The following is a 56689-nucleotide window of genomic DNA, read 5'->3' as shown; positions in this document are numbered from 1 at the left end:
TGTCTCCGGCGCGGCGGAGGCCGATATCCAGCGGTTCTTCGCCACGGGCATGCTGTGCCACCTGGTGGTCGCCATTGACGCCCACCAGGTCGATGCGCCCTGGGCCCGGGCGTTGACCGACGGTCTGCGCCATTACTGACGTCCGTGCCGGGGCAGCCGAACGAGGTGACGACATGACCGCGCTCGCGCCGCCGGCCGTTCCGGACGTGGGTGCTGTTCATGCTGTGGCGCTGAGCGCCCCCGCGTCACCGGTCCCCCGTGGCCATTTTTTCGGGCCAAAGAGTGAGTGATTGACCACACACATCTAGAGTGAGGAGACCACCATGACCACCCCGACGACCCCGCGCGTCGAGCGCTGGGCGGCCACGCTGACCGTCCTGACCCTCACGCCGGCCTTCATGGTCACGCACTGGAACTGACGCACCGGCCGGGTGCTCTCGGCCGAACCCGCGAGAGGAGCCCTCCCATGGCATCCGTTCCGACTCAGCCGGCCCCGTCCCAGCGGGCGCCCTCACGCCCCGCGCGCGCCGCGATCCTGGCGGCGGCCATGCTGACGATCATGGCGCCGGCGATCATCTCGCCCAGCCTGCCCGCGATGCGGGAGGCCTTCGCCCACGCCCCCGGCGCGGACCTCCTCGTCCGTTTCGCGCTGACCGTCACCTCCCTCGCGATCGCCGTCAGCGCACCCGTCTCCGGGCTGGTCGCCGACCGCCTGGGCCGCCGCCCGCTGCTGGTCTCCAGCCTCGTGCTATACGCCATCAGCGGCACCGCCGGATTCTTCGTCACCGACCTGTACCTGTTGCTGGTCACCAGGGCGCTGCTCGGCATCGCGGTGGGCGGAATCATGACAGCGGTCAGCACGACGATCACCGACTGGTTCGACGGGCCGCGGCGTGCGTCCTTCCTCGGGCTCCAGCAGGCCTTCGCCGGCCTGGGCGGTGTCGTCTTCCTGCCGCTGGCCGGACTGCTGGCCGCGGTCAACTGGCGGGCACCGTTCTGGATCTACCTCGCCTCCGCCGGCGTCGCCGCGCTCGCCATCGGCGCCCTGCGCCGGGAACCACCGAGCCGGCGCACCGCGGCACCCGGCCTCTCACGCCCCCGGCAGTCCACGATGACCGGCAACATCCTCGGCGTGTACGCGCTCGCCCTGGTCGCGACGCTGGTGTTCTACATGGCACCCACTCAGCTGCCCTTCCTGCTCAGCGGCCACGGCAGCGGACCCACCCTCACCGGCGCGGTGATCGCCGGGAGCACCCTGTCCAGCGCGATCGGCGCTCTGGTCTTCCCGGCACTGCGCCGGCGGCTGAGTCCCACCACGATCACCGCGGTCAGCCTCGCCCTGCTCGGCGCGGGCTGGCTGCTGGTCGGCACGGCCGACGCCGTTGCCCAGATCGCGGCCGGGCTGCTCGTCGGCGGTCTCGGGGTCGGATTCGCCGTTCCCAACCTCAACCTGCGGCTCAGCGAGCTCGCCCACCCCGACCAGCGCGGCCGGGTCCTCAGCGGCCTGGTCACGGGCATCTTCCTCGGACAGTTCCTGTCCCCCCTCGTCATCCAACCCCTGGTCCAGAGCACCGGCATCACCGCCGCCTTCACCTGGACCGGGATCGCGATGGCAGCAGCCGCCGCCCTGGCCGCCCTCGCGGCGTGGGCGACACGCAAGGCCCGCGCCGCCGCCGGCTGACAACCCACGCCACCCGACCACGACAACCCATCACCACTGAAAGGAAAGTCCGATGATCATCCACGGCATCCGCTTCACCCTCAAGCCCGGCGTCACACCGCAACAGCTCGAGGAAGCCCTCCAGAGCCTGCGCAACCACGGCAGGATCCCGCCCGTGACGTCCTTCGTCGTCGGCCGCGACTACGGCGGTGACTACGAGTGGGGAGCCACCTGGGCGATCGAGGACCTCGACCGCTACTGGGAGTACCTCATCCACCCCGCACACCTGCACACCGACCGCATCGGACTACCGCTGATCGACAAGATGACCTCGTTCGACATCACCGACGACCCCGACCCGGACATCGGCGCAAAGATCGCCGCCCTGCACCAGCGCCGCTACGACAGCATCCCCGACATCGCCGAACTGGTCTCCGACCTGGGAGAGTACAAAGGAAGCGCCGCACCGGGCCCGCACGGCACCTGACCACCGCGTCACACCCTGAACGAGAGGGCGCCCGTCCCGGCCGGGACGGGCGCCCTCCAGCAGTCTGCACAGCGCGAACAGAGGAAGGGCGGTACGCGCCCACACCGGGGCCGGCTTTACCCACGTCGCGCCGGCTCAGATCGGCGCCGAGCACCGAGGCCGTCTTCCGGGATGGGCCGGCCAAAGACCTGCTGCCCGCGCTTCGGGAGTCTGTGAGCTCCCTCGGAAGGCGGAGCCGTACCCTAATCCTGCGGTTCGTCCAGTTCGGCTGGTGGCAGCGGTTTCACCGCGGGTCCCTGTAGGACGGCGCCGTCGATGTCGAATCGTGAGCCGTGGCAGGGGCACTCCCAGGTGTGTTCGGCCTCGTTGAAGGCCACGACGCAGCGCAGATGGGTGCAGATGGCCGACACCGCGTGCAGGGCGCCGTCGGTGTCGCGGTAGACGGCGCGTCGTTGGCCGCCGGTCTTGATCACGATGCCCTGGCCGCGCGGCAGTCCGGTCAGGTCGTCGCTGTCGGGTACGGCCAGCCGGTCGGCGACGAAGTGCCGGACGACGTCGGTCTGGGCCTTGACCGCCGGACCGGCCTCGCGCAGCGGGTGCAGCCGCCGGGGGTCGTAGATCTTTGACCACGGCGACTGTCCTGCGGTGATGAGGGCGCCGAGCAGCAGGCCGGCCAGGACGCCGTTGCTCATGCCCCAGCCGCCGAAGCCGGTGGCGACGTAGGCGTGCCTGGCCCCGAGGTGGAGCGGGCCGATGAAGGGCAGGCCGTCGGTGGTGCTGTTGTCCTGGGCCGCCCACCAGTGCGTCACCGTTCCGGTCTCAAACCGCTCGGTGGTCCAGGCGCGCAGCCGGTCCAGGCGTTCGTTCACCCGGCCCGCACCTGGGGTGAAGGACTCGCCGGTGACGATGAGCAGCCGCTGCCCGTCCTCGTACGGGGCGGTACGTACGGAACGGGTGTTCTGCTCGGTGGTGATGAACATGGCGCCCGGGTCGCGTCCGGCCGGGATGGGCGCGGCGACGACGAGTTCGCGATGGGGACGCAGCCGGGCCAGCAGCAGGGACCGGTCGAAGATCGGATAGTGCGTGGCGATGACCACGTCGGCCGCCGTCACCCTCTGCCCGCGCTCGGTGGTGAGGCGGCAGGGCTCGCCCTCCTTCAGGTCGACCACGCGCGTGTCTTCGAAGACGAGCGCGCCTTGCACGGTCATGGCCTCGGCGAGACCGAGGAGGTAGGCGCGGGGGTGGAACTGCGCCTGGTTCTCCACGCGGACGGCCCCGGCGATCGGGAAGGGCAGAGAGCTGTCGGTCACGAACGAGGCCGGCAGCCCGGCCTTGGCGGCGGCGCCGGCTTCGGCCCGCAACCGGTCGAGGTCATCGGCCGACTCGGCGTAGGTCAGCGCGGGCACCCGCTCCAGGTCACAGTCGATACCGAGGGTGGAGACGGTGGCGACGACGTGGTCGATCGCCTGTCGCTGCGACTCCGCGTACAGTGCCGCCGTCGTGGGGGCGAGCCTGTCGTAGATCAGGGTGTGCTGGGCCGACAGCTTGGCCGTGGTGTGGCCGCTCACCCCGGCCGCGACCCGCCCGGCCTCCAGCACGGCGACGCTGCGCCCGGCCTTCACGAGTTCCCAGGCCGCGCTCAGCCCCGCGATGCCCGCCCCCACCACCGCGACGTCGACACGGAGGTCACCGTCCAGGGCGGGGTAGGCGCGCCCCGGCGCGGTCCGCATCCAGTACGACTGTGCGCTCATGCCCCGGCCCCTGCCCTGGCAGGCGGCGGATAGACCTCGTGACCATCGGCCGAGGTCACACGTGTCTCGGCGGTGCGGCTTACCCGGCTCATACCCGGGTAGCACCACCCAAGTCCCGATCAGGAGGACTGATGTCACAGACCGTCATCGATCTCATCAAAGCAGATCACCGCGACACGGAGATGATCTTCGAAATGCTCAGGCCGAGGAAATGAGCGTCACCGGCTACAGCTCGATGACCAAGGAACAGCTGATCGACGCGCTCAGCGACTAGAAGCACGCCACACAGGGGGAAACGTTTCCATGCCGAAAAAGAAGACCAAGGCGGCACAGGAGATCCCGGGACGGCCCGGCGCCGAGCAGCCGAGTCTCGCCGAGCCCGTGGAGCCTCGCGACCCGCTTCCGCCCAAACCGGACCAGCGTGGGCCAGACCCGTTCACGGCCACGGGACAACCGTCCGGTGAGACGGGGCAGACGCGCGCGCAGGGCGGGGAGTTCCTGACGACGGCCACCGGCACGCGGCTGCCCGACACCGACCACTCGCTCAAGGCGGGGCCGCGCGGGCCGACGCTCCTGCGCGACCACCACCTGCGTGAGAAGATCACGCACTTCGACCACGAGCGCATCCCCGAGCGCGTCGTGCACGCGCGCGGCGCCGCCGCGCACGGGGTCTTCCGCGGGTACGGCACCGCCGCCTCCCTCACCAGGGCCGCCTTCCTGGCCAAGGACGTCGAGACCCCGGTCTTCGTGCGTTTCTCCACGGTCCTGGGCTCACGCGGCTCGGCCGACACCGTGCGCGACACGCGCGGGTTCGCGACCAAGTTCTACACCTCGGAGGGAATCTTCGACCTGGTCGGCAACAACATCCCCGTGTTCTTCATCCAGGACGGGATCAAGTTTCCCGACGTCATCCACGCGGGCAAGCCGCACCCGGACCGGGAGATCCCGCAGGCCCAGAGCGCGCACGACACGTTCTGGGACTTCGTCTCCCTGCACACCGAGGCCACGCACCACACCATCTGGAACATGTCCGACCGCGGCATCCCGCGCTCGTACCGGATGATGGAGGGTTTCGGCGTCCACACCTTCCGGCTGGTCGCCGAGGACGGCGGCACGGTCCTGGTGAAGTTCCACTGGAAGCCGAAGGCGGGCGTGCACTCGCTGGTGTGGGAGGAGGCGCAGCTTCTGGGCGGCGTCGACCCCGACTTCCACCGGCGCGACCTGGCCGACGCCATCGAGGCGGGCGCCTTCCCCGAGTGGGAGCTGGGGGTGCAGGTCTTCCCGGACTCGGGGGACCAGACGTACGAGGGCGTCGACCTGCTCGACCCGACGAAGATCGTGCCGGAGGAGCTGGCGCCGGTGCAGCCGATCGGGCTGATGACGCTCAACGCCAACCCGGTCAACTACTTCGCCGAGACCGAGCAGGTCGCCTTCCACGTCGGTCACCTGGTGCCGGGCATCGACGTGACGGACGATCCGCTGATGGCGGGGCGCCTGTTCTCCTACCTGGACACCCAGATCACCCGGCTCGGCGGGCCGAACTTCGACCAGTTGCCGATCAACCGGCCGCACGCCCCGGTCAACGACATGCTGCGCGACGGCATGCACCAGACCGCGGTGCACGCCGGGGCGGCGCCGTACCGGCCGAACTCGCTCGACGGCGGCTGCCCGTTCCACGCACCGGACGGCTACGTCGAGGTGCCCTTCCCGGTGGAGGCCGGGGAGCGCGGGCGGCTCGCGCCCGCCTCCTTCGACGACCACTTCACCCAGCCGAGGCTGTTCTGGCTGAGCCTGTCACCGGCCGAGCGGGAGCACGTGATCGCGGCCTACACCTTCGAGCTGAGCAAGGTCTACGAGCAGGCGATCAAGGAGCGGCAGCTCTCGGTGCTGGCCAGGATCGACCCGGTGCTGTGCCGGGAGGTGGCCGCCGGGCTCGGGCTGCCGGTGCCCGACGGCGCGCCGGACGGCGACCCGCAGCCCAGCCCGGCGCTGTCGCAGGTGGGCAGGAGCTGGCCGACGGCGGGCCGGGTCGTCGGCATCGTGGCCGGTCCCGACCCCGGCACCGTCCGCACGGTACGGCAGGCCGTCCTCGACGCCGGCATGGTGCCCCTGGTCATCGCGCCGGCCGGCGGCGTCCTGCCGGGCGAGGGCGAACCGGTGGCCGTGCAGCGCACGTTCGCGGCGGCCAGATCGGTGGAGTTCGACGCGATCCTGGTGGCCGGGGCGCCGGCGCCCGCCGCCGACGCCCAGGGCGCCCGCGACGCCAAGGCGGGAGTCAGCGGCGGCCAGGTCGATCCGCGGGTCACGCTGCTGCTCGCCGAGGCCTACCGGCACGCCAAGCCGATCGGCGGCTGGGACGGCGCACAGGAGGTGTTCGCCGCCGCGGCGATCCCGGCCTCCGCGCCGGGCGTGGTGTCCGGCGACGGGGCGGACGCCGTCCTAGAGGCGGTCACCGGACTGCTCGCCAGGCACCGCGTCTGGGAACGCTTCCCGAGCTCGCTCGAGTAGTGGCCGCGCTTCCCTGTCACCGCAGGCCGAACCGGGTTTGGCCGTGCTCGCTCCGGTGAGCCGAAAGGAATGGCGGGCAACGGCAGCCCACCGCCGCCTGGCGCATCCGCAGCGTGGCATCACCGCCAGGTGCCCGGCTCCGGCGTCAGTTGTTCGTGGGCGGCGGTACGCCATTCGGTGAGCAGGACCGTGGCGTCGTCACCGAGCCGGCCGTGATGGTAGTCGAGGATGTTCATGATCAGGCGCCGGAGGGTCTCCGGCACGGGCAGGTTGCCGCTGTGGTGACGGATGATGAAGTCCACGAACTGTGCCAGCCCGAACTCACGGCCGTGCGGCGCGCCGGCTTCGGTGATGCCGTCGGTGTAGAGCAGCAGCCGGTCGCCGGGTTCGAGCTGCTCGTGGCACAAGGTGACGGGCACGCCCAGATTCATTCCCATGGGATGGGCGGGCGGGCAGGTCAAGGTGGTGCTCCACCGGCCGCCGCGGATGAGCACCGGCGGCGGATGGCCCCGGTTGATCCAGCTGAGCATGCCGGTCCGCAGGTCGAGGTCGGCCATGACGGCGGTGACATAGCGGGTGGTGCGCCCGAACTGTCCAATCAGCACCTTTTCGACCTCCGTGCTGTTGGCGGCCAGGTCGATGTCGTGGCGGCGATGGTTACGGCAGGAGGCCATGGCCAGGCCGGCGGTCAGGGCCGCCAACTGGTCGTGGCCTTCGGCGTCGAAGACGGCCAGATGCAGGGTGTCGCCGTGGAAGGCGTAGTCGAAGCAGTCTCCTCCGATCTCGTAGGCGGGTTCCATCACCGCGCCGACGGTCACCCGCGGGGTGGCGCAGGTCAGCGACGGAGCCAGCCGCCACTGCATCTCGGCGGCGACGTTCATCGGCCGCGAGCGCACCAGCCTCGAGTACGTGTCGCTGCTCGTACGCTGGCTGACCAGCAACAACGCCAGCAGCGAAGCCAGATGACGACCGGCCGGAGGTGGCGCGCTCCCGGCACCGGGCAGCCGCAGCACGCCGAGTCGTTCGGTGCCGTCCAGCAGGGGGAGCCACCACAGTTGCCCTCCGTCCTCGCCTCGCTGTGGCAAGGGGCGCACCTCCTGGAAGGCGCGTCCGGCCAGCGTGGTGTCCACACGCAACTCGCCGTCCCCGCCGTCGTCCGCCAGCGGACGCAGCACGGTCTGCTGCAGGTCGGCCACATAGATCACCACGTGGGCGAGGCCGGCCTGTGCCGCATGCCGGGTCACCAGCCCGGGAAGATCGTCCAGGGTCGCCAGGTGGCTGGCATCCAGCAGACCCTCCAGCATCCGCTCCACCCCGCTCGTCACCGCACTCACCCCTCTCCTCTCCCCCGGTTCGTCAGGGTGCGAGATGCCTGAGGACTCTGGCCAGCGTGAGTCCGTAGACGACGTGACCTGCCGCCATGACCGCGGGACGACCCGAACGGTCCTGGGAGATCGGCGGCAGAATGTCCAGGCCAGGCAGCCACCCTTGGTAGCCGGTCAGCCAGATGGCCAGCCCGTAGCCCACGCCCGCCGGGGCCGAGGTCCGGTGCCGGCCGGCGAACGCGCCGAACGTCGCCCCGGCCACCGCGCCGAACCCCAAGTGCGCCAGTGCGCCGAGCATGTTCTCGCCCGGCTTGGGGCGGTGCTTGGAGCCCGGCAGCATCGCGCGCACGACGTTCTTGGGCGGATGCTCGTTCATCAGCCCTGCCCGGCGCCCGGCGACCATGACCACACTCATCGTCAGTGTCGCCAGGACGCCTGCCGCGGCTCCCGCGGCCGTCTGTCGCAGCATGGTCTCCGCCTTAAGGGTTGAGGAGGATCTTGATGGCCCCGTCCTGCTTCTTCTGGAAGATCTCGTACGCCCGCGGCGCCTGTTCCAGCGGCAGGCGGCGCGTGACCAGGTCCATGACGCCGAGCGGATCGGCGTCCTCGCAGACCAAGGGCATCAGGTCGGGGACCCAGCGTTTGACGTGGGCCTGCCCCATGCGGAGCGTGAGGCCCTTGTCGAAGATGCGCGGCATCGGCATCGGGCCGGCCGTGCCGCCGTAGCCGCCGACGGCGGAGACGGTGCCGCCGCGCCGTACCGTGTCGATGGACCGCAGCGGGGCCGCGAGGCGGCCGACGCCGGCGTTGGTCATCAGCGGCGCGGCCGGCAGGTGGAGGCCGGAGCCCCAGATGCCGGTGGAGGTGACCTTGGCGACCGCGTCGGCCGGCTCCTTCACGGCCGGGCGGGGCGCCCGCGTGCCGCGGACGTCTCGCCTGCCGTGCCAGGTGACGGCTTTCACGGTGGTCTCCTTCGCAAAAGCACTGCTCAGGCATGGTGCGCTACCCGGATGAGGGCGGCTAAACGTGACCGACCCGACCCCGCCACCGACAGCCGAGACCGGCGACCCGCCAGGACGCATCGGCATCGGCAAGTGCCCCTGAGCATCCGTTTTGCCCGCCCCCTCGGGGGCAAACGGCAGAGATGACGACTTCACCCACGTCCTTCCGCGACCAGACGCTCAACCTGCTGGCCGGCGGATACGCCTGGCTGCCAGGGCTGTGGCGACGCGGGAACGGGAGGATGGTGCGCACGCGTGTCCTCGGACGCCGTACCGTGGCGTTGCGCGGACCCGAGGCGGTGCGGTTCTTCTACGACGAGCGCCACATGATGCGGCACGGGGCGCTCCCCGAACCGGTCCAGGCCACGCTCACCGGAAAAGGGACCGTGCACGGCCTCGACGGGCCGGCGCATCGGACGCGTAAGCACCTGTTCATGTCCGTACTCGCCGATCCCGGACGGGTCACCGCACTCGCCGAGGAGGTGGGCACGCGCTGGGACCGCCGGATGCGCGACCGGCCCGCGCATGCGCGTGTCGTGGTGTTCGACGAGGCGGCCGGGGCCATCACCGAGGGCGTGTGCGCGTGGGCGGGCATCCCGGTGGACTCCGCCGACGCCTTGGCCGCCGACATGGTGGCGCTCGTCGACGGGTTCGGCGGTCTCGGCCCGCGGCACTGGAAAGCTCGGCTGGCGCGGGCACGGCGCGAGAAGTGGCTGGCGGGCCTGCTCGCCGAGCCGGACGCGCTGCCCCCGGGATCGGTGGCCGGGCTCGTCGCGGCCCACCGCGACGAGGACGGCCAGGTCCTCGATCCGGGCATCGCCGCGACCGAGCTGCTCAACATCATCAGGCCCACGGTCGCAGTCGCCTGGTATGTCGCCTTCGCGGCCCATGCTCTGCACCGCCGGCCGGCCAACCGCGCGCACCTGCGCACCGACCCCGCCTACGCCGACGCGTTCGCCCAGGAGGTCCGGCGCTTCTATCCCATCGCCCCCTTCGTCGGCGCGTTCGCCGCCAAGGACCTGACCTGGCGGGGCGAGCGGATCCCCGAAGGGACGCTGGTGCTGCTCGACCTTCACGGCCAAAACCACGACGGCGAGCTGTGGGAGCGCCCCTACTCCTTCGATCCCGGCAGGTTCATCGGCGCCTCCGTCGGACGGGACGATCTCGTGCCTCAGGGGGGTGGCGATCCGCACACCGGTCACCGTTGCCCCGGCGAGGCGGTGACCATGGCGATCCTGCGTACGCTGGCCGTACAGCTGGCGTGGCTGGACTACACGGTGCCACGCCAGGATCTGACCATCTCCCTGCGCAGGGTACCGACCCGGCCCCGCAGCGGGTTCGTCATCACCGACGTACACAGCCGCGACGGAGTGGAGCAAAGGGGCAGGGCCGCGGCATCCGGCGATACGGTGCACCCGGGGCGAGGTCGGCGATGAGGGGTGGCCAGCAGCCCGAGTGCGCCTGAGCCAGAGAAACACCACAATGCCTGCTCTGACCGCTCACGCGGAACAGCTCCCTGGACTCGGCGTCGTGCTTGGCCGATCTCGGACGCCGGTCGCCGAATGGGCGAGCGTTGATCGGGTAGGTCGTGCGCTATGCCGGGTTTGCAGGGTTTTGGGGACGGGTTACTGGGCGGCCGCTACCGGCTGGAGGCCGAGGTCGGCCGGGGCGGCATGGGCCGGGTCTGGCGCGGACACGACGAACTGCTCGATCGCCCGGTCGCGGTCAAGGAGGTCACCCTGGACCGGCGGCCGGCGGGCGAACGCGCCGCGATGCTGAGCCGTACCATGAGCGAGGCTCGTCTGGCGGCCAGGTTGTCGCATCCGCACATCGCCGCCGTGTACGACGTGGTCGAGGCCGACGGGCGGCCATGGATCGTGCTGCAACTGGTTTCCGCTCCCACACTGGCCGACGTGCTGGCCCAACGAGGGCCGCTGCCGCCCGCCGACGTCGCCATGATCGGCCTTCAGGTGCTGGAGGCGTTACAGGCGGCACACGCCGCGGGCATCGTGCACCGCGACGTCAAACCAGCCAACATCCTCCTGGCCGGCGCCGGCCGGCACGCGGTACTGACCGACTTCGGCCTGGCCACCACCCTGATGCGGCCCGCCCAGAGCGGCCTCACCCAGGCCGACATCGTGGTCGGCACCCCTGCCTACATCTCTCCCGAGCGCGCCCGCGGCGCGCCTTCGACCGCCGAAGGCGATCTGTGGTCGCTGGGCGTCACCTTGTTCACCGCGGTCGAGGGCCGCTGCCCGTTCGCGCGGGGCAGCGCGCTGGCGACCATCAGCGCCGTCCTCACCGCGGATCCGGTCCCTTTCGTACGCGCCGGTCCGCTGGCGCCCCTCCTGACCGGTTTGCTGGCCAAGGACCCGGCACGCCGTACCCGCGCCGAAGACGCCCGCCGGCACCTGCGGCACATCATCGACAAGCCCGGCATCGCGCCGCCACCCGCGACCACGCCCGCCCCGTCGCGGGCCCAGCCGGCCGCGCGCGGGCCTTGGATCACGTACGGCCGGCCCGCGGCGGCGGTGACCGCCCTGATCGCCGGGACGCTGGCGGTCATCTCTTGGCCAGGCGCGCCGAAGGACGCTCCCGCCGCCGAACGCCCCTTCGCCGAGACGCCGGCCACGACGGTGTCCGCCTCGCCCGGCGCGGTCCTGGAGCTGAGACCCGCCTCCGCCAGACGGGACACTCCGGCCACCGGGCGCCAGGCCGAAGGGCCCGCCCCAACGGCAGCGAAGTCCCTGCCTCCGGGACAGGCGAAGAAGACCACCGGCAGTGGCACCGCCAAAAGCGGGCACAAGCTCCATTCACCCGGCAAAGGCGGCGGCAAAGGGCACAAGTGATCAGGCTGGGAGGGGCCGCCTCCTTGGAGCGTTCGGGGCATGCGGTGATATGGGGAGCGAATGAGTGAGCGTTGGGGGGTACGGCTGGCGGGTGCGGCGCGGCGGGAGTTGCGCTATGTGCGTCAGCAGGTGGCCGGGCTGGGCGAGCGGAATTCCTCTCAGCGTCTGGAACTGCGGCAGATCGCCAAGGCCACCGCGGCCGCGGTGCTGGCGTGGTTGATCGCTGAGCGGCTGCTGGCGCGGGAGACGGTGTGGTTCGCTCCGGCCACTGCGGTGATCATGGTTCACGCGACCGTGTATCGCACGGTGACCAACGGGCTGCGGCGGGTCGGCGCGGTGGCCGCCGGGGTCTTCCTGGCCGGCAGCATCGGCCATCTGCTCGGCTTGAACGCCCTCAGCCTGGTCCTGATCGTGCCACCGGCGTTGATCGCGGCGCGCTGGCACCGGATGGGACGGCACGGTTCGGACGTGGCCACCACGTCCGTGCTGATGCTGTCGTTCGGCGCCGCCTCCCAGGAGGGCTATCTGGCCGGCTACGTGGCGGCGACCGTGATCGGGGCCTTGTGTGGGGCGGGGGTGAACGCGCTGCTCTGGCCTCCGCTGTATCTGCGCCGCCCGTTCCGGGCGCTGCGCGGGCAGAGCCGGGAGGCCGCGGCGCTGCTGGAGAGCATGGCGGCGGGATTGAAAGAGCGCTGCGACCTGTCACGTCTTCCCGAGTGGGAGACGCGGGCCGCAGAACTGGATGCCCGCCTCGTCCAAACCCGGGAGGCGATCACCGACGAGGTCGAGAGCCGCCGCTACAACCTGCGCCGTTCACGTCACCCCTCCGAGGGGGACCATGCGGTGCTGCTGGGCGCGATGAGCCAGGCCGGCGTACACATGCATGCCATCGTGCGCGCGCTGGCCCACATCGAGCAGCAGCCGGGCGTGGACACCGCGACCGGCTGGATCAGCGTGCACTTCGCCCGTGACTACGCCGAACTGCTGGACACGCTGGCGGCCGCGCTCGTCCGGGTCATCCCGCCCGCGCCCGGCGACCGCGAAACCCCCCATCTGCTCGCGCGCGCTCGCGAGAAGATCGAGGCCATCCATCGGCAGATGACCACGGAGATCCGCGCCGGCGAGGTGGAGCGCCCGCAGGGCTGGGCCGCCAGCGGCAGCCTGCTCACCGACGCCGAGCGCATCCTCGCTCTGCTGACCCGTCTCACCACGCCTGCCACCACTGACGAATCCCCAGCGAGCCACGCGACACCATGACCAGCCCGCCCCGCATGTCGGTTCGCATCATGTGGATCGCCGCATGGGCGAGATCGCGATGGTGCGTGCGTCCTGGTGGAGTCCTCTCGGGTGGCTGAGTCTCGTCACCTCAGGAGGGCGCGCCAGCGCTCTGCCACTTCCATGATGTCCAGGCTGACATGTTCCAGGTACGCCGCCGTCTTGGCCAGCCGTTGCCCGACGGAGCTGTCGAGCCCGTACGTCTCGGCCACCGCCATCGTCGCGCGCGCGGTCTGGAGAGTCTGCCGCTCACTGGTCATGATCGCGTGGTACCAGGCATCGTCGTCGATCACGTAGATGTCGCGCCGGCGCCGCGGGTCACGCTCGCGCCGGACGAATCCCTGCCGGAGCAGGAAATTCACGGCCACGGAGACGGAGGCCGGGCTGACGTTCAGCCGCCGGGTCAGCTCGGCGGCGGTGCGTCTGCCGTCCTCCGACAGCAACAGGTCGCGATGCACCCGTGCGGTTATCCGCGGCATCCCCGCTCTGACCGCCCTTTCCAGGAGGTCCTCCTCCATGAGGCCCTCCGGCGGTGTGTCCGCGCGCGGTGCCGTCCGTGTGCCGCGCCGTGCCCGCTGGATCGTCGCCTGGTGCGCTTGCTGGGGCCGGTAGTCGGCAGGCCCGCCGTTGCGTGCGATCTCCCGGGTGATCGTCGAGGTCGGCCGGTTGAGCCGCCGGGCGATCTCCCCGTAGGAGAGCTTGGCGGCCAGTCCGGACGCGATGTGCTCGCGCTCCCGCTGGGTCAGTCGTCCTCCTGGCATGCCGCCAGTGTTGTCTTAGGTGCCAGCCATTGCAACAAAGCCTTGCATTCGAGCTCAGCGCCATTGCTCCAATTTGTGGCCTTTCATCTGGGAGGACCACTTTTTCACGATTGACAGTATTCCTAATGCAACCTAGCTTTCGATCCATAGCAAACACGTACTATCGCGACGCAGGGATCAGCCATGGAAGAAACCCTCCCCACCGCCGAGAACACCAGGGCCGCTGCCGGACAGGACCGCCCCGAACTGCAGCAGGCCATCCAGGCGATCGTCGACGCCGGATTCCTCGGCGTGCAGACGCGGGTCAACGATGAGCAGGGCGAGTGGGTCGGCAGCGCCGGGCGGCGCAAGCTCGGTACGAGCGCGAAGCCGGCGACCGACGGACTGTTCCGGATCGGCAGCAGCACCAAGACCTTCATCGCGACGGTGGTGCTGCAACTGGTGGCCGACGACGTCCTCCGCCTGGACGAACCGGTGGCCGACCACCTGCCCGAGTTCAAGCTGGACCGGAAGATCACCTTGCGGATGCTGCTGCAGCACACCAGCGGACTGCCCAACTACACCGGCGAGTTCCGCGCGGACGGATCGGTCGAGCCGGGCATCGCCGCAGGGGGCAAGGAATGGGCGGACGCCCGGTTCAGGACCTATCAGCCGGAGGAACTGGTGCGGTTCGGGTTGTCCAGGCCGGCGCGGTTCGAGCCGGGGACGAGCTGGAGCTACTCCAACACCGGCTACACGCTGGCTCAGCTACTGATCGAGAAAGTCACCGGCCAGTCGATCGCCGATGCGATGAAGCAGCGCATCCTGGACCCGCTCGAACTGCGAGGCACGCTGGCGCCGGGCACCACGGACCTCCCCAGGCCGTATGCCCATGGCTACTTCCGCTACCAGGACGCCGCCGAGGAGTGGAAGGTGATCGACGTCACTCGCCAGGACCCGTCCATGGCGGCCGGCGCCGGCGACATGATCTCCACTACCAAGGACCTCCACACCTTCTACTCCGCGCTGAACATAGGCCAGCTCCTGCCGGCCAAGCTGCTGGCCGAGATGCGCAGGCCACACCCGAAGAGCGCCGGCCCCTTCGGCGGCTACGGCCTCGGGACATACGTGCAGGACCTCGGCGAGGGCTTCGGCACCGTCCTGCATCACAACGGCAGCACCGCGGGAGGCTACGTGGCGGTGATGTACGGCACCCCCGACGGTAAGAAGACCTGGACCGCCTCCATCACCTACGGAGACACCGCCCCCGACCTGGCAGCCTTCGCGAAGGCCCGGGACAACCTCCTCAAGCAGGTCTTCCGCGACGGATCGGCCGACACGTCCCTGTAGACGAGGCCGAGCCCTCCAGGACCCGCACCCCTTGAGGCGATCGTGAATCTCCGGCTCAAGGCAACGAACCGCAGCGCCATTCGCCGCGGTCAGGATCCGGTTTCGGCGTGCCGGCGGCGGTGTCCCGCCGGGCATCTCCGCGCGGCCGCCGGCCGGGCTGTCCACGGATCGCCCTGCCGGCCGGCAACGCCGCCGACGTGCCCGCGGACACCAAGGCTGCGCGCCCGGGGATGAGTGCGTGGCGGCCCTGGCAACCCATGTGGGGGGCGTCAGGTGGTGATCAGAGCCGCGATGCCGTCGAGGATCAGCTCCAGGCCGAACATGAACTCGTCCGCGGGGTCCTGGCCGGCCGAGGCGTGCAACGCCGTGGAGGCGAAGAGCCGGGCCGCCTCGGGAAAACGGTCGGGTGCCGCCAACCGGCCGAGCGCGATCGCGTACTCACGCTCGCTCCGCGGCTGGTCGAGGCGGCCCTGCGCGAGTTGCTGCTCCAGGGCTCTGACGGTGCGGACGTAACCTCCCAGGAGGTTCAGGATGCCGAGCTTCTCGGGCCAGTCGAGTCCTGTCTCACGTACGGCGCGCAGCAGCGCCTCCATCCAGCCGATCGCGTTCGGGCCACGCGGGGGACCCGAGATCGGCACCTGCGCCAGCCAGGGATGGCGTCCGTAGACCTGCCAGTTGGCCACCGTCCACTGCCGCAGGCCCTCCCGCCAGCCGGCGGCGGCGTCGATCGCGGGCGCCGGGCCGATGGCCAGGTCGCTCATCAGGTCCGGCAGTTCGTCCTTGGAGCCGACGTAGCGATACAGCGACATCTTCGTGAAGCCCAGCGCCTCGGCGACCTTGGGCAGGGTGGCACCCGCGAGACCGTCGCGATCGGCGAGCTCGACCGCCTTGAGCACGACCTGATCCACGTCCAGTTCGGCAGGGCGGCCGCGCCGGTAGCCGGGCAAGAGCCGCCACAGCCGTTTGAGCTGCGCGGGAACCTCCCCCTCGGACGACTCCCCTTGCATACCGACCTCCTGTGACACATTAACGTCCTACAGATAGTATCTATCAGACATTAACTATTCGAGCCGAAGGGAGGCCCATGTGTGGACGCGGATGTCCTCCGACGACATCGCCGCGACGGACAGGACCGACTGGTATCAGGACGTGGTGGCGCGAACCATCGCACCCCACCGCATAAAGATCGCGGACCCCGCCGGCTTCCACGCGTCCGCCAAGGTGCTGAAGCTGGGCCACGTGGAGGTGTCCCGTCACGTACAGTCCGATCACCGATCATGGCGTACGCCCCGGCTGATCCGTCACAGTGACCCGGAGACCTACCTCTTCGGGCTCATCACGCGCGGCCGGAAGGCGATCTCCCAGCGGCGCACCGTCAGCACCGCGGGGCCGGGGGACGCCGTCCTGTTCGACACCTCCCATCCTTACATGGCCGGATCCCCGGGCCCCGAGGTCACGGCGGTGACCGTCCTTCACGTCCCCCGTGCCCTGATCGGCCTGCCTCAGGACCGGCTCGACGCCGCGCTCGGCCGCCGATTCACCACCCGGCAGGGCATCGGCGCCGTCTTCCGCCGCTTTCTCACCGCCATCGACGCCCACGCCACCGAATGCGCGCCGTCGGAGCTGCCGGCACTGGAGCGCACCACCCTCGAACTCCTCTCCGGACTCCTCGCCCAGCAACTCGGCGCGTGGCCACACCTTCCGGGCGAAGCGCGGGAGCAGGTACTGCTGCGCCGTATCGACGCGTTCATCGATCGCCATCTGGCCGAGGTGTGGCTGACACCACGCAACGTCGCCGCCCGCCACCACGTGTCCGTCCGCGCCCTGTACTCGCTGTTCGAGGGCCGGGGCGAGACGGTGGCCGCCGCCATCCGGCGACGCCGGCTGGAGCGCTGCCGGGAAGACCTCACCCGCCTCCCGCTGCCTGTGGGGGAGATCGGCGCTCGCTGGGGTTTCCCGAACGCGTCCTCCTTCAGCCGCGCCTTCCGTCGCGCCTATGGCGCCTCGCCCAGTTCCTACCGCCAACCACCGACGGGGACAGCGTGAACAGCCGGTGGCAGCGCATCGTCGTCGCGATCCTCCTCGTCCTGGCGACGACGGTCTTCCTGATCATCGTCGGCATGTGGATCCTTCTCCTGGTCGCCGGCCCCGACTGAAGATCTCCGTACGCAGTACTGTGTGTCTCACTCAGCGTTTCTTGCCAGGAGGGTGCGCCGCGGAATCTCCCGCGCCGCCGACCTGGACGCGACCCACCACCGCGCCATCGCCGAGATCTTCGGCTCGGACTTCGCCCCTTCTCCAAAGATCCGAAAGGGCCATCAAGCGGGCCGGCGTGGGCGGCCAGGATGCGCCACCCGCGCTCGTTCGTATGAGCTCATCCGTCCGGCGAACCTGCTTTGCATCCGGGTGGCGCCGGTTGTCCGGCGGCCCGGTCGGCCGCGTGATCCCCCTGGAACGAGGGTCAAGCCTGCCTGTTCCAGTCCTCCATATCGGTGATCATGTCCTCCTGGCCTCCGATGACCTCGCGTCGGCCCAGCTCCAGGAGGATTTCCCGCACGGGTACGCCGTACTTGTCCGCGGCGCGCTTCGCCGGGTGGAAGAAGGTGGAGTACAGACCGGCGTAGCCGAGCAGGAGCGCGGTCTCGTCGACGATCTGCGGTTCCGTCATCAACGGCGCGATGAGGCGTTCGGCGACCTCGATCAGTGCGAGGACGTCGACTCCCGGGCTGTGACCGGCACGTTCCAGCGCCGCCGCGAGAGCTTCCGTCTGGGCGTTGCCGGCGCTGGCTCCCAGACCTCGGAGCGAGCCGTCGATGTAGGTCGCGCCGTTCTCGACCGCGGCGAGCGCGTTGCCGACGGCCACGCCCAGGTTGTGGGCGTGGAATCCGATGTCCGCCTGGACCGCCTCGCGCAGCGCGGCCACGCGGGCACGCGGGCACGCGGGCACCGGCGGAGCCGGGCACGAGCGCACCGGCGGAGTCGACCACGTAGATCACCTGCGCGCCGTAGGAGTCCAGTTTGGCGGCCTGCTCGGCGAAGGCGGCGGGTTCGAGCTTGTGGCTCATCATCAGGAAGCTCATGACACGCATGCCGTGCTCGCGGGCGTGGCGGATCGGCTGCTCGGCGCAGTCGGCACTGGATGGAGGAGGCGCCGATGCCGATGCCGTGGGCGACCTCGATGACCCGGACGCCCGCCCGGTCGAGGCCCCTGGCCACCGCGCCCACCCGTGCGGGTGTGAACGTGTGCGAGACGCTGCTCATGCCGTCACGCAGGCTGGTGTCCACGAGAGTGATCATCGGATGGCTCCCAGGGTCTTCTCCGCGATCCGTTCGGCGACGGCGGTCGCGGCGGCGGTGATGATGTCGAGGTTTCCCGCGTACGCGGGCAGGAAGTCGCCGGAGCCCTCCACCCGGACCATGACGGTGACCAGGTCGCCGTCGATCTCCAGGAGTCGCAGCCGGTACCTGGTCGATCGCGTACAGGATGGGGATGGTGGCCTGTCCCGCGCAACTGACCATGTTGAGGTTCCGCGCCCTGCGGGTGATCGTCGAGGTTGACCGCGGGCACGACCCAAGGGCCCACCGACGCGGGCGTCAGGTCGATCGCGGTGATGCCCGCGGCCTCGTAGCGTGGCGCGGCCGCGGTGTGCACCCTCGCCTAGGTCGCCTCGAACACCAGCGGCGGCAGGTCCGATCGGCTGAGCAGCCAGTCGACGCCCTCCGCGGACACCTCGACGCCGAGGTCCCTCGCCCGCCGAAGCCCGTCGCCGGCGGGGTCGATTCCGATCATGAAACGTGGATCGACGCGTTCGGACCGGCGCAGCTTGAGAGCAGATCCGTTCCGATGTTGCCTGAGCCGACGATCGCCGCCGGGACTTTCACGGGCATGCTGACGCCCTCCTTGTGACCGTTTTCAGGGGTACGCGGGCTCAGCCGCGTACCGGCCGATGGATCTCGACCAGAAGTTCCAGTTCGACGGGTGCGTTCAACGGCAGCGCCGACACCCCGACCACCGAGCGGGCTGGTCACCCGTGCGTACGGCCGGCACGTAGCTCGCGATCGGCGGGACGGCCTTCGGCAACGTCAGCCCAAGCGCCTCCAGACGTCGTTCGGGATGGGTCGTCTCGCTCATCGGGGGCCGCCGTGCCAGTCAGGCATCGCCCGCTCGCCGATGGCGACCTCGTAGGCCGCATGGGCGAGCAGCCGGGTCGAGTCCAGCGTCGGCAGGCAGGAAACATCGGGCGTGACCAGCAACGGGATCTCGGTGCAGACCAGCGCGACCGCGTCACAGCCACGGGCGGCCAGCCGTTCGATGACGCGGAGGTACGCCTGGCGTGAGGGCTCGCTGATCACGCCGTTCACCAGTTCCTTGAAGATGATGTCGTTGACGAGTTCCCTGTCGTCGGCGTCGGGCAGCACCGCGGCGATCCCACGGGCGGCGAGCGCCCGAGGGTACAGCGGCCCGTCCATCGTGTACCTGGTGCCCAGCACACCGACGCGCGTACGTCCCTCGGCCGCGGCCTGGTCCGCGACGACCTCGGCGATGTGGAGACCCGGCAGCGGGAGGTTCGCGCCCGGCACCTCCAGAGCCAGGTGGGCGGTGTTGTCCGGGCAGACGAAGAAGTCGGCGCCGGCCAGGGCGAGCCGCCGCGCGCTGGTGGCCAGGGTGGCTCGGACGCTCGCGTGATCTCCGCTGTCCCAGGCGGGCATGCTGTACCCGAAGGCGATGTAGTCCAGGGTGATGTCGGGATGCTCGTTACGACCGGTCCGGCGGAATCCTTCCTCGCAGAAGGCGAGGAAGCACAGCGCGGCTCCTCCCGTGCTGTGAGCGAGAACTCCAAGGTGTTTCACGACGGCTCCGGCGTTTCCAGGAAGCGGGACGTCTTCATTCTTCACCGGAGCAGCCCATATCCCTACTGCGAGGCATCGATCGATATAGCATCCATGCTGTGGAGGCATGGCTGGATCTGCGGTTGCTGGGATACGTGGTCGCGATCGCCGAAGAGGGGTCCATCAGCGGAGCCGCCCGCCGCCTGCGGCTGACCCAGCCGACCCTGAGCCGGCAACTGCGTGAGCTGGAACGACGCCTGGGAGCCGAGTTGTTCGCCCGCGCCGGCCGCGGCCTCCTTCCCACCGCGGCGGGCGAGGCGCTGCTACGGCGGGCCGTACGCATGCTGGCCGACGCCGAAGCCACTCTGAACGACGTGCGGCTGGCCGCCGAGGGCAAGACCGGCCGGGTGACGATCGGGTTCGCCGGCTCGGGAATCAACGGCGCGCTGGGCGACACGCTCGGCCGGCTGCGAGCAGAACTTCCCGACGTGGACCTGTCGCTGGTGGAGCTGTTCGACGACGCCGAGATGTCGGCCGGGGTCCTGGACGGAAGCCTCGACGTGGCGGTGCAGCGACTCCCGGTCCGCGACGCCCGGCTCGCCACCCGAGTCTGGACGCGCGAGCCGTTGACCCTCTTCCTGCCGGCCGGACACCCCCTCGCCACGACCCGTGAGCCGGCACCGGTCACCGTACTCGCGGAGATCCCGCTGGTGCTGTGGCCACGCGAATCCGCGCCGCACGCGCACGACGAGATCACCGCGTTGTGCCACCACGCCGGGATCGTGCCGCGCGTCGGCGCACGCGGCCGGACCGTTCAGACCATCCTCGCGCTGGTCGCCGCCGGGTTCGGCGCGGCCGTGATGGCCGACTCCTATCGGGTGCTGCACCGAGAGGGCGTGACATCTCGGCGGCTCGCGGGTACCGCCACCACCTTGCACCTGGTCTGGCGGGACGGGGAAACGGACCCGCTTCTCACACGGTTCATGACCGCCCTGAACGCCGTGAAGCCTCGCCATCGCGCGATGAACGACCCGGGACGCGGGTAGAGCACACCGGCCCTTTGATCAGGTGGTCGCGGGGACACCGCCACCACTTCCGCAGCCGGGCCGCGCCCCATTGAGATCGCCACCCGGATCGCCGGCTCAGTGACGCAACCATCGGGTCAGAAGCGTTCACCGTCACATGTCCGCGGCGGTTCCCGACGTCAAGGAGACGGCGTAATGATCGAGGAACAGCCGGGCGATCAGGTCGCCGCGTGAACCGGTACCGGATTTGGCGAAGATCGACTTCAGATGGTCCTGCACGGTGTACGACGACACGTGCAGCCGACCGGCGATCTGCTTGGTCGACAAGCCTTTGGCCACCAGTTCGGTGACCCGGCGCTCGCTGTCGGTGAAGCCGTAGGCATCGACCATCAGGGGCGCCAACTCGGCGGGGCGAGCGGCTTCCAGCATCACCGCGACCTGCGCTTCCGGGCCGTCATTCAGCAGCGAGCCGCGGACGATCAGCCACCGGCCGGCCCGGGTACGCGCTCGGGCTCTGGCCGGCCGGAGATCGATCGGCGCGGGTGCCGTACTCGTCGCCGGGCCGCAGAGGGAACGAGCCTGGCGAGCGACAGCGGAGATCACCAGCGGCAGCCGAGCGCCCGCTCTGTCACCTGTGCCCAGCTCCTCCAGCCAACGATCCGCTGCCCTGTTGGACATGCGTACGCCGTCATCGGCGTCGAGGACCAGCAGGCCGACGTCGTCGTCACCGGCCTGTGCGGCACCGAGCAACATGCCGCGCCGTAGTCCATCGGTGATCAGGGGGGCGATCGACGACACGAACTCAACCTCGGCCAAGGAGAAGTACGGGCGCTTCGCCTCCCGGAACACGGTCAGTTGCCCCCATGTCCCCGTGCTGCCGGCGAGCACCACCCGCAACTCGTCGGAGAATCCCCCGGGGCGACGGATCTCCCGCTGGCGCGGGCTGCGGTCGAGGTCACCGGCGGTCGCCTCGCTCAGGCTGCCGGCCGGGCGGCCGGCCTGGGCGAGCTGTGCCCACGTGTTGAAGTCCGGCTCACGCACCTCGATCTCCACGAGCCGGAGCAGCTCTGCCGCGGGCAGGCCGTTCTCCACGAACTCCGCGGTCGGAAGCATGGTCGCCGGGTCGGTCGTCATCAGGCAGGTGCCTTCGGCGGGTACGGCCCTGCCCAAGGCATCGCCGACGGCCCGCGAGAACTCGGCCACGCACAGCCCTCGGTGAGCCAGCCTGACGATCTTTTCGCGGACGCGCGCACGCGCCGCCACCGGGTTGACCACGATGGGGATCTTATGACGATCGGCGGCATCATCCCAGAAATCTGGGATTCAACCCGGTTGGACGATCTCGCATGCTGGGCGCAGGTCAGTATCCGGCCGGGCAGGCCAGGCCGTACCAAAAGGGAGTTTTACGCCATGAGCACCCTCTCCGCCGGCGCCTGGGTCGGCGATCCCGTTCATTCCGACATCTCGTTCAAGGTCCGTCACATGGGCGTCGGCAAGGTCAGAGGGGAGTTCGCGCTCGTCTCGGCGGCGCTGAGCGTCGGCGAGGGCGGCGGCCAGGTGACCGCCCTCATCGACCCCGCCTCGGTGCGCACCGGCAACGAACAGCGTGACCAGCACATCCGGTCGGCCGATTTCCTGGACGTGGAGAAGTACCCGCGGATCGAGTTCACCTCGACCGGGGTACGCGGCTTCGACGGCGAGACCTTCATCCTGGTGGGCGAGCTGACCCTGCACGGTGTCACCAGAACCGTCGAACTGGAGGCCGAGCTCCTCGGCTTCGTTGACGACCCGTCCGGCGCGGAGCGGACCGGGTTCTCGGCGACCACCGTCATCAGCCGCGCCGCGTTCGGCGTCGACATCCAGCTCGCGTTCGGCGCCGGCGATCTCGTGGTCGCCGACACCGTCGAGATCGCCATCGAGATCGAGTTCACGAGCACCGGACCGGACCCGCGATGACCCTCATGGCACCGTCGTACGTAACGAAAGGATGGGAAACGTGAGCAAGACCGTGCTGTACATGTCGATGTCGGTGGACGGGTTCATCGCCGGGCCAAACGTGGCGCCGGGCAACGGGCTCGGTGACAGAGGGCAGCGGCTGCATGAGTGGTTTCTGCCGGATGCCGACGCCGAGCACAGAACGGGCAGCCACCTGGCGGGTGTGAACCGTGACGTCATGGACGAGGCCCTGGCCACCGGGGCGGTCGTCGTCGGCCGGCGGACGTTCGAGCTCGCCGGCGGCTGGGGCGGCGACCACCACGACGGCGTGCCGATCTTCGTCCTGAGCCGCCGTCAGCCCGATCCCGAGCTGCAGTGGCCCGGGGTCACCTATGTCGGCGACGTCACGGCCGCGGTGAGCATGGCCAAGGACGCGGCCGGCGGCAAGGACGTACTGGTCCACGGAGCCCGCACCGCTCGGCTGGCAATCGCCGCCGACGTCCTCGACGAGCTGCGGATTCACCTGATCCCGGTCCTGCTCGGACAGGGTGAACCGCTCTTCGAGGACATGCCGCCCGACCACGTCGAGCTCGAACTGCTCAGTGCCGTGGACGGGCCGGGTGTGGCGCACCTGCGCTACCGGGTGAGAACGGCGGGCTGAGGCGATGGCACTCATCCGGCTGTACATGACCATGTCCCTGGACGGTTACGTCACCGGGCCGCGCGACAGCCAGGACACCCCGATGGGCATCGGCGGGTTCCGCCTGTTCAACTGGCTCGATCGGCGCAACGACCCGGGACCGAGCGGACAGGTGTACACCGAGGTGCTGGCCACCCGCGCCGTCATCTCCGGCCGCCGTACCTACGAACACGCCGGCCGCTGGCAGGGCGACCATCACGACGGCGTCCCGGTCTACGTCCTGACCCACCACGTACCGGACGACCCGCCACCGGGCAGCGTCCGCTACGTCACCGACGTACACGAGTGCGCGGAGCGGGCCCGCGCGGCGGCCGGGGACGGCGACGTGATGGTGCACGGTGCCGGGGCGGCGCAGGCGCTGCTGCGGGCAGGGCAGCTCGACGAACTGGAACTGCACGTCGTACCGGTACTGCTCGGGCAGGGGCGAAGGCTGTTCGACCACCTGCCCGCCGAGCACATCGAGCTCGACCCGGTCCGCCGGTTGACCACGCCGCAGGTCGAGGATCTCACGCAGCACGTCACGCACCTGCGCTACCGCGTCCGCCGTCACCGTTGAGTACGACGGGCACTCCCGGCGGCGCACGTCGTGGCCGTTCCGGGGCGTGGGCCGGTGACGGTAGTTCACTGCGACCTTCCAGAGTTCTCGGCGCAGGCCGCCGATCCGGGACTCGCCCTCCCAGGGTCATGACCGTGGGTCTCGCGAGGTGTGCGATCCGGTGCGCTGTCGTTCGGAATGCGGAGCGAGGGGGTGTCAGCGCGCGGTCAGGCTCGTGACGAGCGAGGCCACCGACAGCACGAAGTACACGGCCCACGGGCCGATCCGCAGGGGGCGCGTGCGCACCTCAGGGACGAACGCGACCATGAAATAGGCGACGAGGCAGGCGGCGGCCACCGTCCCGAGGACCGGCACCGCCAGCCCTGCCAGCAGCCCGACGGCCCCCGCCCCGAGCACGAACCCGAGCGGGACCTGCCAGGAGACCGGAACGCCCTGCCGTTCGGCCTGAGCCCGGCCGTAGGGGTGCCGGGCGAGATTGGCGACGGCGGCCACGCCGACGACCGCGGCCGTCAGCAGCGTGATGACGATATACATGCAAGAAGGACGATTAAGCACGCCCCCTCGTGACATCCCGGTCAGTCCGGAGTCGCGGGTATCACCTGCCTGCGACGCTGAGCCCCCGATTGCGTCCTACTGATCACGACCGAGCCCCGCAGCGCGATATCGTACAAGATCCACCATCGCCTACCTGAGCACCGGAAACAGCGCATATGCGATTCCGTCGAGCCGGTAACGGCGTAGGCTCCCGCAGGATGTGGATTCGCGAAGTTGAATTCCCTGCGCCGCTGCTCGAAGCCCACCGCGCAGGGAACTTAGTGATCTTTGTTGGCGCGGGGGCGTCACGCGACGCGCCGTCGAACCTTCCCGACTTCCTCAGCCTCGCTCGCGTGATCGCCACCGAGGCGCAAGTGGAACTGGCCCCTCAGGATGAGGCCCACCTGGATGTCTTCATGGGGAGCATCGCCGACCGGCAGTTCGACGCGCACGGCCGAGTCGCGTTCCACATCGGCGATCCGGCGTCTCTGCCGAATCGACTGCACGCCGCACTGGTAGACCTGGCCGTGTCCTCCGGACCTGTACGCATCGTGACGACGAACTATGATCGCCATCTGTCCACAGCGCTGCGTGACCGCGATGTCGCGGTCGACGAATACGCCGGTCCGGCCCTGCCCATGGGTGACGACTTCACCGGCATCGTGTATCTGCACGGCACTCTGGGCCAGGACGCACGGCGGCTGGTAGTAACGGACAGCGACTTTGGCCGGGCGTACCTTCGGGACGCGTGGGCGGCCCGATTCCTGGAGCGCATGTTCGCCACGTACACCGTGCTGTTCGTCGGTTACAGCCACGGTGACGTGGTTATGCGGTATCTGGCACGCGCGCTTGGGCCTGGCGCTTTCCGTTACGTGCTGACTGGAGATCCGGAGGCGGCGGACTGGCGTTCCCTGGGCCTGTATCCGATCCATTATCCGGTTGTCGGCGGATCTCACGCTGCTCTCACCGAGGCAGTCCAAGGGTGGGCGTCTCAGGCCTCGATGGGCATGCTCGACCACCGGCAGCGGATCGCCGAGCTGGTCGCGGTACCACCGTCACAGGTGCCGGAGGAGGCGTCCTACCTGGAGGACGTGATCGCCGATCCTGAACGGGCCGGGCTGTTCACGATGCTGGCCCGGGGCCGGCAATGGCTGGTTTGGACTGCGGCGCAGCCCCAGTTCCGCCTCTTGTTCAATCCCTCGGCGCCGCGTACAGACTGCGGTCGGACGCTGGCCTCCTGGTTCGCCGAGAACTATGTGCTGAACGAGGAACTGACCTCCTCCGCGCTCGATGTCCTGAGGGATGCCGGCTGGCGGTTGGGACCGACGCTGTGGACGGCCATAGGCCGGCAACTGCACATCGCAGGCTCTCCGCGGCCCGCCTGGCTCGAGCGGTGGCTCGTTCTGCTGATGCAGAACGCCTCGGAAGGCGAGCCGGACTGGCTCGGGTACGCGCTGTCGGCCTCACGCTGGCCACAGGACAGCTCGATCGCGCTGTTGCTGTTCGATCACCTAACCGAGCCCCAAGTGACGGCCGCATCCTCGTTCAGACGAATCGGTGGCCCCAGATTCGATGTCGAGCTACGCGGCTCACACCACGAACTACGCGACGCCTGGCAGCACCTGTTTGCGCCCAACTTGGCGGAGTGCGGCCGTCCCGTGCTGGCGATCGTGGATCGACACCTGCGGAACGCCTACCGGCTTCTCTCCGTTACCGGTTCGGCCTACCCCGGATGGGATCCGATCTCGCTCAGGCGTTCCGCGATCGCTCGCGGTCCCGAGGACGACGGCTACCAGGAGGCCGTCGACGTCCTTGTCGATGCCGCACGTGACTGCTTGGAAGCGCTGCTGGATGCAGGCGATCCTCTCGCGTCGTTCTACGCGAACAGCTGGGCCGATTCCGAGGTGCCGATCCTGTGCCGACTGGCGCTCCATGGCTGGCAGTACCGAACCGACGTCGACGACACTGCCAAGATCGCCTGGCTACGCGAACGGGGCTGGCTGTTCGAGCCGCTGCTTCGCGGTGAGGTCCTTCGCCTGCTGAAGGCCGCGTTGCCGGGAGCGGCGACCGACGTGGCCGATGCTCTTGTCGCTGATGCAGTGGCGGGGCCCGGCGAGAGGGCCGGCAGCGACCAACGCGCCTACGAGCAGTTCACCGTCTTGGCGTGGATCAATCGGCATGCGCCCGAGCTTGAGTCCGGATCGCAGGCATTCGACGACATCCAGCCGCGATACCCGCATTTCGTGCAACGGGAGCACCCAGAACATCCACTGCGGACAGAAGTCGGGTTCGTCCAGCCACGCCCACCCATGTCAGCACAAGCCCTCCACGAGCGCATCACCGCCGGCCCATCCGACGCACTCGCCCCACTCCTGGGCCACGATCCCGCGGACGGTCCCAGGTGGGGCGACGCGCTCAACCTACTCGTGGAAACCGTTCGAGAGCATCCCACCGACGGGTTCGCCGCTCTCGACGCGACGGGTGGCAACCATCCTGCCATCATCGGCAGCGTCATATCAGGATGGTCGACCGCCACGGTGGACGCCGACACAGCCGAGGCCATTCTGGAAAGACTTCTGCGCCTGGATGCGGCCACGATGGCCGATCCGCTCTCTCGCCTCTTGGCGGACGGCGGACAGGACGTTGCCCATCCCACCGAGTGGTATCTCCTTCCCGCCGCGCGGCGGCTGGCGGCGGAGCTGTGGTCGACACTCGACACCGCACCGCCTGCCAGGGAGGTCACCGATTGGCTGCAACTGGCGGTCAACCATGCGGCGGGGCACCTCGCTCAATTCTGGGTGCACGTGATCGCGGCGGACTGGCGAACGGCGGGCGACCAGTGGACTGGCATACCACCGGCGATTCAATCGCAGCTCGAAGCCATGCTCGCCACCAACGACACCCGCTCGACCCTGGCCGAAGTGATGATCGCCAGCCAGGTGCACTTCTTCTCCGCAGCAGACCATCGCTGGTGCGAGACGCACGTGCTGCCCCTGCTCGACTGGGCGAACCCCGTACGCGCTCGACGAACCTGGGATGGCTATCTGACCTGGGGCCGGTGGAACGACCACCTCCTGACGGCCGGGCTACTCGACTACTATCTGGCGGCCATTGATCAGCTCGAAGAGTTCAGGGCCGACCTGAGGCACCAGCTCTCTTCGCACCTCGCCACCATGGCACTGTTCAGCCAGTTGGATCCGCTGCCGTGGATCCATGCCTACACGACCAAGACGCAGACCGCCCGCCGCGTGGAGTGGCTGGAGCAGATCACTCACCGACTCACCCATTTGCCGGCCGATGCGATCGAACTCCAGTGGCACCGGTGGATGCGACCGTACTGGCAGAACCGCATCGACAGCGTTCCCCGACGACTGACAACTGACGAGGCCTCAGAGATGGCGGCCTGGGTCGTGCATCTCACCAGCTCGATCAGCGAAGGCGTCAACCTGGCCACGGCGCGCCCAGCGGGCCTACGCCCGCGCGGCGGAGTTCTCCGGAACATGAAGCACGAGCGAATCGATCGGGCGCCTGACGAGTTCGCCAAGCTGACCGCCCACTTGCTGAAAGGTACGAAACCGCCCTTCCACGGCTGCGGCTCTCTCCACGACATCGTGACCCGGCTACGCGGCAGAGCAGATCCGGCGGACATCGATGCCATCGTCGAAGGGGCATTACGCCTCGGCTGCGGGACCGCATACGAATGGTGAAACCCAAGGCTCCGGCCAGCAGGTGCGGACACGAGTGGGGAGGCGGGCATGTGCCCGCCTCCCCATGGAGCGGGCACTATTTGCAGTCGGACACGGCTTTCTGAATCTGCTTCTCCTTCGCCCCGAAGGCCTTGAAGTCCTCACTGACGGATACTTCACCGGCTATGACTGCCTTCAGCGTGGCCTGATCGCCGTGCTTCAGCATGGCGTCGGCCATGCACTCCATCGTCTGAGCGGGGATGCCGTCTCCTACGACCTCTTTCATCTTCGCCACCAATGCCGCCTTGTCGACGGCCCCTTCACCGCCGGGCGCCGCGGCGGTGCCGCCACAGCCGGCGACCAGCGCTACAGCGAGCCCGGCTAAACCAGCGGAACGCGCGATTCTTGAAGAAATGGGCATGACGAAACCTCTTTTGATGAGAAAAGCTGGAATGCCATGTTCGCCGCCTGCGGCAAACACATTCGAAAGCATCAGCGCACCAAGGCGCTCCGCCCACTGCATGATCCCCTCGATGCTTCGAGCCTGTCAAAGTCGCCCCAAAGACGGTGCGCAAGCATAGGACTTCGCAGGTCAACCAGCTCTTCGCCATCACACCAGTTCGCGATGGATACCCGAAAGAGAACCCATGAAGTTTGGCATCATGCTGCCAATCCGGGAGCTACACGGGTTGAATGCACAGAGTCTGCGAGTCGAGACGAATGGCACTCGGTGCCGCGTCCGGACGCTCGCGGAACTCGGCCGGGGCGAGCCGGACGCCGGCGATTCTCATACCTTGGCATCAGCCGTCGGCTCCTGGCCGAATGCCCGGGAAGCGACCGGCGCCGGGCTGCCCGGAATGCGCGAACGTCTCAGCAGGTGGGAGGCATCCCGGAGGCCGCCAGACGCTCCGGCGCAGTCGGCCCTACGCGCCGAGGACCCACCCATCATGAGCGTCGACGACCCGCGATCAAGCCCCATCTGGGCCGCATCCCGACGAAACTCGGGCTCCGCGACCGCGTCCAAGGGGTGGCCCTGGCCTACGAATCCGGCCGGGCGTGACTCGAATCCTAGGAAGATCGCGACGGACACCGCTTCCGCCGGATGACTGAAGGACGTTTCGGGGTCACATCAGTCATCCGACGGAGGCGGCGAGCACGGGCCTCGGCCTAGCCTCTCGCGGCATGACCCGTGTCCTGGCTGCCGCGTTCCTGCTCGTGCTGTCGCTGACCGTCCCCGCTCGGGCGCACGTCGTCGAGGCCGGCGCGGAGCTGCGGGTGACGCAGACCTTCGCCGCGGGAGAGGTCACGTTCGTCGTCGCGGGGGTCTCGTCGTTGCCGGCGCCGCTGCGGGTGAGCGCGCAGGCCGTACCCGCGACGAGCCTGGAGTTCGTGCTGGAGTTGCGCTCGCTGATCGACGGGAGCCGGTCGGCCGGTTCGGTGCGGGCCGGTCAGGGGTACGCGGCGTTGCCGGTCGGCCATGCCGGGCCGTACGAGCTGCGTGTTCAGGCGGGCGGCGAGGTGTCGACGATCCCGTTCCGGGTGCTCGTGCCCGCGAGCGCGGTCTGGACGATGGTCATGGACGGCGCCTTCCTGGTGGCCGGGCTGCTGGCGGTCGGCGGGGTGCTCACCGCCGGCCGGTCCAGGCTCCTCGTGGGCGGCGCGAGCGCGTCCGCGGCGGTCGCGGTCACCGTGATGCTGCTGGCGCCGCACCTGCCCGCCGCCCCGCCGGAGGGCGCCGCACCCGTCGCCGAGGCCGGCCGGCCGTACGCGCAGGGCCGGTTCTCGACGCTGCCCGCCCGGCCCGCCGCGGACGCCGAGTTCGCCTTGACCCTGCGGCTCGCCGACGGCGCGACCGGGCGGCCGCTGGACGACCTCACCGTCCACCATGAGGCCCCGGCGCATCTGATCGTCACCAGCGAGGACGGTGTCGTCTTCCGGCACGTGCACCCGTTGCGGACCGCGCCGGGCGTCCTGACGGTACGGCTGCGCGTGCCACGACCGGGCCGCTACCTGGCCTATGCCGAGATCGAGCGGCAGGAGTCGGGCGGGCAACTCCTCTCCGGAGCCTTCGAGGTCGCCGGTCAGGCCCGGCCGGAGCCCCCATCTCGAAAGACTGCGATGCCCCGCCTCACCCCCGCGGCGCCGGTCGCGGGAACCCCGGTGACCATCGAGATCAGCACGGAGGGACGGCTCCAGCCGTGGCTGGGCATGCCCGGCCATCTGATCGTCAGGAGCCGGGACGGCCTGCACCTGGCGCATGCCCACGGGACGGCGGCCGGCGAATCCGCCCTGCGCTTCACGCTCACGCTCCCGGACAGGGGCCGCTACCTGGCTTGGGCCCAGTACGCCACAGGAGGCCGGCTGGTGACCAGGCCCTTCACCATGGAGGTGGATCGATGAAATACGCGGCTGTGTGCCTGCTGGTGGTGGCCGTGCTGTTCGCCGTCACATCACGCTGGTACGGCGGCGCTCCCGAAACCGTGCGGGCCGCCGGTGAACGGTACAGCGTCACCGTGCTGCCGGCCGATCCCGTCGAGGTGCGGGTGACCTCGGGCGAGGCCGAAACGGTCACGCTGGCGGCGGTCATGCCGGGCATGGGGCACGCCCTGCCGCCGGTCGGCACCGTACCGGCTGGGCCGGGCCGCTTCGTCGCGGAGAAGAGCATGTTCGGCATGGACGGCGTGTGGGAGCTGTCGATCAGCCTCTCCGGCGCCCAGGGTGCGGAAGTGATCAACCTGAGTACGGTCGTCACATCAGTGAGATGACGGAGGCGGCGGGCGAAGGACGCGCCTTAGCGTCGGCGGCATGAAGCTGATCAACGATCACCTGGCCGTCAAGGCCCGCGTCCTGCCCACGACCGGCGACGGTTTCGTCGTCCTGGCCGGCGAGGTAGGCGCCTGGCGCGGCCACTTCCCGTCCTCCCCCGCCCGGCTGGCGGCCCGCCTCAAGACCCTGGCCGCCGACATCCAGGCCCGCGAGGTCAACGTGTTCCGCGCCCTGTTCCGCACTCCCGGCGAGGGCGACGAACTGCTGGCCGCCAGGGGCATCCACCCGGCGCGCTACGACATCGTCGTGCTGATCCGCACGGCGTCCGTGGAGTCCGCGCTCGGGGTGTGCGACAGCCCGGCCTACAAGGAGCTCGCCGAGACGCTGCGCGCGGCCGCTCGCCGTACCCACCAGATCGTCGCGCACAACGCCGGACGGCTCGGCGACGTCGACCACGGCCAGGACCACTACTTCCTGTTCAACTACTTCTACGCCGACGACCGCGACACGCTGCTGCAGGTGTGGGAGTACACGGCCGGGTGGTTCCAGGCGAAGACCGCGCTGCCCGACTCCGCGCTGATGCAGCCGCTGGAGGGCGAGCCCGCCGACTACGGGCTCATCAACCACGCGAGCTGGCCGACCTTACGCACGTTCCTGCCCAGCCTGATCTTCCGGCCCACCTTCCGCAGCTTCGTGCTGGCCAACTTCAAGGCCAACGGCGTGGCGGCGCAGCCGATCATCTACCGCCGGGTATGACCCAGTCTGGCCACCTCGGCGTAGGAGACGACACCCAGCTTGGGGGAGGCCCTGGACAGGCCGCGTCCCACCGCCACGGCTGCAGGCCCATCTCCGCCCGGGCGGGATACGCCGTCCCTGCCGCTCTTCAGGCTGATTGTCCAGCGTGACATCGGCCTGGGACTGCCCCTGCACCTAGGCTCTGGGCATGGCTCGTATTCCGTATGCAGACATGTCCGCCTTACCCGACGATCTGCAGGAGTGGCACGCGAAGCTGCCGCCGGACTCCCACCTGTTCATGATGGTCGCCCACTCCGAGGCGAGCGCGGCGACGCTCATGCAGATAGGTCTGCAGCAGATCCGGGAGCTGGAGCTGTCGCCACGGCTGCGCGAACTCGCGGCGAACGCCACCGCCCGTGTGCTCGACGCGGACTATCTGCGCGTCCGGCACAATCCGCCCGGCGTCCCGATCACGCCGGACGAGCGCGAGGCGATCTACCGTGGCGACCACTCCGGCTTCGGCGGCATCGACCTGGCCGTGCTCACCTTCGCGACGGCCGTGGCGCGCGGCCTTCCGGTGGACGACGAGGTGTTCGCACCGGTCCGCGCCGAACTGAGCGATCGCCAGATCGTCGAACTGATTCAGGTCGTCGGCTACTACTGGATGTTCGGCCAGTTCGCCAACGTGCTGCGGATCGAGGCCACGCCGTACGAGAGCAGATGAGGCAGGACGAACGGCCGCGGGTCAGAGGTTTCTGATCTTCACGGTCTCGTTGGCGCGACTCGCGAAGTCGAGCAGTTGCGCGAGTTGCGCGTCGTCGTACTCCTCGATCAACGCGGTGTACGCCGCGCCGAACCGCTCGAACGTCCGGGCCGCTCATCATGACCGCGTCGGTCGTCGTGCTGCGGATCGACGCATGCCGGGCAGGAACCGGCCGGCCACGCTGGACGGCCTCTGAACCACCCGCGCTCCGTCCTCCATGGCCGCAGCCAATGCCGGCGCTGTTTCCGTAGTATTCCTGGCATGACGACCATCGCAGGCCTCGTCTTCCTTGCCGCCGCGCTCGGCTGTCTGGTCTTCGCGGTGAGGGAGCGGCGCCTGATCTCCCGGTTACAGCGGTACGGCGTGCACGGGCAGGGCCAGGTGGTCGGGGCGGTCGTGCGCGACACGGTCCAGCATCCGGTGGTCGCGTTCACCGACCATGTCGGACACCACATCGAGTTCACTCCGCAGGTGGCCGGGATCGGCCTGCGGCTGACCGTCGGCCAGCAGGTCCCGATCGCCTACCTCGACGGGCAACCTCAGGCGGCCCGGGTCTTCACCCCGCGCTACCGGGTCCTGCCCGTCGTCCTGAGCGGCATGGCAGGCATGATCTTCCTGGCCGTTGGGATCGCCGTCATCCTGTTCGGCAATTAACCCTGACCAGAGGGCCTCGACCCGTTCCCCAACCTCATCCGGTCCTGCCGATCTCGTGCGGTCGGTGATCAGTGCCCGCAGGCCGTGATGACCGGAACCACCGAGCAGGAAGGGCGTGGACCTCAGGTGTTGCCCGGTGTCACCAGGCCGGACTCGTAGGCGAAGACGACGAGCTGGGCGCGGTCGCGGGCACGGAGTTTGGCCATCGCCCGGTTGACGTGGGTCTTGGCGGTCAGCGGGCTGATCACCATGCGTTCGGCGATCTGGTCGTTGGTCAGCCCTTGGGCGACCAGGATGACGGCCTCGCGTTCGCGGGTGGTCAACTCCTCCAGGCCGGCGCCGGTGCCGATGTGCGGCGAAAGCGTCACGTACCGGTTGATGAGCCTGCGGGTGATCGAGGGTGCGAGCAGCGCGTCGCCACGTGCGGCGACGCGGACGGCGTGGAGGAAGTCCTCCGGCACGATGTCCTTGACGAGGAATCCGGCCGCTCCGGCGCGCAGCGCGTCGAAGACGTACTCCTCCAGGGCGTAGTTGGTCAGGATGACGACGTGTACGCCGGACATGGCAGGGTCCGCGGCGATGCGCCGGGTCACCTCGATGCCGTCGAGCACCGGCATCTGGATGTCGACGAGCGCGATGTCGGGCAGGTGCTCCCTGGCCAGGGCCAGTCCCGCCATCCCGTCACCGGCCTCGGCGACCACCTCGATGTCGTCCTCGAGGTCGAGGAGCGCCCGGAACCCGCTGCGCAGGAGCGGCTGGTCGTCCACCAGCAGGACACGGATCATGATCGGGGATCCACGGGAAGCTCGGCCTGCACGGTGAAACCGCCCTCGCTCCGCGGCTCCGCCCGCAGGCGTCCGCCCAGGGCGGTGACGCGTTCGCGCATGCCGAGCAGGCCCACGCCGGGCGCCGGCGCGGTGCCGGGGGTGATCGTGCCGTCGTCGTCGACGCGTACCGTGAGCACCTCCGGACGGTAGTCGATGCGGACCGACGCGGTGGAGGCGGCGGCGTGCCGGGCGACGTTGGTGAGCGACTCCTGCACGATGCGGTAGACCGTCCGGTCCACCGCGGCCGGGAGGTTCCGCCCTTGCCCCTCGATCGTCAGCGTCGTGTCCAGGCCGACGGCGCGAGCCCGTTCCACCAGCTCAGGAACGTGATCGAGCCCGCGCGGCGGGGTCAGGTCGTCGTCACGCAGGGCCTGCAGCGTCGCGCGCAGTTCCCGGGTCGCCTCGCGCCCGGCCGCCTGGATCGCCAGGAGGGCGTCCGGCACCTGTTCTCCCCTCCGGCGGGCCACGTGGACGGCCACTTCCGACTGCACCTTGATGATCGAGATCTGATGGGTGAGCGAGTCGTGCAGCTCGCGCGCGATGTGCAGCCGCTCCTCGTCGGCGCGGCGGCGCGCGGTCTCCTCCCGCGTACGCTCGGCCTCCTCCGCCCTCCTTTCGGCCTGCCGTAACGCCTCCCCCGCGGCTGCGGCGGCGACCAGCCAGGCGATCTCGAGCGCGCCCCTGGCCTGCGCGAAGGCCTGGCCCGTATCGTGCAGGCCGGCGAGCAGCGCGGCGCCGGGGAGCGCGGCCAGCACGGCCAGACTCGCCGCCAAGGTGGCGACACGGTGCCCGGCCCGCATGGCGGCGTACACCGCGAACAGGAACGCGACGGCGGGCACGTCGAACCCCGCTGCCTGATACCCCACCGCGCACACCCCGCTCACGGCCAGGACAGCGATCGGCGCCCGGCGGCGAAAACCCAGCGCCAGCCCGCCGGCGGCCAGCAACGCATAGCCGAGCACGTCAAGGCTCGCGGCGGCGCCCTGCCGGGACGACCCCGTGACCACCAGCGTCGCCGCCACGCACACGGCGATCGCCCAGTCGATGACGCCGGCGCGTCTGCTGCTCATGCGCGCACCCTAACCGGATGTCCGTACGGCCGGCTCCTGCGCAGGGACGATCGGCCGGCTACCGCGGACGCAGTAGCCGCCCGGTTTCCACCGCGTCCGCGGTAGCCGGCTACCGCGTCCACGACAGCGCGAATCACCTCCTCCCGCCGGACGCCGGGCAGCGGGTCCGGCGGGCATGATCAGGCGACATCCCACACAAGGAGGGCATCATGTCGCTCGGATCCGTGCCTGCCACGCTGTTCACCGCCCTGGGACATACCGCACCGGACTACGCCTTGACCACCGGGCGCCTGTGGTCCCTGGTCGCGGCGGCGCTGGGGCTGGTCAGCGTGCTCGCCGGCGTACTGACGCTGGCCCGGGCCCGCAGGGGAAGGCAGGGTCCGATCACGGCCCTGGCGTCGGGGCTGGCCGGCGCGGTGATCGGCGGACTGGTGGTGGCCGCCGCCGAAGGCGGTCCCGGCACCGGCTACGGCATCGTGGGCGGCTACATCGCCCTGGCGATAGGACTGTCCGGCGCCGTCATCGGCGCCCTGGCCCTGCTCCGCGCCCGCGGCAAAAGCCAACGATCACCACGCTGACCAGGCCACCGTCCACGCCGACCCCGATGGCCCCGGCCTGGCCCGGCTGGGTGACGGGCTGGTCGCGTTACCCGCCGACGCGCGTACCCGTGAGCAGTTCGACTGAATCGCCGACGAGATGGGCGGCACCTCGACGTCGTGGATCGCCACGCCCGGCAGCCAGGCCCAGGCGGAGGCCCTCGCGCGGGAGATGCGGCAGGCACGGGCGGCCGAGTACCTCGCGCTCGCCGCGCAGGCCGAGGCCGCCGAGCGGGCACGGCCGGGCGAGCGCGCCCGGTGGCTGAAAGCGCCGGGTCTGGACGTCGTCCTGCGCGGGCTGTCGATGGTCTGCGACTGGAGCTGACCGGGCCCGGCCCGGTGTCCTCGCGCTGCTCGCCCTCTCCGTGATCTACGTCCTGTGGCAGGACACCACCGTCGTGACCGCGCTGTTCACCGCGGCGGCCCTGCTCGTGGCCTTCCGGCTGCGCTGGCCGATCATGCGCGTCCTGGGCCTCTGCGCCCTGCTCGGCCTGGGTACGGCGGTGCTGCCCTGGACCGGCTGATCACCCGCCCGGAGGCGCGGCCCGGTATGCCGGGGCTGTTATGACCGGAGACGACATCGGTATGGGACGGGCATCCTGGGTTGCCGGTGGGTATCCTAAAGTGGATCCAAGTTTCGATGTTCTTGGGGGTGGGCGTGGTCAGCGGTCTCGTCCACCACGTAGTCGGCGAGCACCGGCTGGTAGCCGGGCAACGCCGTCTCCCAGGTGACCCGTACCGGGGGCGTCAGCGTTCCCTTGGCGGAACGTGGGATGTTGATGCCCGCGCCCGCGGCCGCGTCGATCAGTGGCCCGAAGCGGTGCCAGGGATCGACGTCGGTGATGAGGCCGACCGCCGAGTTGAGCATGTGGAGTTCCTGGACCCGCCTGGCCCGAGCCCCGTCCTTGGCCTGCATGGCCCGCAGGAAGGCCAGGTCGAGTTCCTGGGCGAAGGCCGGGATGCGCCGGCCCCGGTAGTAGAAGCGTTGCAGGCGCGACAGCCGCAGGTACAGGTCGTTGATGACCTTGTTCAGCGTGGGCCCGAACGTCAGTTGCGGCAGGGTGTGGAACTCGGCGTGATCGCGGTGGAAGTCGTGCGGCTCCTGCGGCAGCGTGCGCATGACCAGCGACAGTTCCTCCATGCGGCGCAGCGCCTGGTCGGGGATCTCCCGCGCCGCCCTCGGCAGCAGCGGCGGCTGCAGGAGCAGCAGCGCGGCGAACAGTCCCTCGGCCTCGTCGAGGTCGAGCCCGGCGACCGTGATGCCGTGGTTGGCCCGGGAGATGACGAAGCCTTCGGCCTCCAGCATCCGCAGCGCCTCGCGGACCGGAGTGCGCCCCGCGCCCAGCCGGTCCGACAGCTCGCGCTGCGTCAGCCGCTGACCTGGCAGGAGGTGCCCGGCGAGGATGAGCTCCCGCAGTTCCTCGTGCACCAGCGTCACGGCATCGCCGGCTCGCGACCTGTTCTCCGTATCCACCTTTGGATCATATCTTCGGTTGGGAGAGGGAGGCGGCCATCGACCTTCTCAGGGGCCGGCTGAAGCTGCGCCATCTCGTCGTGGTCGTCGCCGTCGCCGACCACGGCAGCGTGTTGCGGGCCGCCGACCGGCTGACGCTCGCGCAGCCCGCGGTCACCCGCTGCCTGCGCGAACTGGAGCACCTCCTCGGCGTGCAGTTGTTCGTCCGAGGACCGCGTGGCATGACGCCGACTCCGTCCGGCGAGGTGTTCCTGGAGCACGCCCGCACCGTGCTCGCCGAACTGAGGCGGGCCGGCGAGCGCGTGTCCGGGCACGCGAAGGGCGTGATGGGCACGGTACGCGTGGGCACGTTGCCGGCCGGTTCCAGCGTGCTGCTGCCCCAGGCGATCGCCGATCTCAAACGGTCCCATCCCGACGTCACGGTGGTCGTGGACGACGCGACGTTCGGCACGCACGCGGCCCGCCTGCTGTCCGGGGAGCTCGATCTGATCGTCGGCCGCCTCAATCCGATCACCAGGATCGACGGGTTGCGCCAGATCAGGCTCCGCTACGAGCCGATGCGGCTGGTGGTCAGGCGGGAGCATCCGGCGCTGACGCGGAAGGAGCCTACGCTGGCCGGTCTGCTGGACCACCCGTGGATCCTGCCGCTCCAGCAGACCGTGCTGCGGCGCGAGGTCGAGCAGGCGTTCGCCGACGAGGGGCTGGAGCTTCCCACGGATCTGGTGGAGTGCGCGTCGATCCTGACCGTGCGCGCGCTGCTGCGGCAGACCGACATGATCGCGGTCCTGCCCGAGTCGGTCGCCGCCGCCGATCGCGACCTCGCGGCGCTCGCCGTACCGCTGGAGGGGATCATGCGGCCGGTGGGGGTCACGCTCGTGCACGGCCGGCCGCTCGCGCCGCCGGCGGCGCGCCTGCTGGATTTGCTCCGTGTACGGGCGGCCGCCGGCTGAGACGATCTTCAGGTCAGGGACCGGGCGAGCGCCGGCCGGGTCTCCTTGTTGAGCAGGCCCAGCAGCGCGCAGCCGATGCTGAGCACCCCGAGCGCGGACCATGCCAGGAAGTAGCCCTCGGTGGAGGCGATCTCCCCGAAGAGGTACGGCAGCGCGAACCCGCCCACCGCCGAGACCGTCAGCATCAGCCCGAAGGCGGTGCCGATGTTCTCCTGGGACAGGCCCGGCCAGTCGCCGGGGATGGTCTGCCACACGGCCAGCGCGAAGTTGAACATGAAGCCGATGCCGAGGGCGGGCAGCCAGAACCAGCCGGGCCCGCTCAGGGGCACGAGCAGGATGAACACCCCTTCGAGCGCCGCCGCCACGACGAAGACGTCGCGGCGCCTGGACAGCCGGTCGCTGAGCCAGCCACCCGCGACGCTGCCGGGTACGCCCCCGATCCCGATGAGGAAGGCGGCGAGCGCCACCTCGCCCGGGCCGATGCGCTTCTGGTCGAGCCCGTATCCGGCGATCAACTGGGAACCGGCGATGAACGCGCCGTAGGCGCCGAGGAAGGCCGCGCCGTACAGCCAGATGCCGCGGTTCATGAGGCTCTCGCGCACCGCGGCGCGCGTCAGGCGGATGCCGCGCAGATGGTCGCCGCCCGCGGGGACCCGGAACGCGACGGCGGTCACCAGGCCGACGACCACGCAGAGCACGCCCCCGGCGACCAGCGCCGTGCGCCAGCCGTAGGCGTCGGTGAGATCGCGCCAGGTGTACAGGCCCGCGGCCGAGCCGACGCTGAAGCAGGCGGAGGTGATGCCCAAGGCCAGCGCGTGGTGGCGATGCCGGAACCAGACGCTGACGGCCGCGACGCCCACGGCGGCGAACACCGAGGCGCCGATGCCGCACAGGACGCGGAAGACGACCAGGGTCGTGAAGTCCGTGGCCATCGCCGAGAGGACGGCGGCGACACCCTCCACGGCGAGGCCGAGGGCGAGCACCCAGCGCATGCCCATGCGTGTGGCCAGCATTCCGCCGGGGATGTGGAAGACGCCGTAGCCGACGACGAACACGGAGATCAACAGGGCGACTTCGGGGATGTCCAGGTGGAAGGTCTGGCTGATCTGGCCGAATCCGGCCGCGATGTTGAACCAGTTGATCGTCATCGCGACGAATCCGGCGGAGACGATCGCCAGCATCCACCATGGACGGGAGGGGCGGTCCACTCTGCCTCCTAAAGGCCGGCCGAGGCGGCGAACTTCTCCACGAGCCCCGCCAGGACGGCGGGTGACTCGAGTGTCGGGAAGTGCGTCCGGCCCGGGATGCGGTGCGGCTGGAACCAGGGGTTGGCCGCGGCGAACTCCCGCTGGACGGCCTCGTAGTCGGGCAGGCTCGGCTGCGAGAACAGGTGGGCGATCGGCCGGCGCGCCGGCACGGCCGCCATCCTGCGCAGCGGCGAGCCCCAGGTGGCGTAGGCGTTCTCGATGACCCGGCAGGAGCGCGCCCACATGTCGAAGTCGAAGGACGCCATCTCCTCGGCGAGGTGGCGGGCGACCGCGGGGTGCGCGGTGCCGCCGAGCCAGAAGTCGAACAGGCGCTGACGCCCGGCGAGCCAGCGGCCGGGATCCTGGATGTCGCGCAGGTCCTGGATGAACTCCGGCCAGGCCTCCACCATGATCCAGTCGATGACCACGGAACCGGGCACCCGCTCGGGACTCAGCCGGTCGACGATCTCCATGTTGGCCCAGCCGCCGTGCGAGGTGGAGACGGGGACGAACCGGTCGACGCCGAGGGCGTCCATCAGCGCGATCACGTCGGCGGCCTGCTCGGCGGACCCGAAGTCGGCGTCGACGGAACGGACGGCGCCGTGCCCGCGCCAGTCGGCGCGGATCACCCGGTGCCGCTCCGCCAGCAGCGGGAGCACGTGGCCGAACAGGCGATGGTCCTGGCACCACCCGCTGAGGAGCACCAGCGTCGGGCCGCTCGTCCCGGTGACGTCGTAGTCGATCGGGTTGCCGTCGACGACCAGGGTTTCCATAGATCTTCCTTCCGCCGGCGTGGGGTCACGCCGGAAACCGGGTCATTCCGGTGGGAACGGTGGTCGCGGCGCGCATGCGCATCCTGGCGAGCGCCCGCGAGTGGTTCATCAGGGCCAGGAGGGCCGCCCGAGGGCGGTCGGGCAGCGGGTTGAGGTGTCCGAGGCGGTAGGAGAAGCGCTGGGTGTGCTGGATCACCGGGCGCTCGGCGGCTTCCCAGCGGCGCAGCCGTGCTTCCAGGCCGCCCTCGCCGAAGGTGACCGCCTCGGCGAGACCGAGGGCGTTCATCATCGCGCAGCCGCCGCCCTGCCCCAGGTAGGGCGGCTGGGCGTGTGCGGCGTCGCCGAGGACCGCGACCGCGCCGGCCGACCATCGCCTGAGCTCCAGGTACTCGAAGCGGTCCCAGCGGCTCTCCGCGCCGAGGTCCCCGATGAGGTCTTCCAGCAGCGGGAACGACCGCAGCCAGGTGTCCTTGTCCAGCGGCGTCCGCTGGGCGGCCGCGTCGCCGGTGGAGCAGACCAGCGCGACGTAGAGGCGGTCGGCGCTGGAGGGGGTGTAGAGGATGCGGCGGCTGCCGGGGAAGTACTCGATGTACTTCGCCTCGTCCTCGGCGGCGACGAAGCCGGGGCGGCGCGCGATGAGCATCCGCGCCGCGCCCTGTGGCATGTGTACGCGCCGTCGTAGCAGGCCGAGCGAGTCACGCAGCCGCGAGTTGACCCCGTCGGCCGCGACGACCAGATCGCCGCGCCGCCTGCTGCCGTCGGCGAACTCCACCTCGCCCGCCGGCGACGCGGCGACCGCGGCGGAGCCGTTGATGATCTCCACTCCGGCCCGGATCGCCGCGCCCGCCAGCGCGTCGATCAGCTTCCGGCGCAGGATCGTGTAGAGCTCGGGCCCGCCCGAGCCGTTGATCGGGATGCTCTCGACGACGCGGCCGCGCCGGTCGCGGCTCTCCAGGACCGGACCGAGGTGGGCGCCCTCGACCGCCTCGTCGAACACGCCCAGGGCGCGCAGGACCGACAACCCGTTGCTCCACAGGTAGATGCCGGCGCCGATCGCCCTGATCTCGGGGTCGCGCTCGTGCAACTGGACGGTCCAGCCGCGCTGGGCCAGGGCCGCCGCCGCGGTCAGCCCACCGATGCCCGCGCCGATGACCAGCGCATGCCGTGATGTGGGAGTCACCGCTCACCTTCTCTCGCTTCGAGCTGTCAGGTGATGGTGTCCCCGGACCCCCATGTCGGACTAATGCCTAATCAGGCGGGAGGTATACCCGAATCGACCTATGCCTGGACGGTCATGGATCCGGGCGGGATTGAGATTGGTCGCCGGCGGCCCGGCACGAGACCATCGGCAGACCCCCATACCCCACCGCGGTGTTGCGGGTTTTTCCCTGATCTCGGCCCATGTGGGCTTCGAGCGAGTTCAAAACCGTCGAAGAGGGAGGTGCGCCATCGTTCCCGCATACGTCGAGGACCTGTACACAGAGGATGCGATCCTCGATCCTTATCCGCACTACCGTGCCCTGCGGGACCTCGGTCCCGTGGTGTGGCTGGAGCGGCATCAGGTCTACGCGCTGCCGCGTCACGAGCAGGTGCGTGCCGTACTCGGAGATGACGAGACCTTCCGCACCGGCGGCGGCGTCTCCCTGAACGAGCACTACAACGACCTGCTGCGCGGCTCCATGTTCGCCAGCGACGGCGAACGGCACGCGTTCCTGCGCGGCCTCGTCGGCCACAAGCTGACCCCGAAGGCGCTGCGGCCGATGAAGGCCCGGGTCGAGGAGGTCGCGGCGGCGGCGGTGGAGCGGGCGGTCGCGCGAGGTTCGTTCGACTCGGTGGGCCACCTGGCCCGCGACATGGTGATGGCGATCGTGCCCGACTTCATCGGCATCCCCGAGGAGGGCCGAGAGCATCTGATCGACTGGGCCGCCGCCAACTTCAACTGCCACGGCCCGCTCAACGAGCGCGCGAAGGCGTCGCTGGCGGTCTCGGGCCGGATGGCCGAGTACGCCTCCCGGCTGGTGCACGAGCGTTCCCCGCAGCCCGGCGGCCTGGCGCACTGCGTCCTGGACGCCATGGACGAGGGGCTGGTCGACCAGGAGCAGGCGATCTCCCTGATGATCGACTACCTGGTGCCCTCCCTGGACACCACGGTCACCGGCCTGAGCTCGGCGATCTGGCTCTTCGCCCGGCACCCCGCGCAGTGGGACCTGGTCAGGAACGATCCATCGCTGGTGGCCATGGCCTTCAACGAGGTGATCCGTTTCGAGACGCCGGTCCGCCAGTTCGGCCGCCGGGTGGCGCGCGACGTCGAGATCGCCGGTGTGCCGATCCCGGCGGGATCCCAGGTGCTGGTGATGTTCGCCGCCGCCAACCGCGACGAGCGCAAGTGGGAGCGGCCGGACGTCTTCGACGTGACGCGCAACCCGGTCGAACATGTCGGTTTCGGGTACGGCGCGCACGGCTGCGCCGGTCAGGGGCTGGCCCGGCTGGAGGCGCACGCCGTCCTGAAGGCCCTGGCCCGGCGGGTGGCCCGATTCGAGGTCTCCGGTGAGCGCAGGACCGTCAACAACCTGATGCGCGCGTTCGACACGCTGCCCACCCAGGTCATCCAAGGAGCACGACCGTGAAAGTGATCGTCGCCTACGCCCGCTGCGAGGGGCACGGCATGTGCGAGGAACGGGCCGGAGACATCTTCCGCCTCGACGACGCCGGCGACCTGCACTACGCCTACGACGGCGAGGAGGTGCCCGCCGCGCGCGAGGCGGATGCGAAGGCGGCAGCCGGGGTCTGCCCGGTGGCGGCGCTGAAGATCGTGCCGTGACGGCGCTTCGCCGCGTGGCGGTCGTGGGCGGCTCGCAGGCCGGGGTCGCCGCCGCCAACGCGCTGCGCGCCGCCGGGTTCGACGGGCGCGTCACGCTCTACTGCGCGGAGGACCGCCTGCCGTACAGCCGGCCGCCGTTGTCCAAGGACGTCCTGCTCGGCTTGAGCGACGCCGATTCGGCCGGCCTCCACGTGGCGGAGGGCGTCGACGTACGGCTCGGCGTACGCGCGACCGGGCTCGACGTCCATGCCCGGCGGCTGCGGCTGTCCACGGGAGAGCAGGACGGATTCGACGGGCTGGTCGTCGCCACCGGCGCGCGCGCTCGTTCCCTCGCCAGGACGCCCGGGGACAGGGCGCGCGAGGTGCGGTTGCGGACCATGGACGACGCCCTCGGCCTGCGCGAGCGGCTGGCGAGCGCCGGCTCGGTGGCAGTGGCCGGCGGCGGACCACTCGGCATGGAGATCGCCTCGGTCTGCCGGAGCCTGGGCCGGGAGGTGCGCGTACTCGACTTCCTGCCACCGATGCGCCGGCACGTCGGCGGCTACCTGGCCGATCTGATCATGGAGGCGGCGCGCGACGCGGGTGTGCGTTTCGTCCAGGCGGCCGGGCCCGCGCACGTCACCGAGCACGCGGTGGTGTCCGGCCGCGACCGGGCCGAGGCCGACCTGGTGATCACGGCGGCGGGCGAGGTCGCGAACACCGAGTGGCTGACCGGCTCCGGCCTGGCCTGCGCCGGCGGCCTGCTCGTCGACGACCGGCTGGCGGCGGCTCCCGGAGTCGTCGCCGCCGGAGACGTGGTGCTCCTGCCCACCCCGGCGGGCCCCGTGCGAACCCCGCTGTGGACCAACGCCCTCGACCAGGGCGAGGCCGCGGCGGCCACGCTGCTGGCTCCCGATTCGGCGCCTGCCTACCAGGCCCGCCCGTACTTCTGGACCGAGCAGTTCGGCCTGTCCATCAAGGTGTGCGGAACCATCCCGGCCGAGGAGGAGCCGGTGGTCGTCTCCGGTGACCGGGCGGAGCGCACGCTCGTCCTGCAGTGGTGGTCGGGCGGCGCTCCCGTCGCGGCGGCCACCGTCAACCACCGCATGCCCATAGTCAGACTCCGGCGGCTCGCCGCCTTCCCCCCGATAGGCGAGGTCATCCCATGAGCACGAAGCGCACCATCATCTCCGGCGGACTGATCGTCAGCATGGACCCCGAACTCGGGGACGTGGACGGCGGGGCCGTACTGATCGAGAACGAGAAGATCGTCCAGGTGGCCCGGTCGGCCGACGACCTCGCCGGCGTGGACGCCGAGCGGATCGACGCCACCGGCGGCTACGTCCTGCCCGGCATGATCGACAGCCACCGGCACACCTGGCTCGCGCTGCTGCGCGGCATCTCCGGCGACCAGGCCCTGCTGGAGTTCATCGCCAACACCTTCTACACCACCGGCGCGATCATGCGGGCCGAGGACATGGGCGTCGCCACCCTGGTCGGCTCGCTGGAGGCGCTCGACGCGGGCGTCACCTCCATCTTCGACTGCTCCGACTGCGTCAACAGCCCCGCGCACGCCGACGCCAACGTCGAGGGCCTGCGCGCCGCCGGGCTGCGCTCGGTCTACGCGTACGGCATGCAGCGCTACGACGTCCAGCCGCCCTCCTTCCACAGCCACGGCGAACGGCTGGCCGACGCCGCCCGGCTGCGCGCGGAGTACTTCCCGGGCTCCGATGACATGTACCAGATGGGCATGCTCTACACGGACTTCGGCACCATCCCGTTCAACGACACCGCGGCCGAGGTCCGGCTCGCGCGGGAGCTGGCCGTACACGGGGCCTCGCACACCGGAGCGGCGGCCGGATCGACGCTGCTGCGCGGCCTGCGCGAGCTCAACGACCACGATCTGCTCCTTCCGGGCCACCTGCATGTGCACTGCAACGGCCTGGACGAGCAGGAGTGGAAGCTGCTCGGCGACAGCGGCGCGCACGTCGTCACCTCGCCCGAGACGGAGCTGCAGATGGGCATGGGTCTGCTCCCCCTCCGCCAGGCCATGCGGCACGGCATCGCGCCCGGCGTCGGCACCGACAGCATCATCTGCGGCTCGGGCGACCTGTTCGGCCAGATGCGCCTGGCCCTGCAGCACCAGCGCGCCATGGACGCGCTGCCGGTGCACGCCGAGGGGCGTTCGCCGATCCAGGTCGACCTCAAGATCCGTGACGCGCTCACCTGGGCCACCACCAACGGGGCCGCGATCATGGGCCTGTCGTCCAAGATCGGCTCACTGACGCCCGGCAAGCTCGCCGACGTCATCGTCGTCAAGCCGCGCTGGAACCTGGTCCGCTCCAGCCACCCCACCGCCACCGTGGTCCTGCAGTCGACGGCGGCCGACGTTGAGACCGTGCTGGTGAACGGGGAGTTCCGCAAGCGCGACGGCCGGTTGGTCGGGCACGATCTGGCGGCGCTGCGCGCCAAGGCCGACACGGCCCTGGACAACATCGAGCGCTTGGTGGCCACGCGGCACCGGTTCGCCCCCTCCGAGCTGGCCGACTTCGTGGGCCAGGTCGAACGCGGCGCCAGCGTGAACTACGCACAGGCTTACATGACCACCTAAGACCCGGGGAAGCGGCCGGCCCGGCCGCTTCCCCTCTTGGCGTGATCGCGCTAGGCAAGGGCCTAGCGACCGTCGTGGTCCCGGCCACGGCACGGCCGCGGTGAACGTTCAGGGCGTGCGGCGTGTGCCCCACCGACCTGCGCCACCGACAGGGTGGACGCGAACGGGAGCTCGTCGCGGTTCTCGGCCGGCTCGTCGGCCACGCGGTCGATCGGTATGGCGGAACCATCAATGATGATCACCGCCCAGCGAAGGGGCAGGCGCTCGGACCGGCCGGCGGGAACATTGCCTTCCCGATCGCCAGATGAAGACGGTACTGTCATTACGCGGATTCCTTCCATGTTACCTGGGGGCCGCAAAGAACGGCCTCCGTGTACGGCGGAGGCCGTTCCCTTTTGGTCGATGGAGACGTGTGAGTTCGCCATCGCGATAGACGCTCCCACAAGATCGCAGGCGCGTCGCCAGCCGGGCGAGGATTCCTGCTACTCGGAATGACAATTCTCATCCTGCCTGCCATTTTCGGTGGAATTGACCGACAGACGGTGTGCCATCATGTGCAGTCAATGCAAAGAATGTCAGGAGGAGCAATGGACTCGACCATCAGCGACATTGTCCGCATTCTTCACCAGATGCCCGACGGGGAGAGGGGCTTCACCTACTATGAGCAGTTTGCGCAAATAACGACAAACCGGATACTCGAAGAACAGGGCCTGCATGATGCGCAAGAAGCCCCCAAAGACGACAAAACGAGCTTCGATGCGGTGATCTACAAGCTCGACCAGCTATCGCGGCAGAAGGCGCTCATCGACGACCAGATACGCCACCTGATCACCTACGCCCGCAACTTCGTCCGGCCGCGCCCCTACCAGTTGGCCGTCCTGGCCCAGGCGAGCCGGATCTCGATCTCCGGGGTCCGGCTCATAAGCAACGACCCCGCACGGATGTACAACATCGCTCGAAGCATACAAAGGCCGGATATTTCCGGAACAGTTGTGCCGCCGGACGAGGGAATTGCCGACACGGGGACACCGGGCCGCGACGCCTGGTTCCGCAAGAACCTCGGAGCCGAAGAAACCCCGCTCGATCAAACGAGCAATACCGAGGGACCCGCAAGCGCCCCGTGAGCCGAACGGCACGGCGCAGGCGGCCAGGGACCCCGGCCCGGAGGCGCCATACGCGGTTGCGCCCCTGGCCAAGCACGGACAGGACCCCGAGGACAGCACGGCCGAAGGGCATGTAGTGAAAATATAGAGAGGCTCGCTAGAGTTATCAATTTCACCTGCCCGGGACCCCGTAAACGCCAGCACATTATCACTCGAAGCCATTGAAGAGGGCCCCACCAGCCACAATGACAGAGGGCCGCGCGCCGATCACCCAAACAATCTTTACATCCAATTTATGGACTGCCACGATCGGCCTCATTCTGTCGTTGTGCCTGAAAGGGTGCATGTGAATCCCACCGGCTTATCCGCCGCGCCGCGCCGCGGAAGCGCATTCCTGGCCGCCTTCGCGATCACCACATCGATCCTGGCGGCCCCGGCCGTCGCCGAACGCACGCCCCCTCCGGCCCCGGCCTCCACCACCACCCCGGCCGAGCCGAGCCTGGTGGACCTGGCCAAGGTCGAAGCCAAGCGAACAGGCAAGGAGGTGGAGATCCCCAGCCTGCACACCGAGAACATGACGACGTTCGCCACACCCGGCGGCAAGACGGTCAAGACGTACGTGTCGAGCACCGTCGTCCGTGTCCGGCGTGACGGGGAATGGCACAAGGTCGACCCGACCCTCGTCGTGGAGAACGGAGTCGTCAGACCCCGGATGGCCAAGCTGGACCTCAAGCTGTCCAACGGCGGCACCGCTCCCCTGCTGGTCGCCAAGGGCGAGTTCCTCGGGCTCAAGCAGGGCAGCCCAGGCGAGATCAGCATCGCCGCGCCGGGCAACCTGCCCGCGCCCGAGCTGTCCGGCCAGAGCGCGACGTACCGCTCCGTCTACGGCCGCGGCATCGACCTGGTCGTCACCGTGACCCCCACGGGCTACCAGCAGCAGATCGTGATCCGCGAGCGCCCGGCCAAGCAGCTCAAACTGCCGGTGCGGATCGACCCGCCCGCCGGAATGTCCATCGGCAAGTCGGCCAAGGGCAAGCCGGCGGCGCTCGCGGGCGGCAAGGAGATCGCGGACCTGTCGGCGCTTCCGATCACCGACGCCAAGGAGACCGCCAGGCCAGGCAGCGGCCGGGCGGGCACGGCCACCACGACCCTCAAGGACGCCGCGCTCGTGCTCTCCCCCGACGCGGCGTTCCTGGCCGACCCCGCGGTGACCTACCCGGTCACGGTGGCCGCGGGCAACCCGACGCCGTGGCACGGGGCCGGCGCTCCGGCCGACACGTTCATCGCCAACGGCGGCAGCTACGTCAACGGCAGCTACTCGGCCAACAGCAACGCGATCTTCGCCGGGCGCCGCGACGGTTACAACTACCGGTCGTACCTGAAGTTCGACCTCAGGGACGCGCCGTTCATGGGCCGGCGGATCCTCGACGCGAACGTCACGCTGTGGAACTACATCTCCCACGCCTGCGGCGAGGTCGGCGGCGTCTCCATGCACCGCGTCGCGGCCGCCTGGACCCCCACCACGATCACGTGGTCGGGGCAGCCGCTCGCCGTGGCCGACGGGCACGTGATCAACCCCTACGGCAAGGACGCGAACTGCTCCGGCTGGATGGCCGAGGGCGAGCTCTGGTACTCCATCGAGGAGATCGCGCAGGCCTGGGCGAACGGGACGGCCAACCACGGCCTGATGGTCCGCTCGGTGGCCGAGTCCGGCGGGAACAACTGGCGCCAGTACCTGTCGGGCAACTACCCGGAGACCTCCCCCGACGGCAGCCACCACCCCTACTTCTTCCTCGAGTACGAGGCCCCCTCCCCACCCAAGGTGGACGGCTTCACGTTCATGTCGCCGGACCCGATCACGAGCCTGCCGACGTTCGAGGAGGCCCGCGCCCGGTCGGTCTACGAGCCGGAGGGCAGCGAGCGCACCAGGATCGACAACACGTTCGCCGGTCGCATCGCCGGCCGGCGCGAGGGCGAGCCCTTCGAGGCCATCACGGACGAACTCGACCGCAGCCCGAGCGGCAACGACGGCGAGGACGGAACCGGCGAGGACACCCTCGGGCCGCGCGTGCTCAGCGTCGAGCCCGCGAACGGCGCCGCCGACGTCCCCCTCGACACGAAGCTGAAGGCCACCTTCTCCGAACCGGTCACCGAGGCCGCCCTCCTGCTGAAGGACGCCGGCGGCGTCGAGGTGGCGGCGACGGCGACGTACGACGGCGGCGGGACGGTCGTGACCTTCACGCCGGAGCGCGCGCTGACCGCGGGAACCACCTACACCGCGGTGCTGTCGGACGCGGCCGACGAGTGGGAGAACAGGATGATCACCCACACGTGGTCGTTCAGCACCCCGAAGCGGGCCGCCGGTCACTGGACGTTCGACGAGGGCTCCGGCGACACGGCGAGCGACTCCTCGGGCAAGGGCCACGACGCGAAGCTGAACGAGACGGCCTCGTGGACCGCGGGCAAGAACGACACCGGGCTGACCAACGCCCCCGCCTCGCCCGCCTCGCCCGCCCGGCGGACCTCGCTGGCGGCCGCTCCCACGGTCACCGGCTTCGCCCTGACCCCGTCGCAGACGACCAGTGCCGGCATCGTGACGTCGTCGCTGACGCCCGCGCTCAAGGCGACCCCGACCGACGCCGCGTCGGCCGCCTCGACGGTCGAGTTCCGCGTGCTCAAGTACTCCGACGACAGCCACGTGTGGTCGGGCTCCGTCGCCAACGTGCCCTCGGGCACGCAGGCCTCGCTCGCGGTCGCCGCGGGCAAGCTGCTCGACGGCGTCAAATACGAGTGGCAGGTACGCGCCACGTCGGCAGGCGGCGCCTCCGCCTGGTCGGCGTACCAGTACTTCACGGTGGACGTGCCCGAGGCCGTCGTGGACCAGTTCCAGCTCACCCCGTCGTCGGGCACCGGCGCCGACATCAGGAGTTCCTCCCTGACCCCGACGATGAAGGCGAGGGTCACCGACCCGCTCGGCGGCCCGGCCGCGGTCGACGTCCAGGTGGCCCGCTGGTCCGACGACGTGGTCGTGTGGTCGACGAGCCTGTCCGGGGTGGCGTCCGGCTCGCAGATCTCCGTGACGGTCCCGGCCGGGAAGCTGCTCGATCTCACGAAGTACGAGTGGCGCGTCAGGGCCACCACGCCCGGATCCACCCCGGCCTGGACGCCCTACCAGTACTTCACCGTGGACGCCGCGCCCGCGGTGGACCAGCTCCAGGTGACCCCGTCGACGGGCACCGGGGACACGATCGTCACCTCCACGCTGACGCCGACGCTCCGGGCCAGGCTCGTCGACAAGCTGGGCAACAGCGGCACGGTCGACTTCCAGGTGGCGCGCTGGTCCGACGACGTCGTCGTGTGGTCGGGTTCGGTGCAGAACGTCGCCTCCGGCGCGCAGGCGTCGATCGCGGTTCCCGCTGGAAAACTGCTCGACGGCATCAAGTACGAATGGCGCGTCAAGGGTACGGGCAGCGGCGCCTCCTCCCCCTGGACGCCGTACCAGTACTTCACCGTGAACGTGCCCGAGCCGGTGGTGGACCAGTTCCAGCTCACCCCCTCGACGGGCTCCGGCACCGCCACCGTCACCAGCTCCCTGACCCCGACCCTGCGCGCGCGGGTGACCGACGCGCTGGGCGGTCCTTCGACGGTCGAGTTCCAGGTCGCCGACTGGGCCACCGACACCGTGCGGTGGTCGCGCTCGCTGAACGACGTCGCGTCGGGAGGCAACGCCACCGTCGTGGTGCCGGGCGGCGTCCTGAGCGACGGCGTGAAGTACGAGTGGCGGGTCAGGGCCACCACGCCGGGATCCACCCCGGCCTGGTCGTCGTGGCAGATCTTCACGGTGGACGTGCCCGAGGCCGTGGTGGACCAGTTCCAGGTCACGCCGTCGGAGACGGTCGGCACGAGCACGGTGACCGCCTCGCTCACCCCGACCTTGCTGGCCCGCGTCACCGACGCCCTCGGCGGCGCGTCCACGGTCGACTTCCAGGTCGCCGACTGGGCCACCGACACGGTGTTCTGGTCGGCGAGCGTGACGGGCGTGGCCTCCGGGTCCGTGGCGTCGGTGACCGTGCCGGCGGGGCGGCTGTCCGACCGGATCGAGTACGAGTTCCGCGTCAGGGCCACCACGCCGGGTTCCACCCCGGGCTGGTCGCCGTGGCAGCGGTTCAGGACCGACGTCTTCGACCCGGCCACCGACCCTGCGGTCAGCCAGCTCCAGGTCGTTCCGTCGCAGACCCAGGACGGGATGACGCTCACGCCGTCGCTGACGCCCGAGCTGCGCGCGCTCGTGTCCCACCCGCAGGGTGGCGCCTCGCGCGTGGAGGTCGAGCTGGAGCACGACCCGGCCGCGCCGCAGGGCCAGGGCAGCGGCCGGATCTGGGCCGCCGCACTGGACAACGTCGCATCCGGTACGGCTGTCGCGCTGCCCGTCGCCGAAGGCAGGCTGGCCGACGGCTGGCTGGTGCGCTGGCGGCTGCGCTCGCTGGCCGGCGCCAACTCCTCCACCTGGTCGGCCTGGCAGCAGGTGAAGGTCGCCGTGCCCAAGCCCGGTGTCGGCCAGCTCCAGGTCACGCCGTCGCAGGTGGTCGACGGCAAGACCGTCACCACCGTGCTCACGCCGTCGCTGCACGCGCAGGTCACGTACGCGCCCGGCGGCCGGCTGCGGGCCGAGTTCGAGGTCGAGCACGATCCGTCCGCTCCCGAGGGACAGGGGACCGGGCAGATCTGGGCGACCTCGGCCGAAGGGGCCGCCGGATCCCAGGTCGCGGCCGCCGTACCGGCTGGAAAGTTCACCGACGGGTGGATCGTGCGCTGGCGGGTGCGGTCGGTCGCGGGCACGGCCGCCTCGGCGTGGTCGGACTGGCAGCAGCTCGTCGTGGACCAGCCGGACTCGGCGCCCGCCGTACAGGAGCTGCAGGTCACGCCGTCGGAGCAGGTGGACGGCAAGACGGTCACATCCACGGTGACGCCGCAGTTGCGGGCCACCGTGCTCGACCCGCGTGGTGAGGCGCTCACGGCGGAGTTCGAGATCGAGCACGACCCGGCCGCGCCCAGCGGTCAGGGCACCGGGCAGATCTGGGCGACCTCGGCCGAAGGGGCCGCGGGAGCGCAGGTCGCGGCAGCCGTACCGGCTGGGAAGCTGACCGATGGCTGGGTGGTGCGCTGGCGCACCCGCGCCGTCTCGGCGACCGCGGCCTCGGCGTGGTCGGGCTGGCAGCAGTTCACCGTCGAGATTCCCAAGCCGGGGGTGGACCAGCTCGCGGTCAGCCCGTCGGAGCAGGTCGGCGGCAGGACGGTGACGCCGGTGCTGACGCCGTCGCTGCGGGCGCGGGTCACCTATGGGCCCGGTGGCGATCTGCGGGCCGAGTTCGAGGTCGAGCACGATCCGTCCGCTCCCGAGGGACAGGGGACCGGGCAGATCTGGACGAACTCGGCCGAAGGGGCCGCGGGAGCGCAGGTCGCGGCAGCCGTACCGGCTGGGAAGCTCAGCGACGGCTGGGTGGTGCGCTGGCGGGTGCGCTCCCACCTCGGTGGGCTGGCCTCGGCGTGGTCGGGCTGGCAGCAGCTCGTCGTGGACCGGCCGGACTCGGTGCCGGCGGTGGACGACCTCAAGGTCACGCCGTCCAAGAAGGTCGGCGACCAGACGGTGACGCGGGTCGAGACGCCGACGCTCTCCGCGAAGGTCGCCGATCCTCGTGGTGACGCGCTCACCGCGGAGTTCGAGATCGAGCACGACCCGGCCGCGCCCAGCGGTCAGGGCAGCGGGCCGATCTGGGCAGGCAACGTGGCCGGCGTCGAGGCCGGCTCCCAAGCGGCCCTCGCCGTACCGGCTGGAAAGCTCACCGACGGCTGGCTGGTGCGCTGGCGCGCCCGGGCCACCTCGGCGACCGCGGCCTCGGCGTGGTCGGACTGGCAGGTGCTCAAGGTCGACGTCGTCCATCCGGGTGAGGAGCCACTGGCGCAGACCGCCGACCCGGTGATCAGGACGGACGAGAGCTTCACCGTGGCCGCCTGGCTGCGATGGAGCGACGCCAACGGCGACTACGACGTCGTCGCGCAGAAGGGCGGCCATCAGGCGCCCTTCCGGCTCGGCAACGACCCCGAGGACGGGCTGGTGTTCACCTTCACCAGCGCCGACACCGCCGGCGCGACGGTCGAGGGCGCGCTCTCGGGCCGACGGGCGCCGGTGGAGGAGTGGTTCCACCTGGCGGGCGTGTACGACGCGGCGGCCAAGACCGCCTCGCTGTACCTCAACGGTGCGCTGATCAAGAGCGCGCCGGTGAGCTTCACCACCTGGAACGCCGCCACCGCCATGGCGCTCGGCAGCCGGATGAGGGGTTCGCTGGACGAGGTCCAGGTGTTCCAGAGGACGCTGGACGCCACCCAGATCCTCGCCCTGCTGGCGAACCCGGCCGCGCCGCCGTCCGCCAAGGCCAAGACGTCCGCGGCGGCCGCCGTGGCCGGCAACTTCCAGTACAAGCACCCGTCGCTGGAGACCTGCTACGCCACCCAGCGGGCGCCGCGCTTCCTCGACGCCTACTCGCGGATGCAGGAGCGCCCGCACTCGGCCTGCTGGACCACCTGGATCGGGCACGGCGGATGGGAGGAGGTCGACGAGAACGGCGTCAAGAAGCGCAAGAACCGGACCGCCTGGTGGGTCAAGCTCTTCCCCGGCCCCCTGCGGATCCCGGCGGCCCTGCTGGACAAGGTGACCGACGACGACGTGTTCACCTTCCGGGCGACCTGGGTGGCGCACACCTACATCGGCAACCACACCGGAGACCGCGTCTACAAGGGCGGTTCCGGCGCCGACGGGCTGAAGCCGCAGAACATCAAGTTCTTCCTGAAGCTCTCGGACTTCGGCATCTGGAACAGAGGCGTCAGGCAGACCCATCTCGACGACGACCTGAACGACGTCCAGATCGAGTTCGACCTCGGCACCGAGGGCGGCTGCGCGGTGTCTGCCAGCAGCCCCAGCCCCACCCAGTTGAAGACGATCTCCAACTGGCGCTCGACGGCCTACCTCGAGTACCTGATCAACACGACCAAGCCCGCCAACCACGACAGGGAGGTCTGCCAGCTCCAGCCCGCGATCACCAAGTACGAGGCCAAGCGCGGCCGGCTGCCGCTGTGGGACCAGGAGATCCTCGGCGACGGCGGCAACCGGCTCGGCGTGGTGCGGTGGGGACAGGGCATTCCCGTCTACCCCACGTGGTCGCCCAGCTTCCGGTGCGACTGGCGGCAGCTGGGGAACTTCGGTGAGGAGACCGCGAACACCGGCGGGTGCATCTACATGAGAGCCGACCGGGTGTTCACGATGTCCAAGAGCAGGGACGACGAGTTCCTCGATGTGATCAACCACATCGAGAAGGCCATGGACCCCGCGCGGAACCACCTCACCTACCCGCCCTATCGGCCCGGAGACACGACCGACGGGCGAATAAAGAACCGCCCGCCCGTCAAGGGACCGCTGGGCAACGAACTGCCGAAGCTCATCGGGGGCAACTACGCCGCCGCCCCGAACACCCTGCAGGGAGCCGCCCTGTGGAGAGCGGCGAAGGGCGTCTACGCCAAGAACAGAAGGGTGTTCTCGGGCACTCCGTTCGCGGTGCCTGAGGATGATTACGACCTGCCCTACGGCGGGACCTACTGCCGGTACTACTCGAAAGAGGTGTACCAGCAGTGGGGCTACCGGAACGTGCAGTGCGACGAGTACCCTTTCGCGTCGACCGAGCAGGGAGCGGCGAAGGACAAGATCCACTACTCGGTTCAGGGGGTCAGGCAGACCCACAACGAGGACCACGGGGATGCGCTGAAGGCGTTCTACGGTCATTATCGCCTTCTCGACTACGACCCCGAGAACACCATCACCAAGGTCAGTGACAGCCCGTTCTGGGTGAAGATCGTGAACTAGCCGGCCGTCGAATGCGGGGCCGCCGAGCGTGGCCCCGCATTCCCTTTGGACACAGGATGCGCACCATGACGAACACCGAACAGGCTCTTCCCGCGGACAACCAGTGGGATCTGCTGGTGGAGCACGGCGCGGGGTTACAGCTCGGCTTCCACGCGCTGTGGGTGGAGGGCGACGATCCGGCGGAGGTGGCCAGGCTCTTCCGCGTGGACGAGGACTCACGCGTGGAGTGCGACGTGGCGACGCTCGCGGGGACGTACAAGGGTCCGCCGGCGAAGGGGATCTGGATCGGGCCGCACACGGCCGGCTGGACCCATCTGTTCGTCTTCGGGCTGTCGTCGAACCATCGCGTGTTCGACAGCCTGGGCAAGCGCCGGGCCTTCCAGATCAAGTTCTGGGGCGAGGTGGGCGAGGGGCTCGAACCGCTGTATCTGCACGTTGACGGCGAGCTGCTCGGGGACGTCAACCCGCCATACGAGGTGGGCGGGTACATGTCGCTTCCGGAGTATCGGGCGTTCACCGAGGGGCTGGCGCTGGACCCCGATGGGGACCTTGAGCACGACGTGCACACGCTCTGGTGCGTGGTCGGGCGGATCACCGGACGCTTCACGGATCGGGACTGGTGGACGGCGTCGCGCACGTTCTACAACATCCCGGCCGACGCCTGGCCTCGGTGAGCCCAGCCCGACTGGACGCCGATCACCGACAGCAGGCGCAACTGCCCGACCGCCGCGCTGCCCGCCGGCGCGGTGTAGAACTGCAGGCGCTGCCGCCCGTCCTCGCTGAACAGGTTCTGGCAGTGGATGTCGACGATGCCCAGCTCGGGGTGGATGATCCGCTTGCGGTCCCCCCGGCGGACGGCGACGTCGCCGGTGTCCCACAGGACGGCGAACTCCTCGCTGATACGGCGCAGCCGTACCACCATCTCCATGGACACCCCGTCGTGGCCGCGCCTGGCCACGGCGGCGCGCAGGTCGTGCACGAGGACCCGCGCGTGGTGCGGATGGTCGGCCACCGGGTAGATCGCCCGGCTGGCGGGGTCGGTGAACCAGCGCTGGACGTAGCTGTCGTCCGTGGGCGGGCCGATCAGCGCGGTGGCCAGCCGGTTCTGGGCGAGGGTCTCGTGCAGGTCGGTGATGATGCGCGCGGGGGTGGAGTCGAGCCGGTCCAGCAGGGCGAGCATGGCCGGCTGCACGTGCACGGCCGTCCCGTGCCCGGCGGGCGGCGTACGGCCGGCCAGCAGGAACAAGTGCTCGCGCTCGTCGGCGTCCAGGCGGAGCGCGCGGGCGAGCGCGGCCAGGACCTGCTCCGAGGGCTGCGCTCCCCCGCCTCGCTCCAGTTCGATGTAGTAGTCGACCGAGGTGCCCGCGAGCTGGGCGACCTCCTCCCTGCGCAGTCCGGGCACCCGGCGGCGCGACCCGCCGATCAGGCCGACCTCGGCGGGGGTGATCCGCGCGCGCCGGGTTCGCAGGAAGGTGCCGAGTTCGGTGAGGTTCACCTGCTCAGCGTGACATGCCGGATTCGGCGGGAGCCAGGGGACGTCACCCCCTGGCTCCCGGCCGTCAGCCAGGGGACGTCAGCTCCTGGCTGCGGGCCGGAAGGCGTCGCTGACGTCCACTGGGGCGCCGCCTCCCGCGGTGCCGCCGCCCGGGATGTAGACGGTTCCGCCCACGGTGACGGCGGCGGTGCCGTGCCTCGGGACCGGCATCGGGGCCAGCCGCTTCCACCGGTCGCGGACGGTGTCGTAGACCTCGACGTCGGGGAAGACGGTGTTCGGGTCGGCGCCGTCGTGCCGCCCTTCGCCGCCGAAGGTGTAGATCCTGGCGCCGACGGCGGCGGCCGCGATGCCACCCCGCGCGGTCGGCATGGGCGCCCGTTCCGACCAGCGGCTGGTGCGCAGGTCGAGGGCGTAGACGTTGGCGCGGACGTTCACCTGTCCCCGGTCCCGGCCGCCGACCACGTAGAACGTCGAGCCGATGACGGCCCCGCCGACGTGGTCGCGCGCCTGCGGCAGATCCGGCAGCTTCTCCCAGCGCCCGGTCGCGGTGTCGTAGGACGAGACGGTGGCCACGGTGTCCTGGAGGCCGCCGGGTCCGGGCTGGAGTGTCAGCATGCCGCCGGCGAGGTAGATCTTCGTGCCTCGGACACCGATCGCGGCACTACCCCGCGCCAGGCCGGCCGGTACCGGGGGCAACC

General features: G+C 70.1%; 51 protein-coding genes and 1 pseudogene (2 of these 52 only partly in view). 30 read left to right on the top strand and 22 right to left on the bottom strand.

Translation table 11 applies throughout. From position 1 onward, the window contains the following. The 3 genes from ACIBEJ_RS25070 to ACIBEJ_RS25060 form a co-directional block, all read left to right on the top strand. Nucleotides 1-139, top strand: partial view of a TetR/AcrR family transcriptional regulator gene (locus ACIBEJ_RS25070; protein ID WP_397185223.1) — the end only. Its footprint begins 431 nt before the window's first position; only the last 139 of its 570 coding nucleotides appear in the window; its start codon lies beyond the left edge, outside the window; its stop codon occupies nucleotides 137-139. 327 nt (nucleotides 140-466) lie between these two features. Next, nucleotides 467-1681: an MFS transporter gene (locus ACIBEJ_RS25065; protein WP_397185222.1), complete on the top strand. Its 1215-nt coding sequence runs from the start codon at nucleotides 467-469 to the stop codon at nucleotides 1679-1681. Between the two features lie 52 nt (nucleotides 1682-1733). Continuing rightward, nucleotides 1734-2147, top strand: a complete 414-nt coding sequence (locus tag ACIBEJ_RS25060) for a Dabb family protein (RefSeq protein ID WP_397185221.1) — start codon at nucleotides 1734-1736, stop codon at nucleotides 2145-2147. A 242-nt stretch (nucleotides 2148-2389) separates the two neighbouring features. Here ACIBEJ_RS25060 and ACIBEJ_RS25055 read toward each other — a convergent pair whose 3' ends face one another. Then, a complete protein-coding gene (locus ACIBEJ_RS25055; RefSeq protein ID WP_397185220.1) occupies nucleotides 2390-3898 on the bottom strand; it encodes an FAD-dependent oxidoreductase in 1509 nt (502 codons plus the stop codon). 303 nt (nucleotides 3899-4201) lie between these two features. On the opposite strand from ACIBEJ_RS25055, the gene ACIBEJ_RS25050 reads away from it, so the two are divergent. Continuing rightward, entirely contained in the window at nucleotides 4202-6406 is a 2205-nt protein-coding gene (locus tag ACIBEJ_RS25050) for a catalase (RefSeq protein ID WP_397185219.1), read from the top strand. 119 nt (nucleotides 6407-6525) lie between these two features. Here ACIBEJ_RS25050 and ACIBEJ_RS25045 read toward each other — a convergent pair whose 3' ends face one another. The 3 genes from ACIBEJ_RS25045 to ACIBEJ_RS25035 are packed head-to-tail and all read right to left on the bottom strand — an operon-like array spanning nucleotide 6526 to nucleotide 8693. Next, on the bottom strand, nucleotides 6526-7740 hold the full coding sequence (locus tag ACIBEJ_RS25045; RefSeq protein WP_397185218.1) for a PP2C family protein-serine/threonine phosphatase: 1215 nt from the start codon (nucleotides 7738-7740) through the stop codon (nucleotides 6526-6528). 22 nt (nucleotides 7741-7762) lie between these two features. Next, entirely contained in the window at nucleotides 7763-8200 is a 438-nt protein-coding gene (locus ACIBEJ_RS25040) for a DUF6789 family protein (RefSeq protein WP_397185217.1), read from the bottom strand. A 10-nt stretch (nucleotides 8201-8210) separates the two neighbouring features. After that, on the bottom strand, nucleotides 8211-8693 hold the full coding sequence (locus tag ACIBEJ_RS25035) for a hypothetical protein (protein ID WP_397185216.1): 483 nt from the start codon (nucleotides 8691-8693) through the stop codon (nucleotides 8211-8213). A 182-nt stretch (nucleotides 8694-8875) separates the two neighbouring features. On the opposite strand from ACIBEJ_RS25035, the gene ACIBEJ_RS25030 reads away from it, so the two are divergent. The 3 genes from ACIBEJ_RS25030 to ACIBEJ_RS25020 all read left to right on the top strand — a co-directional run bounded on the left by ACIBEJ_RS25030 (nucleotide 8876) and on the right by ACIBEJ_RS25020 (nucleotide 12838). After that, complete coding sequence (locus tag ACIBEJ_RS25030) at nucleotides 8876-10168, top strand: cytochrome P450 (RefSeq protein ID WP_397185215.1); 1293 nt, start codon at nucleotides 8876-8878, stop codon at nucleotides 10166-10168. Nucleotides 10169-10327: 159 nt separating this feature from the next. After that, nucleotides 10328-11581: a serine/threonine-protein kinase gene (locus ACIBEJ_RS25025; protein WP_397185214.1), complete on the top strand. Its 1254-nt coding sequence runs from the start codon at nucleotides 10328-10330 to the stop codon at nucleotides 11579-11581. Between the two features lie 117 nt (nucleotides 11582-11698). Further along, nucleotides 11699-12838 carry an aromatic acid exporter family protein gene (locus ACIBEJ_RS25020; protein WP_397185213.1) on the top strand — a complete coding sequence of 380 codons (1140 nt, stop codon included), beginning with the start codon at nucleotides 11699-11701 and terminating at the stop codon, nucleotides 12836-12838. 104 nt (nucleotides 12839-12942) lie between these two features. Here ACIBEJ_RS25020 and ACIBEJ_RS25015 read toward each other — a convergent pair whose 3' ends face one another. Further along, the gene (locus tag ACIBEJ_RS25015) at nucleotides 12943-13617 is read right to left on the bottom strand and encodes a helix-turn-helix domain-containing protein (RefSeq protein ID WP_397185212.1); all 675 of its coding nucleotides are present in this window, start codon (nucleotides 13615-13617) and stop codon (nucleotides 12943-12945) included. Between the two features lie 183 nt (nucleotides 13618-13800). Between ACIBEJ_RS25015 and ACIBEJ_RS25010 the strand changes: the two genes are divergently transcribed. After that, nucleotides 13801-14946 (top strand): serine hydrolase domain-containing protein, encoded by a 1146-nt coding sequence (locus ACIBEJ_RS25010; protein WP_397185211.1) that lies wholly within the window; start codon nucleotides 13801-13803, stop codon nucleotides 14944-14946. A 269-nt stretch (nucleotides 14947-15215) separates the two neighbouring features. Here the strand turns inward: ACIBEJ_RS25010 and ACIBEJ_RS25005 are convergent, their stop codons facing one another. After that, nucleotides 15216-15953, bottom strand: a complete 738-nt coding sequence (locus ACIBEJ_RS25005; protein WP_397185210.1) for a TetR/AcrR family transcriptional regulator — start codon at nucleotides 15951-15953, stop codon at nucleotides 15216-15218. A 79-nt stretch (nucleotides 15954-16032) separates the two neighbouring features. Here ACIBEJ_RS25005 and ACIBEJ_RS25000 point away from each other — a divergent pair, with 79 nt between their 5' ends. After that, a complete protein-coding gene (locus ACIBEJ_RS25000) occupies nucleotides 16033-16992 on the top strand; it encodes an AraC family transcriptional regulator (protein ID WP_397185209.1) in 960 nt (319 codons plus the stop codon). Between the two features lie 415 nt (nucleotides 16993-17407). Here ACIBEJ_RS25000 and ACIBEJ_RS24995 read toward each other — a convergent pair whose 3' ends face one another. From ACIBEJ_RS24995 to ACIBEJ_RS24975, 5 genes and pseudogenes are all read right to left on the bottom strand, one after another. Beyond that, on the bottom strand, nucleotides 17408-17917 hold the full coding sequence (locus ACIBEJ_RS24995) for a hypothetical protein (RefSeq protein ID WP_397185208.1): 510 nt from the start codon (nucleotides 17915-17917) through the stop codon (nucleotides 17408-17410). Nucleotides 17918-18147: 230 nt separating this feature from the next. After that, nucleotides 18148-18207, bottom strand: a pseudogene (locus ACIBEJ_RS24990) (hypothetical protein); the annotation flags it as partial. A gap of 32 nt (nucleotides 18208-18239) precedes the next feature. After that, nucleotides 18240-18365 carry a hypothetical protein gene (locus ACIBEJ_RS24985; protein WP_397185207.1) on the bottom strand — a complete coding sequence of 42 codons (126 nt, stop codon included), beginning with the start codon at nucleotides 18363-18365 and terminating at the stop codon, nucleotides 18240-18242. 239 nt (nucleotides 18366-18604) lie between these two features. After that, entirely contained in the window at nucleotides 18605-18736 is a 132-nt protein-coding gene (locus tag ACIBEJ_RS24980; RefSeq protein WP_397185206.1) for a hypothetical protein, read from the bottom strand. Between the two features lie 338 nt (nucleotides 18737-19074). Continuing rightward, entirely contained in the window at nucleotides 19075-19797 is a 723-nt protein-coding gene (locus ACIBEJ_RS24975) for an aspartate/glutamate racemase family protein (RefSeq protein ID WP_397185205.1), read from the bottom strand. A 98-nt stretch (nucleotides 19798-19895) separates the two neighbouring features. On the opposite strand from ACIBEJ_RS24975, the gene ACIBEJ_RS24970 reads away from it, so the two are divergent. Further along, nucleotides 19896-20822: a LysR family transcriptional regulator gene (locus ACIBEJ_RS24970; protein WP_397185204.1), complete on the top strand. Its 927-nt coding sequence runs from the start codon at nucleotides 19896-19898 to the stop codon at nucleotides 20820-20822. A gap of 132 nt (nucleotides 20823-20954) precedes the next feature. Here ACIBEJ_RS24970 and ACIBEJ_RS24965 read toward each other — a convergent pair whose 3' ends face one another. Then, nucleotides 20955-22076: a helix-turn-helix transcriptional regulator gene (locus tag ACIBEJ_RS24965; RefSeq protein ID WP_397185203.1), complete on the bottom strand. Its 1122-nt coding sequence runs from the start codon at nucleotides 22074-22076 to the stop codon at nucleotides 20955-20957. A gap of 135 nt (nucleotides 22077-22211) precedes the next feature. Between ACIBEJ_RS24965 and ACIBEJ_RS24960 the strand changes: the two genes are divergently transcribed. The 3 genes from ACIBEJ_RS24960 to ACIBEJ_RS24950 are packed head-to-tail and all read left to right on the top strand — an operon-like array spanning nucleotide 22212 to nucleotide 23992. Further along, complete coding sequence (locus tag ACIBEJ_RS24960) at nucleotides 22212-22757, top strand: YceI family protein (protein WP_397185202.1); 546 nt, start codon at nucleotides 22212-22214, stop codon at nucleotides 22755-22757. 40 nt (nucleotides 22758-22797) lie between these two features. Continuing rightward, nucleotides 22798-23397, top strand: a complete 600-nt coding sequence (locus ACIBEJ_RS24955; protein WP_397185201.1) for a dihydrofolate reductase family protein — start codon at nucleotides 22798-22800, stop codon at nucleotides 23395-23397. 4 nt (nucleotides 23398-23401) lie between these two features. Next, nucleotides 23402-23992, top strand: coding sequence for a dihydrofolate reductase family protein (locus ACIBEJ_RS24950; protein ID WP_397185200.1), 591 nt, complete (start codon nucleotides 23402-23404; stop codon nucleotides 23990-23992). Between the two features lie 195 nt (nucleotides 23993-24187). Here ACIBEJ_RS24950 and ACIBEJ_RS24945 read toward each other — a convergent pair whose 3' ends face one another. Further along, on the bottom strand, nucleotides 24188-24526 hold the full coding sequence (locus ACIBEJ_RS24945) for a DoxX family protein (protein ID WP_397185199.1): 339 nt from the start codon (nucleotides 24524-24526) through the stop codon (nucleotides 24188-24190). A 218-nt stretch (nucleotides 24527-24744) separates the two neighbouring features. On the opposite strand from ACIBEJ_RS24945, the gene ACIBEJ_RS24940 reads away from it, so the two are divergent. Continuing rightward, a complete protein-coding gene (locus ACIBEJ_RS24940) occupies nucleotides 24745-28233 on the top strand; it encodes an SIR2 family protein (protein WP_397185198.1) in 3489 nt (1162 codons plus the stop codon). 76 nt (nucleotides 28234-28309) lie between these two features. On the opposite strand, the gene ACIBEJ_RS24935 is transcribed toward ACIBEJ_RS24940, so the two are convergent. Continuing rightward, nucleotides 28310-28735: a hypothetical protein gene (locus tag ACIBEJ_RS24935; RefSeq protein ID WP_397185197.1), complete on the bottom strand. Its 426-nt coding sequence runs from the start codon at nucleotides 28733-28735 to the stop codon at nucleotides 28310-28312. A 659-nt stretch (nucleotides 28736-29394) separates the two neighbouring features. On the opposite strand from ACIBEJ_RS24935, the gene ACIBEJ_RS24930 reads away from it, so the two are divergent. The 5 genes from ACIBEJ_RS24930 (at nucleotide 29395) to ACIBEJ_RS24910 (ending at nucleotide 33130) form a co-directional block, all read left to right on the top strand. Continuing rightward, complete coding sequence (locus tag ACIBEJ_RS24930) at nucleotides 29395-30612, top strand: hypothetical protein (RefSeq protein ID WP_397185196.1); 1218 nt, start codon at nucleotides 29395-29397, stop codon at nucleotides 30610-30612. Then, entirely contained in the window at nucleotides 30609-30977 is a 369-nt protein-coding gene (locus tag ACIBEJ_RS24925; RefSeq protein WP_397185195.1) for a hypothetical protein, read from the top strand. Before ACIBEJ_RS24930 ends, ACIBEJ_RS24925 begins: the two co-directional genes overlap by 4 nt. A 40-nt stretch (nucleotides 30978-31017) precedes the next feature. Next, the gene (locus tag ACIBEJ_RS24920; protein ID WP_397185194.1) at nucleotides 31018-31734 is read left to right on the top strand and encodes a hypothetical protein; all 717 of its coding nucleotides are present in this window, start codon (nucleotides 31018-31020) and stop codon (nucleotides 31732-31734) included. Between the two features lie 187 nt (nucleotides 31735-31921). Further along, on the top strand, nucleotides 31922-32437 hold the full coding sequence (locus ACIBEJ_RS24915) for a carboxymuconolactone decarboxylase family protein (RefSeq protein WP_397185193.1): 516 nt from the start codon (nucleotides 31922-31924) through the stop codon (nucleotides 32435-32437). Between the two features lie 300 nt (nucleotides 32438-32737). Next, the gene (locus ACIBEJ_RS24910; RefSeq protein ID WP_397185192.1) at nucleotides 32738-33130 is read left to right on the top strand and encodes a DUF3592 domain-containing protein; all 393 of its coding nucleotides are present in this window, start codon (nucleotides 32738-32740) and stop codon (nucleotides 33128-33130) included. Between the two features lie 122 nt (nucleotides 33131-33252). On the opposite strand, the gene ACIBEJ_RS24905 is transcribed toward ACIBEJ_RS24910, so the two are convergent. After that, a complete protein-coding gene (locus tag ACIBEJ_RS24905) occupies nucleotides 33253-33915 on the bottom strand; it encodes a response regulator (protein ID WP_397185191.1) in 663 nt (220 codons plus the stop codon). After that, nucleotides 33912-35027 carry a sensor histidine kinase gene (locus tag ACIBEJ_RS24900; RefSeq protein ID WP_397185190.1) on the bottom strand — a complete coding sequence of 372 codons (1116 nt, stop codon included), beginning with the start codon at nucleotides 35025-35027 and terminating at the stop codon, nucleotides 33912-33914. The genes ACIBEJ_RS24905 and ACIBEJ_RS24900 overlap by 4 nt, the downstream gene beginning before the upstream one ends. A 209-nt stretch (nucleotides 35028-35236) precedes the next feature. Between ACIBEJ_RS24900 and ACIBEJ_RS24895 the strand changes: the two genes are divergently transcribed. From ACIBEJ_RS24895 to ACIBEJ_RS24885, 3 genes are all read left to right on the top strand, one after another. Further along, nucleotides 35237-35605 (top strand): DUF6223 family protein, encoded by a 369-nt coding sequence (locus ACIBEJ_RS24895; protein ID WP_397185189.1) that lies wholly within the window; start codon nucleotides 35237-35239, stop codon nucleotides 35603-35605. Nucleotides 35606-35723: 118 nt separating this feature from the next. Next, nucleotides 35724-35948: a hypothetical protein gene (locus ACIBEJ_RS24890; RefSeq protein ID WP_397185188.1), complete on the top strand. Its 225-nt coding sequence runs from the start codon at nucleotides 35724-35726 to the stop codon at nucleotides 35946-35948. 40 nt (nucleotides 35949-35988) lie between these two features. Next, complete coding sequence (locus ACIBEJ_RS24885; protein ID WP_397185187.1) at nucleotides 35989-36147, top strand: hypothetical protein; 159 nt, start codon at nucleotides 35989-35991, stop codon at nucleotides 36145-36147. A 95-nt stretch (nucleotides 36148-36242) separates the two neighbouring features. Here the strand turns inward: ACIBEJ_RS24885 and ACIBEJ_RS24880 are convergent, their stop codons facing one another. Beyond that, entirely contained in the window at nucleotides 36243-37097 is an 855-nt protein-coding gene (locus ACIBEJ_RS24880; RefSeq protein ID WP_397185186.1) for a GntR family transcriptional regulator, read from the bottom strand. A 2-nt stretch (nucleotides 37098-37099) separates the two neighbouring features. Here ACIBEJ_RS24880 and ACIBEJ_RS24875 point away from each other — a divergent pair, with 2 nt between their 5' ends. Continuing rightward, nucleotides 37100-38047 (top strand): LysR substrate-binding domain-containing protein, encoded by a 948-nt coding sequence (locus ACIBEJ_RS24875; protein ID WP_397185185.1) that lies wholly within the window; start codon nucleotides 37100-37102, stop codon nucleotides 38045-38047. Between the two features lie 8 nt (nucleotides 38048-38055). On the opposite strand, the gene ACIBEJ_RS24870 is transcribed toward ACIBEJ_RS24875, so the two are convergent. Genes ACIBEJ_RS24870 through ACIBEJ_RS24860 form a run of 3 tightly spaced genes read right to left on the bottom strand, consistent with a single transcriptional unit; the run spans nucleotide 38056 to nucleotide 41247 of the window. Continuing rightward, a complete protein-coding gene (locus ACIBEJ_RS24870) occupies nucleotides 38056-39255 on the bottom strand; it encodes a nitrate/nitrite transporter (RefSeq protein ID WP_397185184.1) in 1200 nt (399 codons plus the stop codon). Between the two features lie 8 nt (nucleotides 39256-39263). Continuing rightward, complete coding sequence (locus ACIBEJ_RS24865; RefSeq protein WP_397185183.1) at nucleotides 39264-40067, bottom strand: alpha/beta fold hydrolase; 804 nt, start codon at nucleotides 40065-40067, stop codon at nucleotides 39264-39266. Nucleotides 40068-40092: 25 nt separating this feature from the next. After that, nucleotides 40093-41247: an FAD-dependent oxidoreductase gene (locus ACIBEJ_RS24860; protein ID WP_397185182.1), complete on the bottom strand. Its 1155-nt coding sequence runs from the start codon at nucleotides 41245-41247 to the stop codon at nucleotides 40093-40095. Between the two features lie 358 nt (nucleotides 41248-41605). Between ACIBEJ_RS24860 and ACIBEJ_RS24855 the strand changes: the two genes are divergently transcribed. The 7 genes from ACIBEJ_RS24855 (at nucleotide 41606) to ACIBEJ_RS24825 (ending at nucleotide 55170) form a co-directional block, all read left to right on the top strand. Next, entirely contained in the window at nucleotides 41606-42694 is a 1089-nt protein-coding gene (locus ACIBEJ_RS24855) for a cytochrome P450 (protein WP_397185181.1), read from the top strand. Further along, a complete protein-coding gene (locus tag ACIBEJ_RS24850; protein ID WP_397185180.1) occupies nucleotides 42691-42888 on the top strand; it encodes a ferredoxin in 198 nt (65 codons plus the stop codon). Before ACIBEJ_RS24855 ends, ACIBEJ_RS24850 begins: the two co-directional genes overlap by 4 nt. Continuing rightward, nucleotides 42885-44036, top strand: a complete 1152-nt coding sequence (locus ACIBEJ_RS24845) for an NAD(P)/FAD-dependent oxidoreductase (protein WP_397185179.1) — start codon at nucleotides 42885-42887, stop codon at nucleotides 44034-44036. The genes ACIBEJ_RS24850 and ACIBEJ_RS24845 overlap by 4 nt, the downstream gene beginning before the upstream one ends. Next, nucleotides 44033-45478 carry an amidohydrolase family protein gene (locus ACIBEJ_RS24840; RefSeq protein ID WP_397185178.1) on the top strand — a complete coding sequence of 482 codons (1446 nt, stop codon included), beginning with the start codon at nucleotides 44033-44035 and terminating at the stop codon, nucleotides 45476-45478. Before ACIBEJ_RS24845 ends, ACIBEJ_RS24840 begins: the two co-directional genes overlap by 4 nt. 587 nt (nucleotides 45479-46065) lie before the next feature. Beyond that, nucleotides 46066-46602: a hypothetical protein gene (locus ACIBEJ_RS24835; RefSeq protein WP_397185177.1), complete on the top strand. Its 537-nt coding sequence runs from the start codon at nucleotides 46066-46068 to the stop codon at nucleotides 46600-46602. Nucleotides 46603-46927: 325 nt separating this feature from the next. Next, the gene (locus ACIBEJ_RS24830) at nucleotides 46928-54496 is read left to right on the top strand and encodes a DNRLRE domain-containing protein (RefSeq protein WP_397185176.1); all 7569 of its coding nucleotides are present in this window, start codon (nucleotides 46928-46930) and stop codon (nucleotides 54494-54496) included. Between the two features lie 65 nt (nucleotides 54497-54561). Next, complete coding sequence (locus ACIBEJ_RS24825) at nucleotides 54562-55170, top strand: hypothetical protein (RefSeq protein WP_397185175.1); 609 nt, start codon at nucleotides 54562-54564, stop codon at nucleotides 55168-55170. Here ACIBEJ_RS24825 and ACIBEJ_RS24820 read toward each other — a convergent pair. Continuing rightward, entirely contained in the window at nucleotides 55137-55991 is an 855-nt protein-coding gene (locus ACIBEJ_RS24820; protein ID WP_397185174.1) for a helix-turn-helix domain-containing protein, read from the bottom strand. The genes ACIBEJ_RS24825 and ACIBEJ_RS24820 overlap by 34 nt on opposite strands. Nucleotides 55992-56069: 78 nt before the next feature. Continuing rightward, nucleotides 56070-56689 carry the 3' portion of a Kelch repeat-containing protein gene (locus ACIBEJ_RS24815; RefSeq protein WP_397185173.1) on the bottom strand. It continues 430 nt past the right edge of the window, so 620 of the gene's 1050 nt are visible here — the last part of the coding sequence; the start codon falls outside the window, past its right edge — the gene reads right to left on this strand; its stop codon occupies nucleotides 56070-56072.

The organism is Nonomuraea sp. NPDC050790 (assembly GCF_044456745.1).
In the GTDB taxonomy this organism is placed as follows: Bacteria; Actinomycetota; Actinomycetes; order Streptosporangiales; family Streptosporangiaceae; genus Nonomuraea.
Note: the sequence above shows the minus strand (reverse complement) of the source record. Positions and strands in the feature narration are given on the sequence as shown.

What these genes read in the sequence shown, in the direction of transcription:
- ACIBEJ_RS24985 (WP_397185207.1), bottom strand. Translation starts at nt 18,365, where the DNA reads ATGGTCCGGGTGGAGGGCTCCGGCGACTTCCTGCCCGCGTACGCGGGA.
- ACIBEJ_RS24940 (WP_397185198.1), top strand. Translation starts at nt 24,745, where the DNA reads ATGTGGATTCGCGAAGTTGAATTCCCTGCGCCGCTGCTCGAAGCCCAC.
- ACIBEJ_RS24915 (WP_397185193.1), top strand. Translation starts at nt 31,922, where the DNA reads ATGGCTCGTATTCCGTATGCAGACATGTCCGCCTTACCCGACGATCTG.
- ACIBEJ_RS24825 (WP_397185175.1), top strand. Translation starts at nt 54,562, where the DNA reads ATGACGAACACCGAACAGGCTCTTCCCGCGGACAACCAGTGGGATCTG.
- ACIBEJ_RS25005 (WP_397185210.1), bottom strand. Translation starts at nt 15,953, where the DNA reads ATGCAAGGGGAGTCGTCCGAGGGGGAGGTTCCCGCGCAGCTCAAACGG.
- ACIBEJ_RS24900 (WP_397185190.1), bottom strand. Translation starts at nt 35,027, where the DNA reads ATGAGCAGCAGACGCGCCGGCGTCATCGACTGGGCGATCGCCGTGTGC.
- ACIBEJ_RS24905 (WP_397185191.1), bottom strand. Translation starts at nt 33,915, where the DNA reads ATGATCCGTGTCCTGCTGGTGGACGACCAGCCGCTCCTGCGCAGCGGG.
- ACIBEJ_RS24960 (WP_397185202.1), top strand. Translation starts at nt 22,212, where the DNA reads ATGAGCACCCTCTCCGCCGGCGCCTGGGTCGGCGATCCCGTTCATTCC.
- ACIBEJ_RS24920 (WP_397185194.1), top strand. Translation starts at nt 31,018, where the DNA reads ATGAAGCTGATCAACGATCACCTGGCCGTCAAGGCCCGCGTCCTGCCC.
- ACIBEJ_RS24910 (WP_397185192.1), top strand. Translation starts at nt 32,738, where the DNA reads ATGACGACCATCGCAGGCCTCGTCTTCCTTGCCGCCGCGCTCGGCTGT.
- ACIBEJ_RS25065 (WP_397185222.1), top strand. Translation starts at nt 467, where the DNA reads ATGGCATCCGTTCCGACTCAGCCGGCCCCGTCCCAGCGGGCGCCCTCA.
- ACIBEJ_RS25040 (WP_397185217.1), bottom strand. Translation starts at nt 8,200, where the DNA reads ATGCTGCGACAGACGGCCGCGGGAGCCGCGGCAGGCGTCCTGGCGACA.
- ACIBEJ_RS25055 (WP_397185220.1), bottom strand. Translation starts at nt 3,898, where the DNA reads ATGAGCGCACAGTCGTACTGGATGCGGACCGCGCCGGGGCGCGCCTAC.
- ACIBEJ_RS25015 (WP_397185212.1), bottom strand. Translation starts at nt 13,617, where the DNA reads ATGCCAGGAGGACGACTGACCCAGCGGGAGCGCGAGCACATCGCGTCC.
- ACIBEJ_RS24935 (WP_397185197.1), bottom strand. Translation starts at nt 28,735, where the DNA reads ATGCAGTGGGCGGAGCGCCTTGGTGCGCTGATGCTTTCGAATGTGTTT.
- ACIBEJ_RS25030 (WP_397185215.1), top strand. Translation starts at nt 8,876, where the DNA reads ATGACGACTTCACCCACGTCCTTCCGCGACCAGACGCTCAACCTGCTG.
- ACIBEJ_RS24890 (WP_397185188.1), top strand. Translation starts at nt 35,724, where the DNA reads ATGGGCGGCACCTCGACGTCGTGGATCGCCACGCCCGGCAGCCAGGCC.
- ACIBEJ_RS24950 (WP_397185200.1), top strand. Translation starts at nt 23,402, where the DNA reads ATGGCACTCATCCGGCTGTACATGACCATGTCCCTGGACGGTTACGTC.
- ACIBEJ_RS24930 (WP_397185196.1), top strand. Translation starts at nt 29,395, where the DNA reads ATGACCCGTGTCCTGGCTGCCGCGTTCCTGCTCGTGCTGTCGCTGACC.
- ACIBEJ_RS25010 (WP_397185211.1), top strand. Translation starts at nt 13,801, where the DNA reads ATGGAAGAAACCCTCCCCACCGCCGAGAACACCAGGGCCGCTGCCGGA.
- ACIBEJ_RS25025 (WP_397185214.1), top strand. Translation starts at nt 10,328, where the DNA reads ATGCCGGGTTTGCAGGGTTTTGGGGACGGGTTACTGGGCGGCCGCTAC.
- ACIBEJ_RS24865 (WP_397185183.1), bottom strand. Translation starts at nt 40,067, where the DNA reads ATGGAAACCCTGGTCGTCGACGGCAACCCGATCGACTACGACGTCACC.
- ACIBEJ_RS24980 (WP_397185206.1), bottom strand. Translation starts at nt 18,736, where the DNA reads ATGATCGGAATCGACCCCGCCGGCGACGGGCTTCGGCGGGCGAGGGAC.
- ACIBEJ_RS25060 (WP_397185221.1), top strand. Translation starts at nt 1,734, where the DNA reads ATGATCATCCACGGCATCCGCTTCACCCTCAAGCCCGGCGTCACACCG.
- ACIBEJ_RS24925 (WP_397185195.1), top strand. Translation starts at nt 30,609, where the DNA reads ATGAAATACGCGGCTGTGTGCCTGCTGGTGGTGGCCGTGCTGTTCGCC.
- ACIBEJ_RS24895 (WP_397185189.1), top strand. Translation starts at nt 35,237, where the DNA reads ATGTCGCTCGGATCCGTGCCTGCCACGCTGTTCACCGCCCTGGGACAT.
- ACIBEJ_RS24840 (WP_397185178.1), top strand. Translation starts at nt 44,033, where the DNA reads ATGAGCACGAAGCGCACCATCATCTCCGGCGGACTGATCGTCAGCATG.
- ACIBEJ_RS24835 (WP_397185177.1), top strand. Translation starts at nt 46,066, where the DNA reads ATGGACTCGACCATCAGCGACATTGTCCGCATTCTTCACCAGATGCCC.
- ACIBEJ_RS24945 (WP_397185199.1), bottom strand. Translation starts at nt 24,526, where the DNA reads ATGTATATCGTCATCACGCTGCTGACGGCCGCGGTCGTCGGCGTGGCC.
- ACIBEJ_RS25050 (WP_397185219.1), top strand. Translation starts at nt 4,202, where the DNA reads ATGCCGAAAAAGAAGACCAAGGCGGCACAGGAGATCCCGGGACGGCCC.